This is a genomic window from Komagataeibacter melaceti (assembly GCF_003403295.1).
Classification (GTDB): domain Bacteria; phylum Pseudomonadota; class Alphaproteobacteria; order Acetobacterales; family Acetobacteraceae; genus Komagataeibacter; species Komagataeibacter melaceti.
The window spans coordinates 1-55550 of record NZ_QUWV01000020.1 but is presented as its reverse complement, the minus strand read 5'-3'; the positions used below and the strand labels follow the sequence as shown (position 1 = coordinate 55550).

The following is a 55550-nucleotide window of genomic DNA, read 5'->3' as shown; positions in this document are numbered from 1 at the left end:
GAACTGGTGGAAGAGGGCATCCACAGGCTGGAAAAGGTTGGCGCGGCCTGTGGCGCGCAGGCGCGTTATCCAGCCTTGGTGCGGGAATTCGCAACATCCGTCCGGCTGGAGACCGCATTCTGGGCGACCGCGCGTTCGGGCTGAAACGGCAGGATTGTCGCGCTCTGGCGTGGGGCGGCATGGGTGGCGTTGAAAACAAGCTTCCGGCTGATATGGAAGTTCGCCATCATGCCCGTCACGGCCCCCGCCGCGAGCGCCAGCACGGGATAGGCCTTGAAGACCGGCGAGACATGGAACAGCGTGAACACGCAGCCCCGGTTCAGGAAAAAGCCCAGTGAATTACCGGCCAGGAAACGCAGCCACTGGATGATGAAATGGTGCTGGTTGCCTGCGCCACGGAATGTCCACAGCCGGTTGATCAGCCAGTTGATGGACGCGGCGATGAAATAGGCCGCAAGCGTCGCGATCGTCAGCCCCACGAATGGCCGCAGGGAGTACACGGTGGTCGTGTCCCAGCACAGCCCCAGCAAGCCAACAACGCCGAATTTCAGAAATTGTATGACTTTCTCACGGGGCGGAGTGGACAAGATATTTCCTTTCGCCTGCTGTGCGGGCGGGGACTGAAAAAAAGGGCGACAGCTTTCCTTTGTGCCTGACAGGCACCTCAACAGGGTAGGGGAACTGAAAATAAAAAGGAAGCAGGGGGCAGTTGCCTGCCACCCTGCATCATGCTGCGTCAGTGCAGGATGATTTCCACACGACGGTTCTGGGGCTCACGCGTGTCGGGGCCGGTCGGCACCAGCGGGTGGGCTTCGCCATAACCGTGGATGTCGATGGAGTTGGCGGGCACGCCGTCACGGATCAGTTCAGCCTTCACGCTGTCCGCGCGACGCAGGGACAGGCCAAGGTTGTACTTCTCACCACGCGGGCCGGGGTGGGCGGCGGAGTTATCGGTGTAACCGTTAACCTCGATGCGGGTGGTCTGGATGTGGGTGGAAGCCTGTGCGGCTTCGGCCACGATCTCACGCGCACGGCCGGTCAGGGAAGCGCCATCCCAGTCGAAGAACACCAGGTAGGTGCGGGCGGCCGTCGGCGCGGGCGGCACCACGGCGGGGGCCGGCGGCGGCGGCGGCGGCGCGTTGTTGAACGCGTAGCGGACGCCTACGATGAACTGGTGGTTGAAGCGGTGGTCAAAGCTGGCGTGACCATTTTCAGCCGTGAAGTTGCCCATGGTGAAGGACTGCGGCTGACCGATCATGCGGTATTCGGTGGTCATCTGCAGGCCCGGCACGCCCGGGATGTCGTAGGCCGCACCCACGATGCCCTGATAGGCGAAGCCACCCTTGGTGCCGCTCATGCTGCGCGCGCCCTGCGGGTTGTTCGCGCCGATGGTCGCGTCATGCGTGTTCTGCCACAGGTAGCCGGCACCGACACCGACGAACGGGGTCACGGGCACGTCGATGTTGAACAGGCGCTTGAGGTCGATGTCATACAGCACGTTGACAAAGCCGCCATAGGAGCGGTCGCTGCCCTTGTCCCCACGGGATTTGCTGTAGATTTCGGACCAGTTGTAGTCACCTTCAACCTCGGCGCGCAGGCCGTTGCCAAAGCCCCAGCCAACGGAACCAAAGCCGGTCCAGCCATGACGATGGCCGACCTTCTCACGGCCGGGGCCGGAGTTTTCATCAGCAAAGTGCCCGTGCTGGGTCTGGGTCAGGTTGTAACCGCCGCCAATATCGACATAGGGGCCGGTAATGGTCGTGGCCTTGGCTGCGAACGGTGTCGCTGCCAGCAGACTGGTTGCCAGCAGGGCAGAGCGGAGACGCATATGATCATCCTTCCTCATGTTATTACTTTTTTGTAAACCACATCGTTTTAATGATGCGAAGATTAATCCATCTACCATCCCAAACACAGCATGCTTCTTCTGGTTCCGTCCTGTTTTTCATTCGGGAACGGCAAAAAGGTGACACTATCGTTCGCGGTGGCGGAGTAGATGCTTTTTATATTTAATAACAAGTTACTAAATGGGAATATCGTTGTGGAAACAATATTGTAATAAAAGATTTAGAGTATTTTGTGGCAAGAAGGACACAATCTTTCCTGCCCGGAAGGATGCGTAAGCAACAGGCAATAAAAAAAGGGGGAGCACACCGTGCTCCCCCTTTTTCAGTAATGAATCGGTCAGATCAGTGCAGGATGATCTCGACGCGACGGTTCTGGGGCTCACGCGTGTCGGGGCCAGTCGGCACCAGCGGGTGGGCTTCACCATAGCCGTGGATGTCGATCGCGTTGGCGGGCACGCCGTCACGGATCAGTTCAGCCTTCACGCTGTCCGCACGACGCAGGGACAGGCCAAGGTTGTACTTCTCACCACGCGGGCCGGGGTGGGCGGCGGAGTTATCGGTGTAACCGTTAACTTCGATGCGGGTGGTCTGGATGTGGGTGGAAGCCTGTGCGGCTTCGGCCACGATCTCACGCGCACGGCCGGTCAGGGCAGCGCCATCCCAGTCGAAGAACACCAGGTAGGTGCGGGCGGCCGTCGGCGCGGGCGGCACTACGGCGGGGGCCGGCGGCGGCGGCGGCGGCGCGTTGTTGAACGCGTAGCGGACGCCTACGATGAACTGGTGGTTGAAGCGATGGTCAAAGCTGGCGTGACCATTTTCAGCCGTGAAGTTGCCCATGGTGAAGGACTGCGGCTGACCGATCATGCGGTATTCGGTGGTCATCTGCAGGCCCGGCACGCCCGGGATGTCGTAGGCCGCACCCACGATGCCCTGATAGGCGAAGCCACCCTTGGTGCCGCTCATGCTGCGCGCGCCCTGGGCGTTGTTCGCGCCGATGGTCGCATCATGCGTGTTCTGCCACAGGTAGCCGGCACCGACACCGACGAACGGGGTCACGGGCACGTCGATGTTGAACAGACGCTTGAGGTCGATGTCATACAGCACGTTGACAAAGCCGCCATAGGAGCGGTCGCTGCCCTTGTCCCCACGGGACTTGCTGTAGATTTCGGACCAGTTGTAGTCACCTTCAACCTCGGCGCGCAGGCCGTTGCCGAAGCCCCAGCCAACGGAGCCGAAGCCGGTCCAGCCATGACGATGGCCGACCTTCTCACGGCCGGGGCCGGAGTTTTCATCAGCAAAGTGCCCGTGCTGGGTCTGGGTCAGGTTGTAACCGCCGCCAATATCGACATAGGGGCCGGTAATGGTCGTGGCCTTGGCTGCGAACGGTGTCGCTGCCAGCAGGCTGGTTGCCAGTAACGCTGCGCGAAGACGCATGGTTGAGTCCTTAAACTATTATTGCAGGGCAGGCCCTGTCTGTGATCCGGGCAATGGATTTGCCCCGATACAGGGCAGCCTGAGATTACCCGCAAGCTATGATGCGGACTTAGCGTGTCTGAACCCGCTTGAGAATGGGCTAAATGCCGCTAGTGCGGACGTTGTGACAAAAAAAGCACATATCTTTCAGGCATCTTTAGTCACAAACGTCAAAATCCCTGCATTTATAAGGGTTTTATGAAATATCCCCGATAGGTATCCCGATTTTGCATAGGTCACTGGCATCAAAGGAACATCTGTGTATGCCGGTAAAAGACCGGAACGATTCGATGTGAAAAGGGGAGCGCCGGGACGCTCCCCCTTCATTTCATTCATTTTACGGGCTGTTGTGTGCGGTCAGTGCAGGATGATCTCGACCCGCCGGTTCTGGGGTTCACGCGTGCCGGGGCCGGTCGGCACCAGCGGGTGGGCCTCGCCATAGCCATGGATGTCGATGGCGCTGGCGGCCACGCCGTCACGGATCAGCTCGGCCTTCACGCTGTCCGCGCGGCGCAGGGACAGGTCAAGGTTGTACTTCTCGCCACGCGGGCCGGGATGGGCGGCGGAACTGTCCGTATAGCCATTCACCTCGATGCGGGTGGTCTGGACGTGGGTGGATGCCTGCGCGGCCTCGGTCACGATTTCGCGTGCACGGCCGGTCAGGGCAGCGCCGTCCCAGTCAAAGAACACCAGATAGGTGCGTGAGGCGACGGGGGCCGCCGGCACGATGGCGGGGGCAGGTGGTGGCGGCGGGGGCGCGGTGTTGAACGCATAGCGCACGCCCACGATGAACTGGTGGTTGAAGCGCTGGTCGTAGCGCAGGTGGGTGGTGTCGCGCCCCAGCGGGCCGGAATAGGACTGGTTGATCGTGCCCATATCAAACGATTCGACCTGCCCGATCATGCGGTATTCGGTGGTCATCTGCAGCCCCGCCACCCCCGGGATGTCATAGGCCGCACCCACGATGCCCTGATAGGCGAAGCTGCCATTCGTGCCATGCTGGCTTATGGTATGCTGCAGCGTGGTGATGCCGCTTACGTTCTGCCACAGGTAACCGGCGCCGACACCGACGAACGGGGTCACCGGCACGTCGATATCGAACAGGCGCTTGAGGTCGATGTCGTACAGTACATTGACAAACCCGCCATAGGAGCGGTCGCTACCATCGGTGCGGCCATGCATGCGGTGGCCCTTCGGGTCGCCCGTGGTGGCGGAAATGCTGCTGAGGTCGGACCAGTTATAGACCCCTTCCACCTCGGCGCGCAGGCCGTTGCCGAAGCCCCAGCCGAAGGCGCCGAATCCGGTCCATCCATCGCCATGGCGCACCTGCTGGCGTTCATGCAGGCCGGGGTCGATTCCCTTGTCAAAGGCGCTGGTTACGGAAGAGGGCGCGCCCTTGAGATAGGTGTTGTTGATGTCATTGAGCCGCTGCCTGTCATAATCATGGACATGCTGGGTCTGGGTCAGGTCGTACCCACCGCCAATATCGACATAAGGGCCTGTTATGGTCGTTGCCATGGCGCCGGTAACAGGCACCATGATCTGGGATGCCGCCAGCAATGCCGCGCGAAGACGCATATTCCCATCCTTGCTGTTCGATCAGACGCCTTCATGCTTGCGGAAATGGGGGCATGTTCCACATCGGCCTGATACGTGTTGACACAATCGGCCCGTGGGCCGTTATCCGGAGTGCCAGCGGGAAGTATGGGGGAAGTGGCGCAGCGCCAGCCCGCATCGTTCCATGGCCGGACCGTTGTGCGGGGCAGGGATTGAAATATGGTAAATGGCCCCCCGCGTGACATGGCGAAGGGCCGGATGTTGTAAAAACGTCACATAGTCGTGAGGAGGGGTCTTCTGCTCAGGGCGTGCAGCCATCCGCGCGCAGGACCTCAAGCACGGCGTCATCGGGCACGTCACGGCAGGTAAAGGCCCGGCCGATGCCATGCACCAGCACGAAGGACAGGCGGCCGTCACGCATTTTCTTGTCGCGCTGCATGTTGCGCACAAGCTGCGTGGCGGAGAAGGTCCGCCCCGTATCCCCCACGCGCGCGGGCATGGACAGCTGTTCGAGATGGCGGGTCACGCGTTCCAGATCCTCGATCGCGCAGTACCCCAGCCGGACCGAAAGCATGAACGCCAGCCGCAGGCCGATGGACACGGCCTCCCCATGCAGCAGGCTGCCGTCATAGCCCATTTCTGCCTCCAGCGCATGGCCGAAGGTATGGCCGAGATTGAGCAGCGCCCGGCCATCGGTCTTGCGCTCCTCACGCTCATCGGCAATCACCACGCGCGCCTTGAACGCGCAGGCCATGCGGATGGCCTCGGCCTGTATGGCCGGATTGCCCGCCAGCACCTCGGCCCCGTTGCGTTCGCACCAGTCGAACAGCCCCGCATCCCCCAGCAGCCCGGACTTGACGATCTCGGCATACCCCGCGCGCAGTTCGCGCACCGGCAGGGTAGCCAGGGTGGAGGTATCGGCCAGCACCGCGATGGGCTGATGGAACGCGCCCAGCAGGTTCTTGCCAAACGGGGTGTTGATGCCGGTCTTGCCCCCCACGGACGAATCCACCTGTGAGAGCAGGGTTGTCGGAATCTGCACGAACGGCAGGCCGCGCAGCGTGGTCGCAGCGCAGAACCCGGCCAGATCCCCCACCACGCCCCCGCCCAGCGCCACGACCGTAGTGTCGCGTTCGACATGGGCTTCCAGCAGCGCGTTGGTCACGCGTTCATACATGCTGATGGTCTTGGAGCCTTCACCGGGGGGGATGGTGATGACTTCCGCGCGGGTGCCGGTTTCCTCCAGCCCTTCCAGCAGGCGGGGCAGGTGCAGGGGGGCTACGGTCTCATCGGTCAGGATCATCACGCGCTTCTGCGGCAGCACGGGGGCAAGCAGGGCCCCGGCCCGCCGGATCACGTCGGAGCCGATGATGACATCGTAACTGCCACGTTCCAGCCGCACCGGCACACGCAGGGGCTGCTGGCCCTGTTTCAGGGCCCCTATGACATGGTCGGCGCTGTGTTCCACGCTATCTTCTCCACAATCCACGATGATATCCGCTTCCGCATAGACCGGATGGCGCACGCGCATGAGGTCGGCCAGCACCGCATGCGGGGCGGCCACGTTAAGCAGCGGGCGATGGGTCCGTTCCGCCACGCGCTGCACCAGCACCGGCAGCGGGCAGCGCAGCCAGATGGAGGTGGCATGCTCACGCACGCTGGCGCGGGTGCGCGCGTCCATGAAAGCGCCGCCGCCCGTGGCCAGCACGACCGGCGGCCCGGCCAGCAGGCGGCGGATGACCAGCCGCTCGCCGCGGCGGAATTCGGGTTCGCCATATTTCTCGAACAGGTCGGCGATGGTGCATCCGGCGGCGCGCTCGATTTCCTCATCCGAATCGACAAACGGAATACCCAGCCGCGTGGCCAGGATGCGGCCGATGGTCGTCTTGCCCGCCCCCATCAGGCCCACGAGCACGATGGTGCGCCCGCTGCCCGCCTGCCGGGGGGCGGCGGGACCAACGGCATTCAGGTCAAGCGGAATGGTGAGCGAAGGGTTCTCCGGGCTGGGCCGGTGGGGGGGAATCGGGCGTGACATGGCGGGCAACCTAACATACAGCAGTACGGAACCGGTAGAGTCCGTGGGTGTGGTCACGCCCGCGCCGACAGGGGGGCATGCTCCCACGGCATGAAAGGACGGGCCGCCGGCATGCGCAGGATATGGGAAGCGGTTGGATGATCCGTATTGTTATTGCCGTGATTGGCGTCCTTGCCCTCGGTGGGGTCGGGGTTTTCGTGTCGCTGGGCATGTTTCCGCCCGCGCTGGTGCAGCATGATGTGCACAAGGATATTCCCATGGCCCCTGCGGCCGCCCCGGCACCCGTGGCATCTCCGCTGGGCGTGCCTGCGGCCCTGCCCGTAGCCCCGCTGGCCCCGGCGCAGTAAGTGGCGGCTGCTGGTGGGCAGTGACGGGACCGACGCCTTCCTTGAAATGCTGGCTGCCGAGCGTGGCGCGGCGCTGAACACGATCCGTGCCTATGCCCGCGACCTGGCGGATATGGGGCAGGCGTTGCACGCGCGCGGCCTTACAGCGCTGGAGGTGGGGGAAGGGGACCTGCGTGAGTACCTGTCCGGTCTGGCCCGGCAGGGGCTGGCCCCGCGCACGCAGGCGCGCAGGCTGTCGTGCCTGAAGCAGTATTTCCTGTTCCTGGCGCGTGAGGGGATGCGGCCGGACAATCCCGCCGCCCTGCTGGACGCGCCCCGGCTGGACGCCCCCCTGCCGCGCTTCCTGTCCGAAGGGGAGGTGACGGCGCTGCTGGATGCGTGTGAGCCGGAGGCGGATGCAACGCCCGCGCGCAGGCGGCGGCTGCTCATGGCGCGTGCGGCGCTGGAAATGCTGTACGCATCGGGCCTGCGTATATCAGAACTCCTGTCACTCCCCCGCCGGGCGCTGGATGCTGCCCCCGGCATGATGCTGGTGCGCGGCAAGGGCGGGCGTGAGCGCATGGTGCCCATGTCGGCCCGCGCGCGCGCCGCCGCCCGGGCGCTCATGGACATGGATGCCGGGCGCGAAAGCCCCTACCTGTTTCCCGGCCGGGGCGGCGCGCAGCCCATGACACGGCAGGGATTCGACCGGATCATGCATGATGTGGCGCTGCGGGCCGGGTTTGACCCGGCGCGGCTTTCGCCCCATGTGCTGCGCCATTCCTTCGCCACGCACCTGCTGGCGCACGGGGCGGACCTGCGGGCATTGCAGGTGCTGCTGGGCCATGCCGACATCGCGACCACGCAGATCTATACCCATGTCATGCTCGACCGCCTGCGTGATGCGGTGACCCGGCACCACCCGCTGGCGCAAGCAGCGGATGGGGCGGAATAGACAAAAATGCATGGCGGGGAAAATTCCCTGCGTGAAAATGTTTGGCTGGCGTGCAGGCTGTGCTATCGGCAGCGCATGCGCCAGTTTCTAGATTTCGAAAAATCGGTCGCCGAGCTTGAGAACAAGATCGACGAGCTCCGCACGATGTCCGGTCCCGACGGGATCAACATTGCCGATGAGATCACCCGGTTGAGCGAGAAGGCCGACCGGCAGTTGCGTGCCGCCTATGCCAAGCTGACACCGGGGCAGAAGGTACAGGTGGCGCGTCATGCCCAGCGCCCGCATACGGTCGATTACATCAGCACGCTGATAACCGACTTCTCCCCGCTGGCGGGCGATCGCCTGTTTGGTGAGGACAAGGCCATCATCGGCGGTGTCGGCCGGTTCAGGGACCAGCCTGTGGTGGTGATCGGGACCGAGCGCGGGGCCGAGATCGAGACACGGCTCAAGCATAATTTCGGCATGGCCCGGCCCGAGGGCTACCGCAAGGCCCAGCGCCTGATGAAGCTGGCGGGGCGATTCGGCCTGCCGATCCTGACCTTCATCGACACCTCCGGCGCATGGCCCGGCATCGATGCCGAGGCGCGTGGGCAGGCGGAAGCCATCGCGCGTTCGATCGAGACCTGCCTGAGCGTGCCGGTGCCGCTCATCGCCACTGTCATTGGCGAAGGTGGCTCCGGCGGGGCCGTGGCGTTGGGTGCGGGCGACCGCGTGATGATGCTGGAACACGCGATCTATTCCGTCATCTCGCCCGAGGCCTGCGCCTCCATCCTGTGGCGTGACCCCAAGCAGGCTTCCACCGCAGCGGATGCGCTCAAGCTGACCGCGCAGGACCTGCTCCAGCTTGGCCTGATCGACCGTATCATCCCCGAACCGCTGGGTGGCGCGCAGCGTGACCCGATGGCCGCGATTCGCGCCGTGGGCGATGCCATTGCGGCCGAAATGCCCGCGCTGCTGGGGCGTGACCCGGCGCTGCTCAAGGCGCAGCGGCGTGAGAAATTCCTCGCCATGGGGCGTGAACCCGTCAACGCGAAGTCCTGAACCCGGCCCTGTAACCGTGCCGCCTGCATGCGGCACGGCTGCTTCGGCTCAAGGTTTTGCGGGTTCACCCGCATGGGGCTCGAAGCCCAGTTCCACGATCATGTCACGCACGGCCTGTGCCGCGGCACTTACGGCCTGTGCGTCCGTGCCCTTGCACAGCAGGCACACGCCCCGCTGGGCTTCATCCAGCCGGTAGGGGTAGGAGCCGATATCAATGCCGGGGTAGCGGTGCTGTATCGCTTCAAGCGGGGCGGCAAGCGTGCCCTCGTACAGCCCGTTCGCATGCCATGCCTGTGATGTGACGGGCGTGCCGTGGGGCAGGGTGGGCAGCACCTCGTCAAACATCGCGCGCATGATGCGCGGCACCCCGGCCATGACATGCACGTTGCCCATGGTGAAACCGGGCGCCACCGACACGGCATTGCGGATCGGGACCGCGCCCTGCGGCATCGTGGCCATGCGCTGGCGGGCGGCGTTGAATTCACCGGGTGCGAAATAGGCCTCGAGCGTGCGGAAGGTCTCGGGGTGGTGCACCCATGGCACGCCGAAGGATTCCGCCACACAGGCGGAGGTGATATCATCATGCGTCGGGCCGATGCCGCCAGTGGTGAACACATTGTCATAGGCGGCGCGGGCTTCCGTTACATTACGGACAATGACCTCGCGGATGTCCGGTATGATCCGGACCTCGGCCAGCGTGATGCCGGTTTCCGACAGGCGGCGTGCGATATACTGCACGTTAACATCCTGTGTCCGGCCGGACAGGATCTCGTTGCCAATGACCAGCAGGCAGGCGGTGGGGTTCATGAAGCACATTCCAACAGGTTGCGGGCGGGAGCATTTTCTCCCCATCCTATAACGACAGCCAGCCAACCGGAAGGAGAGGACATGGAGAAGGCAGCAATGCCACAGCCGCACTGCGTATGGGACATCCAGGCACAACTGGGCGAGGGACCGGTGTGGTCCACGGCCCGGCAGGCGCTGTATTTTGTGGATATCGTAGGCCGCGCCATTCACTGCCTTGACCCCGCAACGGGGGGGCATGCCTCATGGCCCACGCCGCTGCGCCCCGGTTTTGTGGTGCCGGTCAGTGACGGCACGCTGCTGTGCGGGCTCAAGGACGGGCTGTACCGCTTCGACCCCGCATCGGGCGATTTCCGGCGCGAGGTCGCGGTCGAGCCGGGCCAGCCGGACAACAGGATCAATGATGGCTGTGTCGATGCGATGGGGCGGCTGTGGTTCGGCACCATGGATGATGGTGAGACCACGCCCACGGGCGCGCTGTATTCCGTCACCCGCACGCCCGGCGGGCTGGAGGTGCTGCGCCATGATGAGGGATATATCGTCACCAACGGTCCCGGCATCTCGCCCGATGGCAGGCTGCTCTACCATAACCATTCCCCCGCCGGGGTGATCTATGTCTTTGACCTTGCCCCCGATGGCGCGCTGTCCAACCGCCGGGTCTTTGCCCGTATCGCGGATGGCTATCCCGATGGTGTGGTGGTGGACAGTGCCGGCACCCTGTGGGTGGGGGTATGGAACGGGGGGCGGATCGAGCGTTTCCTGCCCGATGGCACGCGCCTGCCGCCTGTGGCGGTACCGGCGCGGAACGTGACCAAGGTGGCTTTTGGCGGCGCGGACCTACGCACGCTCTATATTACCACCGCGCGCAAGGGTATGTCGCCTGAGGAACTGGCCCGGATGCCGCAGGCCGGTGGCCTGTTCAGCATGCGTGTGGATGTGCCGGGGCAGGCCCCCACGGCGTTCCCGGCGGAGGAACTGGCCGTGCTGGGCAACATGCCGCGCGGGCTATAGCAGATCCTGCAGCAGCGGGATCAGCGGGCGGTCGGCGTCAGGCATGGGGTAGTCGCGCAGCCTGGCGGCGGGCACCCATTGCAGTGTCTGCCCCTCCCGTGCGGTGGGCGTGTTCTTCCACCGGTGGCAGACATAGACGGGCATGAGCAGGTGGAAATGCCCGTAATCATGGGAAATGAACGTGAATGGTGCGAGGCAGGAGCGGGCCACGTCCAGCCCCAGTTCCTCGTCCAGTTCACGTATCAGCGCCGCCTCGGGTGTTTCGCCCGGCTCGACCTTGCCGCCCGGAAATTCCCATAACCCGGCCATGGACTTGCCTTCGGGCCTGCGGGCCAGCAGCACGCGGGCATCCGCATCCACCAGCGCCACGGCGGCAACCAGCACGATCCTGCGCCCGCTGCCAGCTTCTTCTTCCTGCGTGGTGGCGTCGTGTCCATCCGCGCCGGACAGGTCGGCATGGCGGGCTTCAAACAGGCGGACGGGGTATTCCCCCCCACGGGAGACGAATTCCTGCGTGCCCGTGCCATTTTCCCGAAAGCCGATGCGGCGCAGCACCGCGATGGAGGCGTGATTGTCATGCGCGGCGGAGGCGGTCAGCCGGTCCACCGGCAGGTTGGCCAGCGCCCACCGCGCCAGCCGCCCCGCCGTCGTGCTGGCCACCTTGCGGTTCCAGTGCGTGCGGCCCACCCAGTAGCCCAGCGTGCCGGAACGGTCCGCCGGGTTGATGCGCAGCCCGATGCACCCGATCAGGGCATCAGGCTGGTCGGAGTCCGGGCAGGTGATGGCGAAATGATAGGCCTCCCCCCGCCGGGACTGCTCGATCGTGGCGGCGATCCATTCCTCGGTCATGGAGAGGGAGTAGGGGAACGGGACGCGGCTGAGCATCCGCACCACGCTCCAGTCATTGATCAGCCTGTGCATGGTGCCCGCATCGGATGTGCGGACTTCACGCAGGCGGTAATCCCCGGCTTCGAGCATGAGACCGGGTTGGTGTCCTGTCCATTCGCTCATGCGGCAGGGGCGCCCGTGGCCACCGGGGCTTTTGTGTCCTGATCCGCGGGCAGCCCGCATTCCGCCAGCAGTTCACGCAGGTTGCAGATGACGGGGAAGATTTCCTGGTTCCGGTCGCCGCCCTGTTCGCGCCAGGCGGCCTGTTCCAGTTCCACGATCTCGCGGTCCTCACGGAAAATCCGCTCGGTAAACGCGGTCAGGAACGGCCATGCCAGGTCCAGCAGGCCCGGAATGCCCGGCCGCCGGATCGAGAGCAGCCCGAACACGCGGTTGGTCAGTTCCGCCTCATCCTGCGGGACGTAGGCGATCCACAGGTCCATGACCGGCGGGCTGTCGCCCGTCTGGATGTGCAGGGTCTGGTAGGGATAGACCGTGCGGATGGTCATGACATCGCGAAAGGCGAATTTCTCGCTGTTATCGCGCTTCTGGCCAAAGATCAGCGCCTCGCCCAGCGGCTGCTTGCCGCCGGTGCGCGCGAAGCTGTAGCGCGCCTCCACCAGTCCCGGCCCGCGTTCCTGCCCAAGGAAGCGCGGCTTCATCTGCCCCATCTGCTTCATGTGCATGAACTGGTGGTTCATATCCATCAGGTTCTCATGCATGAAGCTGTAGTGACAGTGCACGAGCTGGCCGAAACGGCGGGTCTTGTAGGCCGGATTCGCAACCTCGGCCAGACGGGGCAGCGGTGTGGTCTCCGCCTTTGCCGCATCACCGGGGAAGACGAATATCAGCCCGTCCATCTCCCGCACGGGGTAGGTGCGCACCCCGTTGGGCAGCTTGCCCTTGCCCAGATAGGGCACGTCGATACACCGGCCGGACCGCCCGTAGGCCCAGCCATGGTAGCAGCACTGCACGGAGTCGCCCTTTACCACCCCCTGGCTGAGCGGCACCTGCCGGTGTGCGCAGCGGTCTTCCAACGCGAAAACGCTGCCGCCCTCACGCGGGCGGACCAGTGCGATGGGCTGCCCTGCATAGCGGGTGCCGATCGTCTTGCCGGGCTTCAGTTCCCGCGACCATGCGACAGGGTACCAGAAGTCGGGATTGGAACGGATGCGGCGCAGGTCCCGTCCGCCAGACGCGGGAGGGGACTGCATGCTGTCAGATGGTAACGACTGGTCCATTGGCTCTCTTGACTGTTAACAGGGCATGGCAGCCGGTGTGCCACGGGGCGGGTGCCGGATTGCAAGGGGGCATCGGTTGCAACCGTATCCTGTCGCCATGGCGATATTAAGGATGTTTTTTACGGGCAGCGCAAATGGTTCGCACCAGACTTGTTTTGTAACGCACGGACCCGGCGCGCGGTGCCAGCCGCCATGGCGGGCAGCAGCACGCGCCAGCCCCACGTCATGCCTGTGGCGCGGCGGCCAGTTCCGCGCTCAGGTCCTCGATGAACTGGAAGGCGACGCGCCCCGAACGGCCCCCGCGCCCCAGCGACCATGCATTAGCCCGGTGGACCAGATCCGCATCCGAAATGGGCAGGTTCCGTTCACGCGCATAGCCACGCACCATGTCCATGAACGTATCCTGCGCGCAGTTATGGAACCCGATCCACAGGCCGAAGCGGTCGGACAGCGAGACCTTTTCCTCCGTCGCCTCGGAGGTGTTGATGGCGGTCGAGCTTTCGTTCTCGATCATCTCGCGCGGCATCAGGTGGCGGCGGTTGGACGTGGCGTAGAACAGCACGTTTTCCGGCCGCCCGGCGATGCCGCCATCCAGCACGGATTTCAGCGCCTTGTAATCCGCGTCTTCCCGCTCGAAGGACAGGTCATCGCAGAACACGATGAACCGGCGCGGGCTTTCACGCAGCAGGGCCAACAGTTCGGGCAGGGTGGACAGGTCCTCGCGCTGGATTTCAACCAGCACCACCCGCCCCTTGCCCGGTTCGGCCGGGCTGCCGTCCACCATGTTGGCCTGCGCGTGCGCCGCCTTGACCAGCGATGACTTGCCCATGCCGCGGGCACCCCACAGCATGGCGTTGTTGGCCGGAAGCCCCCGGGCGAAGTGCTGCGTGTTGTCCACGATCATCCGGCGCTGGCGGTCGATGCCCTGCAGCAGCCCCATCTCGACATGCGCCACATGGGGCACGGGCGTCAGGCGGCCAAGGGCAGGATGCCAGATGAAGGCGTCCGCCCGGTCGAGACCGGCAAGGGAGGGCGCGGGCGGCGACAGCCGCTCAAGGGCCGCCGCAATACGTTCGAGAACGGGAAGGGAAGTACTGTCCATCGTCAATCCTGATTCAGCATGACAGAAACGGCGGCTGGTGCCACCGGGTGATCCGGAGCGCGTTGGCCAGTTTGCAGCGGGCGAACGCCTTGACGGGAAACAGGCGAAAACTATGGTCCGCATGGCAAACCCGCAACCCGTTCCATTTCCTCTTGTGCCGGAAAGATAGCAATGCCTTCGATTTTCAACGATTTATTGACCACGCCCGCCCATGCCCAGTCCGCGGGTGGCGGTTTCCTGAGTGCTGACGGGTTTATGGCGGTGCTGCCGTACGTGGCCATGTTCGGTATTTTCTATTTCCTGCTGATCCGCCCGCAGCAGGTCAAGCAGAAGCAGTTGCGCAACCAGATTTCCAGCCTGCGCCGGGGCGACCGGGTGCTGACGGCGGGCGGCATCATCGGTGTGGTGCACAAGGTGCAGGCGGATTCGAACGAGATGGAAGTCGATATCGCGCAGGGCGTGCGCGTGCTCGTGCTGCGTGACACCATCAGCTCCGTCATCACCAGCAGCGCCACCCCCGCCAATGACACGGCCCCCGAAAAGCCCGTGAAGAAGGCGTAAGGCCACCACCTAGCCACATTCACCCACCCACGGTTGAACTTCCCCCGCGTTGTGCCGTTCCTGACTTAAAGCAGGAGAAGGCATAATGCAGAGGCAGCCCGGCATTACGCAAACCAGCCCGACCATCCGGCATGGTCCGGCCATACGCGGGCGCGCCGGGCTGATTGGGGGGCTGGCGGCACTGTCCGGCATCCTGTTCGGGCTTGATACCGGGGTGATGTCCGGCGCGCTGGACCTGATTACGCAGGAATTCATCCTGTCGGACTTCCAGCGCGAGGCGCTGGTGGCCGTCATGCTGCTGGGGGCGGCGATCGGCGTGCTGTGCGCGGCGTGGCTGTCCCATGCATGGGGGCGCAAGCGCACGCTGGTCCTGACGGCGGGGCTGTTCGTGATCGGCCCGTTATTGTGCGCCGAAGCCTCCTCGTTCCACATGCTCATGCTCGCCCGCATGCTGCTGGGGCTGGCCACGGGGGCGACCACGTTCGTCACCCCCCTCTATATTGCCGAAATCGCTGATTCAGGCCGCCGGGGCGCCATGATCCTAGGCTACCAGATCATGATCTCGCTGGGGCTGCTCTCGGCCTTCGTGTCCGATGGGCTGTTCTCCTATTTCGGGGTCTGGCGGTGGATGCTGGGCATTGTCGGCTTTCCCGGCCTTGTGTTCATGATGGGGGTGCTGTTCCTGCCGCCCAGCCCGCGCTGGCTGCTTGCGCAGGGGCGTGAGCGTGATGCGCGGCGGGTGCTGATCGAACTGCGCGGCCTGCCCCGGCTGGTGGTGGCGGAACGTAACGCCATCATGGCGCAGCTTGCCGCGCGGCGCGACGGGATCGGCAGTTTCGTGAATGACCCCAACTGCCGCCGCGCCATGTGGCTGGCCGTGGGGTTGCAGACGGCGCAGCAGTTCTCGGGCATCAATGCGGTGCTGTATTATGCGCCCCATATCATCGGGCTGGCGGGGTATGGCCAGAAGGTGCAGGTGTGGGGACCGGTCGGGATCGGGATCATCAACCTCCTCTCCACCTTCGTCGCCCTGAACTGCGTGGACCGGATCGGGCGGCGGCCAATGCTGATTGGCGGGTTCGCGGTGATGGCGGTGGCCATGGCGGCGCTGGCGGTCGCGTTTGGCAGTGGGACGGGGATGGCCCCCGTGCCCGGCATGCGGCTGCTCATGGGGGCATCCATGCTCCTGTTCGTGGCAGCGTTCGCGTTTTCGGCGGGACCGCTGGCGTGGCTGCTCTGTGCCGAGATCCTGCCCTTGCGGGGGCGTGAGTTCGGCATGGCGTGTTCTACCTGCGCCAACTGGATCGCGAACATGCTGGTCAGCATCACGTTCCTGACCGGGCTGGAGGTGTTGGGGGCGGGGCGTGTCATATGGGGATACGCAACGCTGAACGGACTGTTCATGCTGCTGGCGATACGCTTCGTGCCCGAAACGCGGGGCATGACGCTGGAGCAGATCGAATCCGAACTCATGCGCGGCACGCCGCTGCGCGCGCTGGGCAGGCTGGCGCGGCAGGGCCGCTAGCCGCCACGGGCCATGTGATGGAGCACAAAAAAACCCGGCGCGAGGCCGGGTTTTTCCGTATCTGGCCTGTGGGCCGGATCAGGCGGACTGAAGCTGCGCCTCGGCGAACTCGTAGTTGGCCAGCTTGTCCAGGTAGTTGACGATGTAGTCGGGGCGACGGTTGCGGAAATCCAGGTAGTAGGAGTGTTCCCACACATCCAGACCCAGCAGCACCTTGCCATGGCCTTCGGCCAGCGGGTTGGAGCCGTTGCCGGTCTTGGTCACCTTCAGCTTGCCATCGGACGCCAGCACCAGCCATGCCCAGCCGGAGCCGAACTGCGAGGCGGCAGCGGCCTTGAAGTCGGCCTTGAACTTTTCGATGCTGCCGAAATCCTCGACCAGCTTCTTGGACAGGGAGTCGGGGATCGCACCGCCCTTGGGCGACAGGTTGTGCCAGAACAGGATGTGGTTCCAATGCTGGCCCGCGTTGTTGAACACGGGGGCGAGGTCGGGCTTGCCCTTGACCATGAGGATGATTTCCTCAAGCGACTTGCCCTGGAGTTCCGGCTTGGATTCGACAAAGCCGTTCAGGGCCGTCACATAAGCCTGATGGTGCTTGTCGTGGTGAAGTTCCAGTGTTTCCTGGCACATGCCACGGTTGGCAAGCGCGTTATAGGCGAAGGGAAGGGACGGCAATTCGAAAGCCATGAACATTCTCCTGAAAACTGCAAGGGGCGGCGCGTGGCCACCATATCCAAATTGCTATGGATGCGGAGCAGGTGCGTCAAGTGACGGACCGATGAGCAGGCCCGCCCGGTACCTTCCGGCCCAAACGCCATGACCGGCCCGATGGATGCATCCCGATCGGGCGGGGCAGGTCATTCCCTCACGCATGCCGCGCGCCAGGCGGACCCTGACCGCTTCTTCTGCGCGCTGTTCCTGTCGCCCCCCGCGCGGGAGGCGGCAATGACGCTGATCGCGTTCAACCATGAATGTACGCGGGCCGTGGCCACGGCGGCATCGTGGTCGGTGGCAGGCCCCATGGCGGGACTGATCCGGCTGCAATGGTGGCGTGACGTGCTGGAAAGCGGCAACCCGCACCGCCATGACACGGCAATCGCGCTGCTTGGTCTGCTGGCGCGCGGGGCGGTGTCGGCCACGGTGGTGGACGGCATCATTACGGCACGGGAAAGTGAACTGGAGGGCCTGCCCGACCAGCCCGCATGGCAGGCCAGCATGCTGGGGGGCGCGGGCGGCGTGCAGGTGGCCATTGCGCAGGCCGCCGGTGTGACCGATCCCGCGCAACTGGAGCGCGTCCGCCTTATGGGCGGGATTTACGGGGTGGGGGCGCTGGTGCGCTACCTGCCCGCCGTGCTGGCGGCCGGGCGCTGCCCCCTGCCTGAGGACATGCTGGCCGAGGCAGGGCTGACGCGCGATGGCCTGCGCACCGGGCAGGCGAATGCGGCGCAGGTCGCGGCACTGCGTGAGGGCCTGCGCCAGCAGGGGCGCGCATGGCTGGCGGATGTGCGTGCGGGTGCGCGCCTGCCGCGCACGGCGTTCAGCACGGGCCTGCCCGCCGTGCTGGGACTGCGCGACATGCGGCCCCGCGCCGCGCGGGACGATGGCCTGTCACCACGCGGGCTGGGCGACCGGCTGGCCGTAATGGCCGCGCTGCTGCGGCGCAGGCTGTAGGCCGGAGGTCGCTCAGGGATCAGGGCGTATTGGCCACCATGCCCTCCATGACCGCGAACAGGGCGGAATAATCCTCATCCGGGTGGCGGCGGCGGGTGAGCGACAGGCCCTGCGTGGCGGCCGCCATGGCGGGGAGTGGCGCGGTCTGGCGCGCAGCGTCGGTCATGAGCAGGCGCATGTCCTTCTGCATCAGGCGCGCGGGGAACTGCGGGCTGAAATCGCGCGCCTTCGCGGCCTTGAGCTTGCGCTTGTGGTGGGGCGAGATCACCGGCACTTCATCGAGCGCATTGAACAGCATGTCACGGTCAAGCCCGGCCGCCAGCCCATAGGTCACGCCTTCCGCCACTACGGCGAGCGTGGCCCCCATGATGCCGTTGATGACCAGCTTCAGTTTCGCGCCGCTGCCAATCGGGCCTGCATGGATGGTCAGGCGGCCAATGGCGTCGAATACGGGCTGTGCCTGGCGGATGTCATCCGCCGATCCCCCGGCCAGCACGATCAGGTTGCCCGATTCCGCCTCGGGCGTGCTGCCCGCCACGGGGGCGTCGATCAGGCGGATGTTGCGCGCGGCGCATGTGGCGGCCAGCGCCTCGGTCGTTTCGGGGGCGACGGTGCTGGTATTGATCAGCAGGCTGCCCGCTTTCAGCCCCGCAAGCGCGCCATCCGGGCCGTGCATGGAGGCATCCAGCGCCTCGTCATCCGGCACGCAGGCGATCAGGATACCGGCTTCCTGCGCCAGTGCGCGCGGCGGGGAGACGAAACGCGTGCTGCCATCGCCCCCCTTGCCCGATGGCGTATAGGCGGCGATCTGGTACCCCGCCCTGACCAGATTGGCGCCCATGCGCGAGGCCATGGCGCCGAATCCGACAAAACCGATCAGGGGAGCAGTAGACATCACATTCTCCTTGCGTGGTGTGCAATGGGCCGCCCGTGGCGGGGCGGCAGGCGGCCGCCAGCATGCATGAGCCCGCGCCCGGACGCCATGCGGGGGCTGCCCCTCGCATAAAGATGATGGCGGGGAGGGGCGGGGTCCTGTGGCATCAGGGGCTGACGGCCTGCCGTAACGGGAAAAAAGATAAAGACATGATGCGGTCCCTGCATTTTTTTGACGATCTTGCCAGAACCCTTGCCCGCCATCCCCCCATGGCGCTGGGGGTGGTCTATCCATGCAGCGTACCCGCCCTGCAGGCCGCGGCCCGGATCGTGGCGCAGGGCATGGCCGTGCCCACCCTGATCGGTCCCGCCGCCCATATGCGCCAGATGGCCGCGACCGCCGGAATCGATCTTGGCGGCTGTATGTTCGTGGATGTGCCCACGGCAGAGGACGCGGCCCATATGGGCGTGCAGATGGCCCATGCGGGCAAGGTGGCGGCGCTGATGAAGGGCTCACTCCATTCGCGCATCTTCCTGCATGAACTTGGCCACCATGAAGGCGGGCTGCGCACCACCCGGCGCATGAGCCATGTCTATGTGATTGACGCGCCGCAGGCCCCGCGCGTGCTGCTGGTGACTGATGGCGCGGTGAACATCGCCCCTGAAATCGAGGCCCGGCGCGATATTGTCCAGAACAGCATCGACCTCGGGCACATGCTGGGCATGCCGCAGCCCCGGGTGGCGCTGCTCTCGGCGGTGGAGATGGTCAACCCGGCACTCCAGTCCACGCTGGACGCGGCGATCTTGTGCAAGATGGCCGAGCGCGGGCAGATCACCGGCGGCATCGTTGACGGCCCGCTGGCGTTCGACAACGCCATTAGCCCCGAGGCCGCGCGGTGCAAGGGTGTCGTCTCCCCCGTGGCGGGGCTGGCGGATATTCTTGTCGCCCCGGATCTGGAGGCGGGCAACATCCTTGCGAAACAGATGACCTTTATCGGGCAGGCGCAGGCGGCGGGCATTGTCATGGGCATGCGTGTGCCCGTAATCCTGACCAGCCGGGCCGACCCGGTGCCGGTGCGGGTGCTGTCGTGCCTGGTGGCGGCGGTCATGATCCGGCAGGGTTACGGCGCAAGCCCGGTGGCGCGCATGGATCAATGCGGTTAATGCATATATACAATGCATGAATCAGTTACCAGTTCCCGCCCGCCGCCGCGCCAGCCCACAGGGCCGGGTATTCCGGGCGGTGGGGGTGGTGTCACGCCTGATGCGCGCGCCATCATGGCGGGCAGGGGCCATGTTCCTCGCGCAGAGATGATGCCCCGCCCCGGCGCACATGATGGCAAGGAAGGGGCGGATACCGGATTGAATCCGGTCCATCTCGGCGCAGGCCCGGGACAGGCCAGCGCGGCGGATGCCGCTGGCGCCAGATATGAACGTGCAATCAGGCCGGGCTTGCCCGCGCCGCCGGGCGGGCTGCCCGGTCAAGCCGATGAACAGCCACGCAGCGGGTTTCCGATGCCGATCCGGAGAATGTCATGACCTCGAATCCTTCATCCGCCGTTTCCACTTACGATGTTGTCCTGATTGGCGGCGGCGTTATGAGCGCCACACTGGGCGTGCTGCTGCGGCAGCTTGAACCCAACCTGTCCATCGCCCTGTTCGGGCGGCTGGATGACGTGGCGCTGGAAAGTTCCAATGGCTGGAACAACGCGGGCACCGGCCACTCCGCCCTGTGTGAACTCAACTACACACCCCTGCGCCCGGACGGGAACGTGGATATTTCCAAGGCCGTGAACGTCAACGAGGCCTTTCAGGTTTCACGCCAGTTCTGGTCCTATCTGGTGGAATCGGGGCAGATTTCCTCGCCGCGTGATTTCCTCAATCCCATCCCGCACATGAGCTTCGTGTGGGGGGCGGAGAATGTGGATTTTCTGCGCCGCCGCCATACGACGCTGCAGGAACATCCGCTGTTCTCGGGCATGTCGTTTTCAACCGATGAGGGGCAGTTGCGCCAGTGGATGCCGCTGGTCATGCATGACCGCAAGCCCGGCGAGCAGCTTGCCGCGACGTGGCACCCGGCGGGAACGGACGTGAATTTCGGCGCGCTGACACGCCGCCTCATCGGTATCCTGAAAAGCAGGCCGGGTTTTGAACTCAACCTTGGCCACGAGGTGGAAGACCTCAAGCCCGCCGGGAATAATGAATGGGACGTGTCGGTGCGCTCCATGCATGGCGGGGCCGAGCGTAAGGTGCGGACGAAATTCGTGTTTATCGGCGCGGGTGGCGGCGCGCTGCCGCTGCTGCAGAAAAGCGGCATACCGGAGGCGCGCGGCATTGGCGGCTTCCCCGTCAGCGGGCAGTTCCTGCGCTGCACCAACCCCGAGATCGTGGCGCGCCACCATGCCAAGGTTTACGGCAAGGCATCGGTCGGCGCGCCGCCCATGTCGGTGCCGCATCTGGATACGCGCGTGATCGACGGGCAGCGCGGCCTGCTGTTCGGCCCGTATGCCGGGTTCTCCACCAAGTTCCTGAAACAGGGATCGTGGCTGGATCTGCCGCGTTCGATTCGTATGGACAATATCGGGGCGATGCTGGCGGTGGCGCGCGATAACTGGCCGCTGACCCGCTACCTGATCCAGCAGGTGCTCCAGTCCGCCGATGACCGGATCAAGGCGTTGCAGGATTTTGTCCCCTCCGCGCGCAAGGAGGACTGGGAACTCATTACCGCGGGCCAGCGCGTGCAGGTGATCAAGAAAGACCCCGCCCGTGGGGGCGTGCTCCAGTTCGGCACGGAGGTCGTGACCGGTGCGGGCGGGTCCATCGCCGCACTGCTGGGCGCCTCGCCCGGCGCCTCGACCGCAGCCCCCATCATGCTGACGGTGCTCCAGCGCTGCTTTGGTGGCCGCCTGCCGCAATGGGCGGGCCGCCTGCGCGAGATCGTGCCCTCCTACGGCAGCAAGCTGGCGCAGGACCCCGACCTGTGCGCGCAGGTGCGCGAACGCACCCGCACGATCCTGCAACTGGAAGGCTGAAAACGGTTCCGCCCGGCCTTGGGGGCCGGGCGGATGGTTCAGTTGCTATTCCTCGTCATGCTCGCTCATCTGGTCGGCCGGATGGCGGACAGGCGGCGCGGGCGGGCGCGGGGGGCGGTTGTCGATCTGGCGGCGCATGAAATGCGTTGCGATATCAGCCAGTTCAATGAACTGGTCGGCCTGTCGGCGCAGTTCATCACCAATCAGCGGGGGCGAGGTCTTGATGGACCCGACCACGGTGGTGCGCACGCCCTGGCGCTGCACGGATTCCAGCAGGCGGCGGAAATCTGAATCCCCGCTGAACAGCACGGCGTGGTCGATGCGCGGGGCCATTTCCATCATGTCCACCGCCAGTTCCACATCCATGTTGCCCCGCACGCGGCGGCGGCCACTGTTGTCAATGAACTCACGCGCGCTTTTGGTCACAAGGGTGTAGCCGTTATAGACAAGCCAGTCCGTCAGCGGCTTGAGGGGCGAATACTCGTCCGTGTCCAGGACGGCGGAGTAGTAATAGGCTCGCAATACGTTTGATTTTGAACGGAAGAACTGCAGCAGCTTGCGATAATCGACCTCAAATCCAAGATTGCGGGAAGCGGAATACAGGCTTGTGCCATCTATAAACAGGCAGAGCCGCTCCTGAGGTTGAAAAAACATTTATGGTCTGTCCCTGAAAAAAGAAAGTGAATGCGTGTCGGTCAGGTTAAATTCTGTCTGGTATGTATTCCGCATCGAAGTGAAAGTTGTCGGGTAACGCTGTTTCATGATGTATGAAGCCGGTATCCTGCCAGAAGTTTCCCAGAGGGTGGATTACTACCCGACCATAACCGTCCGGAATACAGATTTCATATGACAATGCTGCAATCTGCTTCTTCGCGTACCGACATCCTGATTGCGGTTGGCGCAAACCTGCCACGCGAAAGTGGTGAAACTGCGGCCGAAACCTGCCTGTGGGCCGTGGAGCAGCTTGCCCGGATCGAGGGGCTGTCCGTCGTGGCGGTGTCGGACTGGTATGAAAGCGCACCCGTACCCCCGTCGGGCCAGCCGCCCTATGTCAACGGCATGGTGCGGCTTTCGGGTCAGGTGGACCCGGCATGGCTGCTGGACAGGCTGCACGGGATCGAGGCCGCAGCCGGGCGCAGGCGCACGGTGGCCAACGCCGCCCGCCCGCTCGATCTTGACATCATCGCCATGGGGGATCTGGTCCGGACAGCGCCCGACCCCATCCTGCCGCACCCGCGCGCCACGCAGCGTGCCTTTGTACTTCTGCCGCTGCGCGATGTCATGCCGGACTGGCGCGATCCGGTCAGCGGGCAGGCGCTGGACGCGCTGCTGCCCGCCGTGGCGGGACAGGAGATCACCCGCAGGGCCGCGGCTGACTGAAACCTTGCATCAGGACGGGGGTGGGGGTAATAAGGTAAATTCTGATCCACACAACCAATTAACAACCGGAGTTCAGGCCTGATGGCACGCGTCACTGTCGAGGACTGCGTTGAGCGGGTTCCCAATCGTTTTGAACTGGTGCTGCTGGCGGCCCAGCGCGCGCGCGCCCTGTCGCGTGGCGAGGAAATGACGATTGACCGTGACAACGACAAGAACCCCGTTGTCGCCCTGCGTGAAATTGCTGACCAGACCGTGGGTCTGGACCAGATCCGCAGCGACCTCATCCGTTCGCTGGCCCGCGCGCCCGAGCCCGAGCCTGCTGATGAGGAAGTGGTCGACCTGATCCCGACCGAGCAGAACATCTTTGGTCTCCAGGATGTCTCGGCCGAGGAAGAAGCCCGCCATTCCGGCGGCATGTCGGCTGAAGAACTGGAAGCCTCGGTCGAGGCGGCCCTGAGCGGACGCGGCCGGTAACATCTGACGAAAGGGTGGAAGGTGACTGACCCGGTCAGATCGGAAACGACATCTTCCTCCGTGCCCGCGCCCGTCGCGGGCGGAGTGGCCGAAGGGGATGCGCTGGCCCTTCCCGCCCGCAAGGGGGAAGGGGAGCGCGCCATTACGTGTGAGGGGCTGATCCGCCGCATCCACGCGTATGACCCCACGGCCGACGCGGACCTGATCCGCCGCGCCTTTGCCGTGGCGCAGACGGCCCATGCCGGGCAACTGCGCGACAATGGCGACCCCTACATCATCCATCCGCTGGCCGTCGCCAACATACTGGCGGGCTTCCATCTCGATATTTCCTCAATCATCACGGCGCTGCTGCATGATACGATCGAGGATACGGGTGTAACCCAGCAGGAACTGCGCGAGCAATTCGGCAACACGGTTGCCGATCTGGTCGATGGCGTCACCAAGCTGACGCGACTGGAGCTCCAGTCCGACCGCACCAAGCAGGCCGAGAACTTCCGCAAGCTCGTGCTGGCGATGTCGCGCGACATCCGCGTGCTGCTGGTCAAGCTGGCCGACCGCCTGCACAACATGCGCACGCTGCATTACGTGCAGCGTCTGGACCGCAGGCAGCGCATCGCGCGCGAAACCATGGAAATCTACGCCCCCCTTGCCGGCCGTATCGGCATGGACAAGGTGAAGGGCGAACTGCAGAACCTCTCCTTCGCAGCCCTTGAGCCGGAGGCGATGGCCACCATCCGCGCCCGCCTCAACTACCTGCGCGGGCAGGGCGCGGACGTGATCGAGGAAATCCGCCGTGAGCTTCTGGCCCTGTGTGCCGAAGCCGGGCTGGAAGGCGTGGATGTGACGGGGCGTGAAAAGACGCCCTATTCCATCTGGGAAAAGATGCAGCGGCGCAATGTCGCGTTTGAGCAGCTTTCCGACATCATGGCCTTCCGCATCATCGTTCCCACGCGGGAGGCCTGCTACATCGCGCTTGGCGCGGTCCATGCCGCCTATCCGGTCATTGCCGGGCGGTTCAAGGACTATATCTCCACCCCCAAGGCCAACGGTTACCAGAGCCTGCATACCGGGGTGACGCTGCGCCATCCGCGCAACCAGAAGATCGAGGTGCAGATCCGCACGGCGGAAATGCATGACGTGGCAGAAAACGGCGTGGCCTCGCACTGGCTGTACAAGCAGTTGCCCGATGCCGCTGCGGCCGGTGAGACGCGGGGCGTCATCTCGGGCCTGCGCTGGGTGCAGGATCTGCTGGATATTCTGGAAGATTCAGCAGCACCCGATGAGTTCCTCGAGAACACGAAGCTCGAACTCTATCAGGATCAGGTTTTCTGCTTCACGCCCAAGGGGCAGCTGATTTCCCTGCCGCGTGGCGCAACGCCGGTCGATTTCGCCTATGCCGTGCACAGCCAGGTGGGTGATGCCTGCGTGGGCGCGCGCATCAATGGCCGCCTCATGCCGCTGCGCCATGAACTGCAGAATGGCGATCAGGTCGAGATCATGACCGCACGCGGGGGCACGCCCTCGCCATCGTGGGAGCGGTTTGTCGTCACCGGCAAGGCGCGGGCGCGTATCCGCCGCCATGTCGCCCTGCAGCAGCGCGAGGCGCATCTGGAAAGCGGCCGCGTGGCATTGGCCAAGGCCTTCCGGCAGGAAGGGGTGGACGGTTCGGAAAAGGTGCTGGACAGCCTGCTCAAGGATCTGCGCCTGCAATCGGTGGCTGACCTGTATGTGGCGGTGGGCAATGGCAACCAGTCCGCGCGGGAGGTCGTGCAGCTTGCCTATCCCGAACTGCGTCGTGCGCCGCGCGCACCGCGCATGGTGCCGGGCCTGTCCATGCGCGCGCCCGTTGGCGGTGGCCCCGGCGGTGGTGCCGCGCGGCGCAGGCCTGCTGCGGCGGGCATGGCGCTGGCCGGGGTTGGGGCTGGCATGGCGGTGCATTTCGCCGGGTGCTGCCATCCGCTGCCCGGTGACCGGATCGTGGGCATCGTCTCGACCGGCAAGGGGATCACCGTGCATGCGCAGGGTTGCCAGACGCTGGAAACCTTTGCCGCCACGCCCGAGCGGTTCATGGACCTTGACTGGGATTACGACCTGATCGCCCGCAACGCCACCGGCCACCATACCGGCAGGCTGAGCGTGGTCACGGCCAATGAACCCGCCATGCTGGCCACGCTGACCAACATCGCCGCCAAGCATGAAGGGGTGATGGTCAACCTGCGCATCGTCAACCGCCAGCTCGAATTCATGGAAATCCTCGCGGATATCGAGGTGCGTGACCTGCGGCACCTGACCGCCATCATGGTGGGGCTGCGCTCGGCCAAGGGCGTGGTGCAGGTCGAGCGGGCAAGGGGCTAGGCCATGCTGATCGGCATGGGCTCCGACCTGTGCGATGTCAGGCGGATCGAGGCGGTACTCACCCGCCACGGCCCGCGCTTCGTGCAGCGTGTGTTCACTGCCCATGAACAGGCTGCGGCCGAACGCAGGCAGGGGCTGGCCCGCCTTGGTACCTATGCCAAGCGCTGGGCGGCAAAGGAAGCCTGCGCCAAGGCGCTGGGCACGGGTTTTGCGCACGGGGTGTTCCAGCGCGACATCGGGGTTGAAAACCTGCCCGGTGGCCAGCCGGTCATCCGGCTGGCGGGCGGGGCGCTGGCTCGGCTGGAAAAGCTGCGGCCCGCGGGCTGCGAGGCGCGGATTTTCCTGACCATGACGGATGAACACCCCTATGCCTTCGCGCAGGTCATGATCATGGCGGAAAAGACCGGCGCGGCCTGATCCCCATGCAGCGGGTGCGCGCAATGCTTGACAGGCAGGTGGCGCGTGGGCTTGATCCGCACGTTATTCGTCCGGCGATTGCCGTCCGGTCGATACCAGATCCGGATTAAAGAACAATTATGCCCATGGACGATAACAAGACCCTTTCCTCCCAGCCCGGAACCGGCCCGTCACGCCGGGATGGGGGGCTGATGGAACTGCTGCGCACCATTGTCATTGCGGGTGTGCTGGCCATAGGCGTGCGTACCGTGCTGTTCGAGCCGTTCAATATCCCGTCCGGCTCCATGATCCCGACATTGCAGGTGGGTGATTACGTATGGGTGGCCAAATACAGCTATGGCTATTCCCGCTTCGCGCTGCCCGGTTCCCCCAACCTGTTCCAGGGGCGGATTTTCGATCACACCCCCCACCGGGGCGATGTGGCGGTCTTCCGCTTCACCAAGGATACGTCGATCGACTATATCAAGCGCATCGTCGGCCTGCCCGGTGACCATGTCCAGATGCGTGAGGGTCACCTTTACCTCAACGGTCAGGAAGTCCCGCGTGAGCCGGAAGGCGAGTACGTGGCGATAGATGAACACCGCACCCATATGGAGGGGGACCGCTACCGCGAGATTCTGCCCGGCAGTGACGGGCGCGGGCCGGTCGCCCATGACATCCTGAAACTGACCGATGAGGGCGGCAAGAACGACACGCCTGAATATGTCGTGCCGCCGGGTTACTTCTTCGCCATGGGCGATAACCGTGATGACAGCGCCGACAGCCGCTTCATGGGCGATGAACCGCAGGATCTTGGCTTCGTGCCCATGGAAAATCTGGTGGGGCAGGCCAAATGGATCTTCATGTCCGTCGATGGCATGCATCCGTTCTGGCAGTTCTGGTACTGGCCGGCCGAAATCAGGTGGAACCGCCTGTTCATGGGAGTTCGCTGAGCATGGAGAGCGCGCGCGTTCCCGCCGCTGAGATCAGGCGCCTGGAAGAGCATCTGGGCTATCATTTCGTCCAGCCGGCCCTGCTGCTGCAGGCCCTGACGCACCGCTCCGCCGCGCATGAGCGCAATGGCGGCCGCCGCGCGCGCCAGAGTGCGGCGAAACGTGGCGTCGGCTCCAACGAGCGGCTGGAATTCATGGGCGACCGCGTGCTTGGCCTGCTCATGGCGGAATGGCTGCTCGAACGCTTCCCCGATGAGCAGGAGGGCGCGCTCGGCCCCCGCCATGCCCATCTGGTCTCGCGCACGGTCCTGGCCCGGATCGCGCAGGCCATGGACCTGCATGCGGCACTCGACGTGGCCGAGCATGAGGCGCGCGCCGGGGTGCGGCAGACCGCCAACGTGCTGGCGGATGCGGTAGAGGCGATACTGGGCGCGATCTATCTTGATGGTGGGCTGGAACCCGCGCGCGGCTTCGTGCGCAGGATGTGGAATGACTCCATCGTGGCGCAGGCCCACCCGCCCAAGGACCCCAAGACCGCGCTGCAGGAATGGGTGCTGGGGCGCGGGCTGGCCCTGCCGCAGTACCGCGTGGTTTCATCCGATGGCCCGTCGCACGCGCCGCGTTTCGTCATTGCGGTGGACGTGCAGGGAAAAACCGGGCAGGGCGTGGCCGGAAGCAAGCGCGCCGCCGAGAGCGAGGCCGCATCCGACCTGCTGCGCCAGCTTGGCGCGGAACGGCAGGCTACCCCCACCCCCGACCGTAAAGGGCACGGACAATGACCGATCAGGATCAGGACAGGACGACACGCTGCGGTTTCGTGGCCATCGTGGGCGCGCCCAATGCGGGCAAGTCCACGCTGCTCAACCGCATGGCGGGCACCAAGCTGTCCATTGTCAGCCCCAAGGCGCAGACAACGCGCTTCCGGGTGCTGGGCATTCTCATGCGCAACCAGACCCAGATCCTGCTGGTGGATACGCCGGGCATCTTCCAGCCCCGGCGCAAGCTGGACCGTGCCATGGTCGCCGCCGCGTGGACGGGATCGGAAGACGCGGACATCACGCTGCTGATCGTCGATGCCCGTGCGGGCATGACCGATGCGCTGCGCGCCATCGCCACAAGGCTGGCGGAGCAGAAGCGCAGGCTGTGGCTGGTGCTGAACAAGACGGACCTCGTGCGCCGTGACGCGCTGCTGCCCCTGACGGCGGAACTGTCGTCCATCCTGCCGGTCGAGCATGTGTTCATGGTCAGCGCGCGTTCGGGCGAGGGGGTGGATGACCTGCTGGACCGTCTGGCGGCCGACCTGCCCGTGGGGCCGTACCTGTATCCCGAGGATGACCTGACCGACCTGCCTGACCGCCTGCTGGCGGCGGAACTGGTGCGCGAGCAGATATTCCTCCAGACACACGAGGAAGTGCCCTACGCCGCAACGGCCGAGACCGAAGGCTTTGCGGAGCGGCCGGACGGCTCGGTGCGGATTGACGTGACCATCTATGTGGCGCGGGCTTCGCACAAGGCCATCCTGATCGGTGAGCGCGGCAGCCGGATTCGCGCCATAGGCGAAAAGGCGCGGCGTGAACTCGGCCGCCTGCTGGGCCGGACATGCCACCTTTTCCTCAACGTCAAGGAGCGCGCCGGATGGGACGAGGAGCGCGCCCGCCTGCGCGCCATCGGGCTGGATGACGCATCCTGAATCCTCAAAAGAGGGGCATCATCGGCTTGTGGGGGGGGGCATCCCTCTATATGACAGGGCATGGCCGGGTGGCCTGCCCGATCCTAGCCCTGTTAGTCTGACCTGTTCTGAGGACCAATGACCCAGCCTGCCGCACCCCAGTCCGTTGCCTCCTACAAGCGCGTCCTCCTGAAGGTGTCGGGGGAGGCCCTGATGGGAAGCGGGTCTTACGGGGTCGATCCGGCCACGGTTGACGCCATCGCGGCCGATGTGGCCGCCGTGGCCAGCACCGGGATCGAGGTCTGCCTGGTGATCGGTGGCGGCAACATCTTTCGCGGCATGGCCGCCGCCGCCCGCGGCATGGACCGCGCGCAGGGCGATTACGCCGGCATGCTGGCCACCGTCATCAACGCGCTGCTCATGCAGAACGCGCTGGAGCGGCATGGCGTGCCCACGCGGGTCATGACCGCCATCCACATGTCATCCATAGCCGAGCCGTATATCCGCCGCCGCGCCGTGCGGCATATGGAAAAGGGCCGGGTCGTGATCTTTGCCGCGGGCACGGGCAACCCGTTCTTCACGACCGATACGGGTGCCGCGCTGCGCGCCGCGGAAATGGAGTGTGACGCCCTGTTCAAGGGCACGCAGGTTGATGGCGTCTATTCCGCCGACCCGCGCAAGGACCCCACGGCCCAGCGTTACGAGACCCTGACCTATCGCGATGTCCTTGCCAATGACCTTAACGTTATGGATGCGGCAGCCATCAGCCTGGCGCGCGAAAACCGGCTGCCCATAGTCGTATTCAATATTCATGAGCACGATGCCTTTTCGCGTGTCATGCGCGGCGAAGGGCGTTTTACCACCATCGTGACGGCGGACTGAGGGCAGGGCAGTTCCCTGCTGACGCGGTTGCCATCATGGTGGCGGAAGAAAAATTAGGAGGAGGGCCACGGTGTCTGTCGATCAGAAAAGTTTGCTGGCGGATCTGACCCGCCGTATGGACGGCGCGATTGAAAGCCTGCGTCGTGATTTTGCCGGCCTGCGTTCCGGCCGCGCCAGCCCGGCGCTGCTGGAGCCGGTGCGGGTGGAAGCCTATGGTGGTGAAGTGCCGCTGACACAGGTTGGCTCCATTGCCGTGCCCGAGGCGCGCATGCTGACGGTGCAGGTCTGGGACCGCACGCTGGTGGGCGCGGTCGAGCGCGCCATCCGTGATGCCGGTCTGGGCCTGAACCCGGCGGCCGATGGCCAGACGGTGCGCGTGCCCATTCCCCAGTTGACCGAGGAGCGGCGCAACGAACTGGCGCGCGCGGCGGGCAAGTACGCGGAAAATGGCAAGATTGCCGTGCGCGGCGTGCGTCGTGACGGCATGGACCAGACCCGCAAGCTCGAAAAGGGCAGCGAGATCAGCGAGGATGACGTCAAGGTCTGGTCCGATGCGATCCAGAAGCTGACGGACCAGTACGTCAAGCGCGTTGACGAACTGCTGGCTGAAAAAGAGCGCGAGATCAAGCAGGTCTGATCGGTCGGTGAGCGCCGCATTCACTCCGCTTCTCCCCATGCGTGACTGAGTAGGGGGATCAGGGCTTGTCCGGGTCAGATCATCGGGTCGCGGGTAATCCGTGCCTGCCGGAGCATGTTGCCATCATCATGGATGGCAACGGGCGGTGGGCCAACCTGCGCGGGCTGCCGCTGCTGGCGGGGCACCGCGCCGGGGGGGAGGCGGTGCAGCGCACCGTGCGCGCCGCCGCCAAGCGTGGCGTGAAGTGGCTCACGCTCTACGCTTTCTCATCCGAAAACTGGCGGCGTGCGCCGGGCGAGGTCGCTGACCTGACCGGCCTGCTGCGCTATTACCTGCGGCACAAGGTGGCCGAACTGTCACGCGAGGGCGTGCAGTTGCGGATTATTGGCGACCTGAGCCGCTTTCCGGTCGATATTCAGGAAGAAGCCCGCCGCGCCGAGCAGGTGACGGCGGCTAATGGCAGGCTGGTGCTTGTGCTGGCGCTGTCCTATGGCGGGCGGGCCGATATCGTGCAGGCCGCCGTACGGATGGCACAGGCCGTCTCGCGCGGCGAGATTGCCGCCAGTGCGATTGATGAAAAGGTTTTTGCCGGTGCGCTCCAGACCGCCGGCATGCCCGACCCTGACCTGATCGTGCGTACAAGCGGGGAATGTCGTCTGTCCAACTTCCTGCTATGGCAGTCGGCCTATGCCGAACTGGTGTTCCTCGAAACCCCATGGCCGGATTTTGACGAGACGCATTTCGATACCGTCCTGGCGATCTATTCGCGACGTGAAAGGCGATTCGGTGCAAGGCCAACCTGAAAAGCGTGACAGCGCGCCTGCCAAGTCCGGCAACTGGAAAGACCTGCGCGCCCGCGTGCTTTCGGCCGCCGTGCTGGTGCCGCTGGCGGGCGTGTGCGTATGGGCGGGCGGGCTGGTTTACGGTGCGCTGATCGTGCTGGTCATGGCGGGCATGGCGAGCGAGTGGGCGCGCATGTTCGGTTTCGGGCTGCGGGTGCGGCGCGGGCAGCTATGCATGGCATGGGCGGCGTGCATGGGCATTACGGCGGTGGCCGGGCACTGGGGCGGCGCGCTGCTGCTCATGGTGGCGGCGGGCGTGCTGGGTCCGGCGCTATGGGCGGGGCAGGTGGCGATAGGCTGCGCGGGCCTGTCGCTGCTATGGCTGCGCTACATGACTGATCCCGGCTCGGGTGTCGTGCTGTTTCTGGTTGCCTGCGTGGCGATGAGCGATACGGGCGCCTACATGGCGGGGCGCATTTTTGGCGGCCCCAAGCTTGCACCACGTATTTCACCTGCCAAGACATGGTCCGGCTCCATCGGCGGGCTGCTCAGTGCGGTGGTGATGGGCATGGTGATCGCGCATTTCCTGCCTGGCGCCATGCCGGGGGCGCTGTGGCGCGGTGCGGTGTTCGGCGGGCTTGTGGCCATTGCCGCCCAGATCGGTGACCTTGCGGAAAGCGCGCTGAAGCGCGCGCGCGGCGTGAAGGACTCGGGCACCATCCTGCCCGGTCACGGCGGTCTTCTGGACCGTTTCGATGGCCTGCTGGTTGCGGCCCCCATGGCGGCATTGCTGTCATTATGGGCAGTCGGCCGGGCTGCTTTCTGGTATGTGGGGCTGCACTGAAGCCATGGCCCGGCCATGAGATGTTTTGGGGAATGACGTTATAATGAAGACAGTTTCCGTTCTGGGCTGTACGGGCAGCATTGGCTGTTCCACCGTGGACCTGCTGCTCCAGGCACCCGAGAAGTTCCGCACCGTGGCGCTGGTGGGCGGGCGCAATGTGACCCGTCTGGCCGAGCAGGCGCGTGCGCTGGGTGCGCGGCGTGCGGTCATTGCCGATGAGAAGCTGCTGCCCGAACTGGAAACCCTGCTGGCTGGCAGCGGCGTGGAAACCGCCGGTGGCCGCGCCGCCGTGATCGAGGCCGCGGCCCTGCCGGTGGACTGGACCATGGCCGCCATCACGGGGGCCACCGGGCTGGAGCCGACGCTGGCTGCGGTGCGTAACGGAAAGTCCGTGGCGCTGGCCAACAAGGAAGCACTGGTCTGCGCGGGTGATGTCATGCTCCGCGCGGTGGCGGAGGCGGGTGCGACCCTGCTGCCCGTCGATTCCGAGCATAACGCGGTATTCCAGTCGATGGCGGACAAGCAGGCGGGTGAGGTCGAACAGATCATCCTGACCGCTTCCGGCGGCCCGTTCCGCCGCGCCACGCTGGAAGAAATGGAAAAGGCCCCACTGGAAGCCGCGCTCAAGCACCCCACATGGACCATGGGCTCCAAGATCACCATCGATTCCGCCACCATGTTCAACAAGGGGCTGGAACTGATCGAAGCGGCGCGCCTGTTCAACGTGACGGAGGACAAGCTGGGCGTGGTCGTGCACCCGCAATCCGTGGTGCATGGCATGGTGCAGTACACCGACGGCTCGATCGTGGCGCAGCTTGGCTCGGCCGACATGCGTATTCCCATTGCCCATACGCTGGCCTGGCCCGCGCGCATGCCCACCAATTCGCCGCGCCTGGATCTGGCCGCGCTGGCGCGCCTTGATTTCGAGGCCCCCGATGAGGTCCGGTTCCCCGCGCTGCGCCTTGCACGCGAATCCCTGCGTGCGGGTGGGGCTGCTCCCGCCATCCTGTCGGGTGCGAATGAAATTGCGGTGGAAGCCTTCCTGAAGCGCGAAATCGGGTTTCTGGATATTGCGCGTATTGTCGAGGATGTGATGCAATCACTTGGCGCGCAGCGGGCCGACACGCTGGAGGAAGTGCTGCACTGGGACCATGAGGCCCGTCGTGTCGCCCGCCTTCGCACGGTTGCGCGCGCGGCCTGATATGATTCTGGATGGTCTTTCAGGCCATCGGGAGATAGCGTAGCGACCATGCATGATCTGATCCGGACTGTTCTGGCCTTTTCCCTGGTTCTGGGGGTTCTGGTTTTCATTCACGAGCTTGGTCACTACCTTGCCGCGCGCTGGCGTGGCGTGCATGTGGAGGTATTCTCGATCGGTTTCGGCCGTCCGCTCCTGCGCTGGCATGACAGCGTGGGCACGGAATGGCGCCTGTGCCCCGTGCCGTTGGGTGGCTATGTCCGCCCGCACGGATTCGAGGGACCGGAAGACGCGACCGAGGAACAGAAAGCCGCCTGGCAGCAGGGTCGCACGTTTCACGACAAGCCGGTCCTCTCGCGGGCGATCGTGATCGTCGCGGGGCCGGTCTTCAACTTCCTTCTCGCCATTGTCCTGTTTACCGGGCTGTTCGCCATGTCCGGGCAGCCGCATATCCTCAATCAGGTCGCGCAGGTGCTGCCCGGCAGCGCCGCCGCCACGGCAGGCGTGGAAAAGGGCGATGAGATCGTGCGCGTGGGCACGCATGCGGTGCGTGACGTGACCGATCTCCAGTCCTTCGTCAGCGGGCAGGCGGGGGCGCAGACCACGCTTACGGTTCACCGCAACGGGGCGGATGTGACGCTGCCGGTCCATATTGGCAGCGTGGCTGAAAAGGGCGCGGCCGCTCATGGGCAGATCGGCGTGTCCTTTGCTGCTGAAATGGGCCGGCCGCAGCCTCTGCCGCAGGCTTTCGTCTCTGCGGTGAAGGAGACGTGGCATGTCTCGGTCCAGACGCTGGACGGGCTGTGGCAGATGATCAGCGGCCAGCACAGCACGAAAGACCTTGGCGGCCCGCTGCGCATTGCCCAGATGTCGGGCCAGGTGGCGCAGTATGGCCTGTCCAGCCTGGTCTCGTTCATGGCGCTGCTTTCGATCAACCTCGGGCTGATCAACCTGTTCCCGGTGCCGATTCTGGATGGCGGGCGGCTGGTATTTTATATATTTGAGGCCATTCTGGGCCGGCCGGTTTCGCGCCGCGTGCAGGAGGTCAGCTTTCAGGCCGGGTTTGCGCTTATAGCCGGACTGTTTCTGTTCTCGACATTTAACGATCTGTCACATTTCGGCCTGTTTCAGTGGCTCGCCTCGCGCGCCGGCCAGGGCTAAGGTGCACCGTGTGACACAAGTGCTTGCACATTGTGGCGGATATCGGATAGGTCCGCCACGAAAGCTGATACATGACAGGAAGGGAGCCGGCCCTCCATCCGGTCTTAATGCATGGCTGATCCGCATGCCGAATGGTGAGGAATAGCGATTTTGTCGAGTAAACGTTCAGCGCTGCTTGCGTCTGTCTGCGTTGTGCCGCTGTTCTGGACAGCCAGTGCCTACGCACAGGAAGAAGCGGCACAGGACAACACACCATTCAGCGGGGATATGGCGCCGGGCGATGCGGGACAGCAGGCGCCCGAGATCGAGCCAATCAAGCCGCCGCCGCTTGAAGACCCGATCGAGGCGGTGGACATCAAGGGCAACAGCCGGATCGAGACCAGCACCATCCTGTCCTACATGGTGGTGCAGCCGGGTGACCGCTTCAATCAGGACCTGCTGGACCGTTCGCTCAAGACCCTTTACGCCACGGGCCTGTTCCATGACGTGACGCTCAAGCGTCTGGGCAACGTGCTGGAAGTGCACGTGGTTGAAAACCCCATCGTCAACCGCATCGTGTTCGAGGGCAATCATTCCGCCAAGGACGAGGACCTGACCAAGGTCATCTCGCTGCGTCCGCGCGCGGTCTATTCCCCGCAGGGCATCGCGGCCGACCGGCAGAAGATTCTGGCCGTCTATGCGGAAAAGGCGCGTTACGCCGCCACCGTCACGCCGCAGATCATCCGGCTGGCGCATAACCGCGTGGACGTGATCTTCCATATCAACGAGGCGCAGAAGACCCTTATCAAGAAGGTCACCTTCGTCGGGAACCGCGCCTTCAGCAGCGCGCGGCTGGCGGGGATCGTCTCATCGAAGGAGACGGCGTGGTACCGCTTCTTCGCCTCAAGCGACCAGTACAGCCCCGAGCGCATCAAATACGATGCCGAACTGCTGCACCGCTTTTACCTGAAAAACGGCTTTGTCGATTTCCAGATCAAGAACGCCACGGGTGAACTCTCACCGGACCGCAAGTCCTTCTACATCACCTATACGATGGAAGAGGGGCCGCGTTACCGCCTGAACAGGATGGACGTGCGCTCGTCCCTGCGCCATGTGACCGGCGAGTCCATGCGCAAATACATCACCCTGTTCCACAACCAGTGGTACGATGGCAGCGCGATCGAGCACAACGCCACCAACATGCAGGAGATGCTGCAGGGCAAGGGCTATCCCTTCGCCATGGTCCATCCCGAAATTGCCCGTAACCCGGAAAAGCGTACGGTCAACCTGCTGTTCGACATAAGCGAAGGCCCGCGCATGTATGTCGAGCGCATCGACATCAACGGCAACACCATCACGCAGGACAAGGTGATCCGCCGCCAGTTGCCCATGGCCGAAGGCGACCCGTACACGCCGCTTGACCGCAAATATTCCAAGATGATCCTGGAAGATCTGGGGTTCTTCAAAACCGTCTCGATCGACCAGACCCCCGGCTCCGCGCCGGACAAGGTCAACATCTCGGCCGATGTGGTGGAAAAGCCGACGGGCGAGTTCTCGCTGGGTGGCGGTTACTCGACCGATGCGGGCGTGCTGGGCAACCTTGGGCTCAAGCAGCATAACCTGCTGGGCACCGGCATTGACGCGGGCTTTACCGGCACCGCGGCGTATTATGAAGATCAGGCCGACATCTCGCTGACCGATCCCTACTTCCTCAACCGCAACCTTGTGGCGGGTGTGGATCTTTTCGGTATCCAGAACCGTTACATGACCTACCAGAGCTATTCGGAAGGGCGGTACGGCATCACGCTGCGCATGGGGTATTCCTATAACAATCGCCTGTCGCAGTCGTGGAGCTACACGCTGACCGATCGTAACGTGGGCGATACATGGTCGGATTCATCGTACTACGTTCTGGACCAGGCGGGCTGGTCCCTGCTGTCACAGCTCAGCACCACGCTGACCTATGATACGCGCGACCGGCGCCAGCAGCCGCACAAGGGCTTCGTGATCCGCGTGGGTGGTGACTTCGCCGGTATCGGCGGGAACGAACGCTACCTGCGTGGCAAGATTGATGCGGCCTATTATGTCCCGCTTGACAGCATCATGGGCAACCATGACTGGACGGTGGAAATGCGCGGCGGCGTGGGTGACATCATGAACTGGGGCGGTGGCCGCAGTGACATCATCGATAACTTCTATCTGGGCGGCACCACGCTGCGCGGGTTCATGGATGGTGGTGTCGGGCCGCGAAGCATGGCCATTTCCGCGCGTGACGGTAACCCCATGCACTCGCAGGAAGACTTTCTGGGTGGCCGGTTCCTCTATACCGCTTCGGCCACGGTGCATTTCCCCATTCCGTTTGCTTCCGCCATGGGCCTGAGCGGGCGTTATTTCGTTGATATGGGCGGACTTGATGGCCTGCGCGTGCGTAACCGCTATACATCCATGAAGGACTGGCCCAAATATACTCCTGTCTATGGCGATACACTCACGCCTCGCGTCTCGACCGGTGTCGGCATTGCGTGGAAAAGCCCGTTCGGGCTCGTGAATATCGATCTGGGCGTCCCGCTGGTCCGTCAGGAGCATGACAGGACGCAGTTGCTCCGCTTTGGCTTCGGCCAACAATTCTGAGGTGATAATGTTGCGTAAATCCGGCATCCGTCTGCTTGCCGCAACCGCTCTGCTCGGGTGGGGAACTCTGATCGTGCCGGGGGCGCATGCCCAAAGCGCGGGAGGGGGGAATGCCGGCTGGTTCGTGCCCAAGGCCTCCCAGCCCGCCGCACATGCTCCCCAGCATGAGGCCGCAGCCCCCGTGCCGCTGCCCGCCGCACCCGCCGCCGATAGCGAGGAAGCGCAGTCGCAGAACCCGCCGATCCTGCCCCTGCCGCCCGTGCCCAAGGCGCCGGACGTGGCCAAGAGTGCGCCGCCCCCGGCCCCGATCATCGGCGTGATCAGCGTGCCTGATGTCATGCGCCTGTCTTCCGCCGCCCAGCAGGCCGAGCGCGTGCTTGGCGCCCGGCGTGACGATCTGGCGCATGATGCGCAGAAGGAGCAGGCCGGCTGGCGTGATGAGCAGCAGAAGCTGCAGGGCCAGGCGCGCACCATGTCGTCTGACCAGATCCAGGCCAGTGAGCGCAAGCTGCAGGAACGTGTGATCGCGGCGCAGAAGGATTTCCGCAACCGCAACCGCATCATTCAGGAAGCGGCACAGGTCTCGCTGGGGCAGATCGAGCGTGAACTGGTCCAGATCATCCGGCAGGTCGCGGCCAGCCGTGGCATGAACCTTGTGCTGCATCGTGAACAGGTCGCCCTGAGCCAGGAAAGCCTCGACATCACGCAGCAGGTGGCCAGCGAGCTGAATGCGGTGCTGCCCACGGTCTTCATCCCGGCTGCCGACGTGGACCCCGAGGTACTGGCCAAATCGGGCACCATGCCCACCACGGCGGACGCCAACACGCCCGCCCCGGCCGCGCCTGCCAAGCATTAAGGTCTGTTTGATGACAGTGACGCCGGATAACGTACCGGGTGATTCGCGTTTTTTCGTAACGCACGGGCCTTTCGGGCTGGAGGCGCTGGCGCAGTGCAGCGGGGCCGAGCTGCGGCCCGCGGCTGATGGCGCGGGTGTGGGCCGCCAGTTCACGGGCATCGCGCCGCTTCAGTCCGCCACGCGCGATCAGGTCAGCTTTCTTGATAACCGGCGCTATCTCCCCCTGCTGGAGGGGACGGGGGCCGGGGCGGTGATCGTCGCCCCCGCCTTTGCCGACAAGGTGCCCGCCCATGCGGCGGTTCTCGTCTCCCGCGCGCCGTATCAGGCCTGGGCGCGCGTGGCTTCCCTGTTCTACCCGCCGCCGCCGGTCCAGCCGGGCATTCACCCCACGGCGGTGCTGGGGGAAGGGTGTGATGTTGACCCGACCGCCGCCATCGGTCCCTTTGCCGTGCTGGGTGACCGGGTGCGTGTTGGCGCGGGCGTGGATATTGGCGCGCATGTCACCATTGGCGCGGGCGTGGAAATTGGGGCACGCTGCCGTATCGGCGCGCATGTGGCCATTTCCCATGCCCTGCTGGGCGAGCGCGTGACGCTGCTGCCCGGTGCGCGGATCGGGCAGGACGGGTTCGGCTTTGCGGTAACGCCGGAAGGCTTCGAGAGCGTGCCGCAGCTTGGCCGTGTCATTCTGGAGGACGGGGTCGAGATCGGGGCCAATTCCACCGTGGATCGCGGCTCGATCCGTGATACCGTGATCGGCGCTGGCTCGCGCCTCGACAATCTGGTGCAGATTGGCCATAATGCGCGGCTGGGACGCTGTTGTATCGTGGTGTCCCAGGCTGGTATTTCCGGTTCGACCGAACTGGGTGACTTCGTGACGGTCGCGGCGCAGGCCGGGCTTATCGGACATATCAAGATCGGTGCCAAGGCCCGGATCGGGGCGCAATGTGGTGTCATGTCCGATGTGGAGGCCGGGGCCGATGTGATCGGCAGCCCGGCCATGCCATTTCGGGAGTTTTTCCGGAATGTGGCGTTTCTGCGTCGGATGGCCAAAAAAACGACGCAGGATGGAGGTAGCGAAAAGGCCGACAAAGCCTGATTGCCTGTCGCTGTCAGATATTCAACCGGTAGGAGGCGCCTGTTCCGTCTGGTGGCAGGCTTCCCTCCTGACCGAACAAGTGGTTGGACGACGTGGATAAAGAAGTAGAGGCATTGCCCGCGGACGCAATACCTGCGGTCCTGGAATCGATTGACATCATGCGGATCATGGAAGCGATTCCCCATCGCTATCCGTTCCTGCTGATTGATCGCATGGTTGATATCGTGCTGGGGCAGTCAGCGGTCGGCATCAAGAATGTCACGGTGAATGAACCGCATTTCCAGGGGCACTTCCCGGCGCGCCCTGTCATGCCGGGCGTGCTGATCATCGAGGCCATGGCCCAGACGGCGGCAACCCTGGTGGTGCTGACGCTTGGACAGGCGTTTGAAGGCAAGCTGGTCTATTTCATGACGATAGACGGCGCGAAATTCCGCCGCCCTGTCGGCCCGGGCGACCAGCTGCGCATTCATGTCGAGAAAGAACGCAGCCGCGCCAATGTGTGGAAGTTCAAGGGTGTGGCGCGGGTTGATGGCGTCTCCGTTGCCGAGGCGACGTTCAGCGCCATGATCATGGGCTAATCCTGCACGAAATGGCCGCGACCATCGTCCTGCCCCAGGGGGGAGGGGACGGGTGGCGGCCTTTGGGTCTGTAACCCATGGTTACCTGCGGCGAGGGAGGCTATTCTGGCAGGAAGTTCACCTAACGGTACCCAGATGGATGAACGGCGTGGGAAGTCGCCTGAAATCCATCCGTCATCCATCGTATCCAGCCATGCCCGGATTGGCAGCGGGGTCCGGATCGGGCCGTGGTGCACGGTCGGGCCGGATGTCGTGATCGGGGATAATGTCGAACTGATCTCGCATGTGGTCGTCGACGGTCACACCACATTGGGCGAGGGCGTTGTCTGCTACCCCTTCACCAGCGTGGGCATGGCCCCACAGGACCTGAAATACAGGGGCGAGCCGACCGGCTGCAACATCGGCGCGCGCACCACCATACGTGAGAACGTGACCATCCATCGCGGCACGGCCACCGGCACGGGCATGACCCGCATCGGGGAGGACTGCCTGATCATGGCCAACTCCCACGTGGCGCATGACTGCACACTGGGTCGGGGCGTGATTATCGTGAACAACGTGGTCATGGGCGGCCATGTGGTGATTGGTGACGATGCGCGCATCATGGGGGCGGCGGCGCTGCACCAGTTCGTGCGTATTGGCCATGCGGCGCTGGTGGGCGGCGTGTGTGGGGTCGAGGCCGATGTCATCCCCTATGGCAGCGTGCTGGGCAACCGCGCGCGTCTGGTTGGGCTGCACTGGATCTGGCTGCGCCGCAACGGCGTCATGCCTGATGAGATACGGCGGATGCGCCAGGCCTTCCGTGCGCTGTATCCCAAGGTGGCCCACGCCACCGGGGCAGTGTTTCAGGACCGTCTGGAGCATGTGCGCAAGGCCTATGCCGATGATGCGCGCGTGGTTGAAATCCTTGATTTTATCGCAGCCCCCAGCCATCGCGGCCTTGTGCGTGTCCAGAGCGGGGACATGATCGAGAGTGATGGCGCCTGAACCGGCGCTGTCTCGCCCCGATACGCCCTGTGTGGGCATTCTGGCCGGCGGCGGCCCGCTGCCCGGTCAGGTCGCCCGCGCGGTGGCGCAGGCGGGTGGGCGCGTTTTCATTGTCGGGTTTGAAGGTTTTGCCGAGCCCGATGTGATCGGCCCCTGGCCCCATCGTATGATCCGGCTGGCTGCGGCGGGTGAAATCCTGTCCGCGCTGCACGAGCACGGATGCCGTGACCTTGTGCTGATCGGCCCGGTGCGGCGTCCCTCCTTTCTCAACCTGCGGCCTGATGCGACGGGTGCGCGGATTCTCGCGCGTATCGGCAAGGCGCTGTTTGCGGGTGATGACGGCCTGCTGGGCGCGATCGTGCGCGTGCTGGGCGAGGAAGGGTTCACCATTCGTGGCGCGCATGAATATCTGGCAGGCTCCGTTGCGCGGCATGGGGTGATGGGGCGGATGGCACCCGATGATGCCGCCCGCGCGGATATTGACCTTGGCCGGAAGGTCGTCCGCCAGCTTGGCGCGCTGGATATCGGCCAGGGCTGCGTGGTGCAGGGGGGACTCGTGCTGGCGGTCGAGGCGCTGGAAGGCACGGACCGGATGCTTGAACGTGTCGCGGCCCTGCGGCAACCTGACCGTCCCGGTGGTGTTCTGGTCAAGATGGCCAAGCCGGGTCAGGAACGGCGTGCCGATCTGCCGACAATCGGGCCACGCACCCTTGCGGGCGCCATGGCGGCGGGGCTGCGTGGCATCGCCCTTGAGGCCGGGGCCACGCTCATTACCGACCCTGCCGCGTGCATCGACATGGCGGATGAGGCGGGCCTGTTCCTGATGGGCATCAATAGCGGGAACGAAAAATAACCCGAAGGGAGAACGTAAGAATGGGAACCTACCTGCATACCATGGTGCGCGTGCGCAACCTTGATGCGAGCCTGGCCTTCTATCGCCTGCTGGGCATGCATGAACTGCGCCGCAAGGAAGTGCCGGAAGGCAAGTACACCCTCGCTTTCATCGGCTATAGCGATAACGAGGCCGGGCAGGCCGAAATCGAACTGACCTATAACTGGGGTCAGGATGATGGCTATGACGTTGGCACCGGATTCGGCCATTTTGCGGTGGGCGTGCCCGATGTCGCCGCCATGGTGGAAAAGGTGCGTGCGGGTGGCGGAAAGGTCACGCGTGAGGCGGGGCCGGTCAAGTTCGGCACCACCGTCATCGCCTTTGTGGAAGACCCGGACGGCTACAAGATCGAACTGATCGAAAAGCGCTGAGGTTTCAGGGGGCTGGCTGTTACGGCCGGCCCGTGCCCAGCAGGCGGCGCATGGCCGCAAGGTCGCGCGTGGCGGCGTCCAGCGCGTCCAGAATGGCCTGTGCGGCCTTGCGGGTGGCCGCGTCCTGACTGAGCGCCAGCACATCCGCCTGCAGCATGGCGGGTGAGAGATGGCCCCGGATGTCATGGATATGCCGCCGCAGCGCGTCATCCATGGCGGGGGCGGGGTCATGGGCGGGAGTGGTCATGAAATCCATCCGGTTCGGGCAGAAAGGACCGGCAGCATTGACGTTGCCGGAAAGCGGCAGTATAAGGCGCCGCTCGGGCCTTCCGTGTCATACGGGGCCTGTGGAATTTATTCCGTAACCTGTCTGTCATTGTCAATCTGGGAGTGCCGTTGTGAAGCGCACGTATCAACCCTCGAAGCTGGTCCGCAAGCGTCGCCACGGCTTCCGTTCGCGTATGGAAACCGTTGGTGGCCGCAAAGTTGTTGCAAACCGTCGCAGCAAGGGCCGCAAGCGTCTTTCTGCCTGAGGCAGGTGACGTCTGTACGTTCCGGGTGCCTTTGTGCCCGGAACCATGAATGTCTCTACAAAGGGGCGGCTTAAAGTGGCCGAAAAGTCCACGCGTCTTAAAAAACGTGCCGAGTTCCTGCGGGTTGCGGCAAAAGGCCGCAAGGCTCCCGTGCCGGGACTGGTGCTACAGGCGCTTGAACGCGGTGACACGGAAGCTGCCCGGTACGGTTTTACCGTTACCAAAAAAGTGGGCAACTCCGTCGTGCGCAATCGTGCGCGGCGACGCCTGCGGGAAGTTGTAAGGCTGGTCGGCCGCGAAACGGCGCTTGCGGGCGTTGATATCGTGGTCATTGGCCGGTCCGGCACATGCGGGCGGCGATTCGATGCCCTTATGGGCGATTATCGCAAGGCCCTGCGCAAGGCCGGAGTAAAGGAAGAATCGTGATTACGTCTTCCCCAGGTCTGGCCGCCCGAATGTTGCGCGCGCTCATCCGCGCGTACCAACTGGTAATCCGCCCCGTGTGGGGCGCGCATTGCCGTTTCGTTCCTTCATGCAGTCATTACGCACGCGACGCCATTGCCCAACATGGGGCGATGCGGGGCAGTGTGCTGGCCGGGTGGCGCATCCTGCGCTGCAACCCGTGGAATGCGGGTGGTCATGACCCCGTTCCCGGCACGGCCTGTGGATGTGGCATGCATGACTCCATAAAAAACAGTAAAAGTCTGGCGGGTCGCTGATGGATATCAAGCGTTTTATGGTGGCAACATTACTGTCTGCCGTGGTGCTGGTTGGTTTTGAGTATTTCCTGCCTCAGCAGAACCATAAGACGGTGGAACAGCAGGCCCCCGCAGGCGCGCCCGCCCTGCCGCCCGTGGCGGATGCCGGTGCGGCCCCGACTCCAGCCGCCGTGGCGGATGACGGCCGGTCCGACCCGCGCGTCGCGATCGACGCCGACCGGGTGCATGGCTCGCTCGACCTGCGTGGCGCGCGTCTCGATGACCTCGTGCTCAAGAACTATCACGAGACCGTAAAGGACGGCAGCCCGCTGGTGCGCGTGCTGGAGCCGCGCGGCAAGGACCAGCCCAACCTCGTCGAGGTCGGCTGGGCCAATGTCAGCGGCGCGCAGGTGCGCGTGCCGGACTCCAACACCCTGTGGACCGCCGACCATGACACGCTGACACAGGCGCAGCCCGTGACCCTGAGCTGGGATAACGGGCAGGGCCAGGTGTTCCAGATTACTGTCGCCATCGACCACGACTACATGTTCTCGGTGACGCAGAAGGTGATCAACCACGGTGGCGAGGCTGTTTCCCTCTACCCGTTCTCACGCGTGGAGCGCGGCTACACGCCGGTCGAGACGGGTGGCTACCTTGTGCATGAGGGGCCGATCTCGGTCATTGACCGCAGGCTGGACGAAAGCTCGTACAAGTCCCTGCGCAAGGGTGCCGTGCCGCCGGGCAACATCGCGTGGAGCAAGTCGGGCCAGGGCGGCTGGGCCGGCATTACCGACAAGTACTGGCTGACCGCCGTGGTCCCGCAGCAGGATAGCGACGTGGCGGGTAACTATGCCTACCAGTCCGCCGGGGGCGACAAGGGCACGTATGAGGTGGGCTTTACCGCCCGCGCGCCGCTGGTGGTCGCGGCGGGTGGCGAGGCGGCTACCGCCAGCCATGTCTTTGCCGGTGCGAAGGAAGTGCCGCTGCTGGAAAAATACGAGTCCAGCCTGCATATCCCCGATTTCTGGAAAGCGGTGGATTTCGGCTGGTTCGCGTTCCTGACGCGTCCGATCTTTACCGTGCTGGACTGGCTGAACACCATGCTGGGCAACTTTGGCCTCGCACTCATGGCGTTCACCCTGCTGGTCAAGGCGCTGTTCTTCCCGCTGGCGACCAAGCAGTTCCACTCCATGGGCAAGATGCGCCAGCTCCAGCCCAAGATCAAAGCCCTGCGTGAGCGCTACAAGGATGACCAGATGGCGCTCAACCAGCAGATGATCGGGCTGTACAAGCAGGAAGGTGTCAACCCCGCCAGCGGCTGCCTGCCCATGCTGCTGCAGATCCCGGTGTTCTGGTGCCTCTATAAGGACCTGTACGTCACGATCGAGATGCGCCATGCGCCCTTCTTTGGCTGGATTCACGATCTTTCGGCATTTGACCCGACAAACCTGTTCACCCTGTTCGGGCTGATCCCTTGGGACCCGTCGGTCATCTCGCCCATGCTCCAGCTTGGCCTGTGGCCCATCGCGTTCGGGCTGACCATGTTTGCCCAGCAGCGTCTCAACCCCGCCCCGGCGGCTGACCCGGCGCAGCAGAAGATGTTCCAGTTCATGCCGATCATCTTCACCTTCTTCATGGCGCGGCAGCCCTCGGGCCTGGTGATCTACTATTGCTGGAACAACCTGCTCACCATGGCGCAGCAGACGGTCATCCAGCGGCGCATGAACCGGGGCGCGGGCGGCAAGACGGCACTTCCGGCCGGGAAGAAATAACCACAGGGACCAAGATGGTGGATTTCACTTCCCCCACACCGACGCCGGAAGAACAGGAACGCGACCGGGAAATCGGGCGCGTGCTGTTTTCGGGCGAGTTCAATTTCGTCTTCGGCGCGCAGAAGCTGGGCCAGCTTCCTGACCCGCTCCTGCCCGAGATCGCGTTCGCGGGCCGCTCCAACGTGGGCAAGTCCAGCCTGATCAACGCCCTGACCGGGCGGCGGGCGCTGGCGCGTGCGTCCTCGCAGCCGGGGCGGACCAAGCAGCTCAATTTCTTTGAGCTGGCCGACCGCCTGACGCTGGTGGACATGCCGGGCTACGGATTCGCTAAGGCGGCCAAGGACGTCAAGGATGACTGGCAGGGGATGATGTTCTCCTACCTGCGCGGCAGGCCCACGCTGCGCCGCGTCGTGCTGCTGCTGGACAGCCGGGTGGAGCTCAAGGAGTCGGATGGGGAAATCATGAAGCTGCTGGACCGCGCCGCCGTGACGTTTCAGGTGGTGCTGACCAAATGTGACGTGCCAAAGCCCAATGCGCTTGCGGCCAAGCTGCGTGCGGTCAGCGAGGTCGTGGCCACGCATGCCGCCGCCTTCCCTGAGGTACTGGCCACCAGCAGCCAGACCGGCATGGGGATAGAGGTGCTGCGAGCGGAACTGGCCCGCCTGGCCAACCCGGCGCGGGCGGGAATGTAGTTCCGGCCCATGGTGGCGTGGTCGGCAGGCATGGATATTCAGCAGTCAGGAGCGAAGGGACCGTTCGGATGACAGGAACAGGACCGGGCGACCGGGAAGCACAGGTACGGGCCGAGGTTCTGGCCAGGGCGCTGCCGTATCTGCGCCGCTATGCGGGTGATACGGTGGTCGTGAAATATGGTGGCAGCGCGATGGTCGATACCTCGCTTTCCACCGCGTTTGGCCATGACATCGCGCTGCTCAAGCAGGTTGGCGTCAACCCCGTGGTGGTTCATGGCGGCGGCCCGCAGATCAGCGCCATGCTCAAGCGCCTGCAGATCGAATCCACCTTCATCGACGGCCTGCGCGTGACCGATGCCGCCATGATCGACGTGATCGAGATGGTGCTGGGTGGCAAGGTGAACAAGCAGGTGGCGGGCCTGATTAACCGCGCCGGTGCGCTGGCGGTGGGCATTTCCGGCCTTGATGGCGGCCTGATTTCCGCCCGCAGGCTCCAGCGCCGCGCGCGTGAGGGCGGTGTCGAGACCGATCGCCTGCTGGATCTGGGTTTTGTGGGTGAACCGACCCGCATCGACCCGCGCGTGATCTATGCGCTGTCCGGCTCGGGCCTGATCCCCGTCATCGCGCCCATCGGCGTGGGTGAACAGGGCGAGACCTACAACATCAATGCCGATACGGCAGCGGGCGCGATTGCGGGGGCGATCAACGCCAGCCGCCTGCTCATGCTGACGGACGTGCCCGGCGTGCTGGATGGTGAGGGTAAGCTGATCCCGGAACTGACGGCGGAAGACGCGCGCCGTGGCATTGCCAGTGGCATGATTTCCGGCGGCATGATCCCGAAGGTCGAGACCTGCCTCGAGGCCGTGCGCGCGGGCGCCAAGGCCGCCGTCATCCTTGATGGCCGGGTGCAGCATTCCTGCCTGCTCGAACTGTTCACCGAAGCTGGCCCCGGAACGCTGATCCGCGGCGCGTGACCGGCTGTATCCATGGCAGGGGGGATCGGGGCAATCGTTGACATTGCCCATGATCCTTCGCATGGTCCGCAGTCAAATTGATCCGGCCCCGGTGGCTTCCGCCGGGGGGAGCAGCCCCATACAGGATTTTGCAAACATGACCGATACATCCCTCCAGAGCCAGATCGAGGCCCTGTGGGAGCGTCGCGAGACGCTGTCCACCGCCACCACCGGCGCTGACCGTGATGCCGTTGAGGCCGCGCTTTCGGCGCTGGATTCCGGCAAGCTGCGTGTCGCGACACCGGGGGCCGATGGCTGGGTTGTCAATGAATGGCTGAAAAAGGCCGTGCTGCTGTCCTTCCGCCTCAATGACAACCGCCTGGTTGAAGGTGGTGGCGCCGGTGCGCCGAGCTATGACAAGGTACCGCTGAAATTCGCGGGCTGGGACCAGGCGGCATTTGCTGGTGCGGGCTTCCGTGCGGTGCCGGGTTCCATCGTGCGCCGTTCGGCCTTCATCGCGCCGGGTGTCGTGCTCATGCCCAGCTTTGTCAACGCCGGTGCGTATGTCGATAGCGGCACGATGGTCGATACGTGGGTTACGATCGGTAGCTGCGCGCAGATCGGCAAGAACTGCCACATCAGCGGTGGCGTCGGGATTGGCGGCGTGCTGGAGCCGCTGCAGGCCGCACCCGTCATTATCGAGGACGGCTGCTTCATCGGCGCACGTTCCGAAGTGGCGGAAGGCGTGGTGGTCGAACGTGGCAGCGTGCTGTCCATGGGCGTGTTCCTTGGCGCCTCCACCAAGATCGTGGACCGCGCCACGGGTGAGGTCTTCATGGGCCGCGTCCCGGCCTATTCCGTGGTCGTGCCCGGCACGCTGCCGCCGCGCCAGGCGACATCGGCCGATGGCAAGCCGCTGCCGTCGCTGGATTGCGCCGTGATCGTTAAGCGCGTGGATGAGCGCACCCGCTCCAAGACGTCGATCAACGACCTGCTGCGCGGCTGAACGGCATGAGCGATGACGGAATGGCCATCACGGAACAGGACCCCGGTGGTGTTGTCACCCTCGCGCGTGACCTGATCCGCTGCCCTTCCGTCACGCCCGATGATGGCTGCGGCATTGCCGCGCTGGCCGCTGTGCTGGAGCGGATCGGCTTCAGCGTGACCCTTCTGCCGTTTGGCGAGGGCGCGGCCCGCACGCCCAACCTGTTCGCGCGCATTGGCACCGGCCAGCCCCATCTGTGCTTTGCCGGGCATACGGATGTGGTGCCCGTGGGGGATGCTGACTGGAGTCATGACCCCTTTGGTGGGGAAATCCATGGCGGCATCCTGTTCGGGCGCGGCGCGTGCGACATGAAGGGTGGCATCGCCGCCTTTGTCGCGGCGGTCAGGCTGTACCTGAACCGGCATCCACGGCCACAGGGTTCGATCAGCCTGCTCATTACCGGTGATGAGGAAGGCCCCGCCACCAACGGCACCGTGCGCGTGCTGGAATGGATAGAAAAGCAGGGGCAGATACCCGATTTCTGCCTTGTGGGTGAACCGACCAATCCTGCCGGGATGGGGGAGGTCATCAAGATCGGCCGGCGTGGCAGCCTGAACGCCCGCATCACCGTCAACGGAACGCAGGGGCATGTGGCCTATCCGCACCGCGCGGATAATCCCGTGCACCGGCTTCTGGCGCTACTGGGTGAACTGACGGCGGCCCCGCTGGATACGGGCAGCGAGTGGTTCGAGCCCTCCAGCCTGCAGGTCACGAGCATTGATGTGGGCAACACGGCCACCAATGTCATTCCCGCCCGGGCTGTGGCGCGGCTGAACATCCGCTTCAATGACCTGCATACCGGGGCGGATCTGTCGGGCTGGATACGTACCGTTACCGCCCGGCATGCCCCGGGGGCTGACATTCACATCGCGATCAGTGGCGAATCCTTCCTGACCGAACCACATGAACCGGTGGAGGCGCTGCGGGCCGCCGTGCGCGACGTGACCGGCCAGGTGCCCCGGCTTGATACGGGGGGCGGCACGTCCGATGCCCGCTTCATCAGCCGTTACTGCCCCGTGGCCGAATTCGGGCTGGTGGGAACGAGCATGCACAAGGCGGACGAGCATGTCAGTCTGGCCGACCTGAAGCAGTTGACGGCGATCTATGCCGGTTTTCTTGAAAAGGTAATGCGCTAATGTCTGAACGCGGCCCATCTCCCGACCCGAATGGAGCGGGGCTAGGCGGTATCCTCCGGGGAATGCTGCTGCTCGGGCGGGGCCGTGCGGAAGGTATCGCCTATTTCGGCAATACGCGCGATTCCGTGCTGTCGGCGCTGGCGCCGCGGCTTGCGCTGTGGCTGGTTGGCGGCGGGCTGACCATTGGCTATGCCCCGCAGCCCATAAGCGGGGTCAAGGTGCTGTTTGCACTATGCCTGATCCTGCTGCCCGCGGTGGTGACCCATGCGCTGGCGAAGCGCTGGAAGCGCGAGGGGCTGTGGCTGCGCTATATCACCGCCGCATGGTGGACGGACTGGGTCACGCTGCTTGCGGGGCTGGTGGTGGCGCTGCTGATGGCGCTGGCGTCGCCGCAGTTGCTGGAATCGCCCACGGGTGAACTGATCCTGAACGGGATCGAGTTCGCCTACAGCCTGTGGCTGACATGGTACGTGGCACGGGTGGGGCTGCTGCTGCGGCGCGGGCAGGCCGTGCTGCTGGTGCTGGCCATTATTGGCAGCCTTGGGCTGCTGGCCGCCGTGACGGCGCTGTTCTCACCCGATCAGCGAGCCTGGCACGAATTCCTGTATCCCCTGCTCATGCAGCAGCAGGGCGGCGGCCACTGACATCCGCGCCCGCCCCGGTGCAGGGGCGGGGTGCTAGCGGGTGAAGGGGTTGTCCTCGTACCCCACTTCCGTCAGGCATAGCCCGTCTGGCGGGGCGGTGGGGCCAGCGGCCCGGCGGTCACGCGCGGCAAGGGCCTGTTCCACACGTTCGGGCGCCCATCGGCCTTCGCCCACCAGTTTCAGCGTGCCCGCCATGTTGCGGACCTGATGGTGCAGGAACGAGCGGGCCCGCGTTTCGATCACGACATATTCGCCCTCTCGCCGCACATCGAGTTGGTCGAGCGTGCGTATGGGGCTGCGGGCCTGACAGGCCGTGGCGCGGAAGGATGTGAAATCATGCCGCCCCCTCAACGCGCTGGCGGCCTGCTGCATCAGCGAGACATCCAGCGGTGACTTGACGTGCCAGACGCGCCCCACCTCCAGCGCCGGGCGCGCCGCGCGGTTGAGGATACGGTAGCGATAGGCGCGCGCATTGGCGGAAAAGCGGGCATTCCACTGCGGCAGCACCGGACGCGCCATGAGGATGACCACCGGGTGCGGCTTCATGTAGAAATTCAGCCCGTCGCGCACCGTCGCGCTGGACAGCGTGACATCGGCGGGAAAATCCAGATGCGCGACCTGCCCGCTGGCATGCACGCCTGCATCGGTCCGTCCGGCGGTGATGCTGGGCACGTTCCGGCCTGCGGTGAGCTTGCGCGCGGCCCCTTCCAGCAGGCCCTGTATGGATATGAGGCTATCCACCGGCTGGCGCTGCCAGCCGATGAAGTCGCGGCCATCATATTCCATCAGCACGGCCCACCGGCATACGGATGGCGGTGCGGCGTCACCGGGGCGGGGGGCGGAGGCTTCAGGCATCGCCTGCCTCCGTGCCGAAGCATGTGCCGGGGGGGACAGCCTGCCCACGCAGGAAGTCGGCCGTATCCATCATGCCACGCCCGGGGCGTTGCAGGCGGGTGATGCGCAGCAGCGTGCCCGCGCCACAGGCTACAAGCAGGCGGTCATCCACAACCGTGCCCGGCTGGGCCTGTGTCGTGCCGGGTGCGGGGATTGCCGCACCGATCTTGATGACCTGCCCGTCCAGCACGGTAAACGTGCCGGGCCACGGGGTCAGGGCACGGACCTGTCGGTCGATCTGGATGGCGGGGCTGGTCCAGTCAATGCGCCCGTCCTCCCGGCTCAGGCGCTGCACGTAAGTCACGCCGGTTTCCGGCTGCGGCGTGCCGGTCGTGGGCAGCAGGCGCAGGGCTTCCACGATCAGGCGGCCCCCCATGGCGGCCAGATCATCATGCAGGCTGGTGGCGGTGGTATGCTCCGTCAGCGCCACGCGGTCGCGCAGCAGCATGGCGCCCGTATCCAGCCCGGCATCCATCTGCATGATGGTGACACCGCTTTCACTGTCACCGGCCAGTATGGCGGCCTGTATGGGGGCGGCCCCCCGCCAGCGCGGCAGCAGGCTGGCATGGATGTTCAGGCAGCCGTGAACGGGGGCGTCCAGCATCGTGGCGGGCAGGATCAGTCCGTAGGCCGCGACCACGGCGGCATCCAGTTGCAGGGCACGGAAATGCGCCTGTTCTTCCGTATTGCGGCGCAGGCCCGCTGGCGTGCGTACCGGAATGCCCAGCGCCAGCGCCGCCTCATGCACGGGGGAGGGGCGCAGTTTCTTCCCCCGGCCCGCCGGGCGGGGGGGCTGGCTATAGACGGTTACGATCTCGTGCCCGGCCGCGTGCAGGGCATGCAGGGCCGGTACGGCAAAGTCGGGCGTGCCCATGAAGGCCAGTCGCATGTGGTGTGGGGTCCGTTCAGGCTGGGCCGGAACCGTCCGCTCACGTCAGGCTCCGGCAGGTGGGCGCGGGCGGGGTCAGTGCTTCTGGCGCTGTTCCTTGGCCAGCCGGCGCATGATCATGTTGCGCTTGAGCGTGGACAGGTGATCAACGAACAGGATGCCCTCCAGGTGGTCGATCTCATGCTGCAGGCAGGTGGCCAGCAGGCCATCGGCCTCGAGTTCATGGCGCTTGCCCTCCATGTCCTGATAGCGCACGCGCACGGCCTCGGGGCGGATGACTTCGGCATACTGGTTGGGCAGGGACAGGCAGCCCTCCTCCCGCGCGGCCATGCTGTCCGTCTCGGCAATCACCTCGGGGTTGATCAGCACGATCGGGTTGCGGCCTTCATCCCTGTCGGACACGTCCACAATGGCGAAGCGCAGGCCCAGCCCCACCTGCGGGGCGGCCAGCCCGATGCCGGGGGCCTGGTACATGGCGGAGAACATGCGGGGGATGGTGGTGCGCAGTTCGCTCATGTCCTCGGGGCGGACAAGGCGGGTTTTCTGGCGCAGGACCGCCTGGGGTGCGACCAGGATCGGCATGGGGGTCGCCTGAGCGATGACATCATGATCAATCATAGTTCGCCATTTAGCGTTTCCGCCTGTGCGATGCCAGAGGTGATGGCGCCAAAAAGCCGATGGCGGTGCTGTTCGCCTTTCGTATGGGGTCCCCTTGCGTATGCCTGTTATTCTCCCATATCGTGAAGGGACGGGAGGCGGATGCCGTTTCGGGTCCGTTTTCTCCGTTTCTTGTCTCGCTCGAGCAGAGGAGGCCGATTTGTCGGGAAGAGTTTTCGGGTCACCCATGTTTCTGGGGTTTGACCATCTGGAGCAGATGCTGGAACGCGCATCGAAAAATGCGTCGGACGGGTATCCGCCCTATAACATAGAGCAGGTCAGTCCAACGACACTGCGCATCACGCTGGCAGTGGCCGGGTTCGTGATGGAAGACCTGCACATCACGCAGGAAGACAACCAGCTCGTCATTCGCGGGCGGCAGAGTGATGACGGGCAGGGCCGGATTTTCCTGCATCGTGGCATAGCGGCGCGCCAGTTCCAGAAGGCGTTCGTACTGGCCGAGGGAATCGAGGTTGGTGGTGCGTGGCTTGATAACGGGCTGCTGCATATCGAACTGCAACGCCCGCAGCCTGAAGTCCGTGTACGCAAGATCGAGATCACCCGCCCGCCCGTGGCGCCGCCGCATGAACGCGTGCCGCCGGTGGTGGATGTGCCCGCCGGGCGCAAGCAACGTGTCGTGAGGGTGATTGACGAGGAGTGACAGCCTGCGCCGTAATGTAACGACCCATGTTGCGATGCAGATGGGAAGGGGCTTCCCCCTTCATGATGCAGGAGATGACGCGATGAGAGTGACAACACAGAATGGTCGGGTACTGCTGCACAACGAGCCGGAAACGCCGGTCGGCAACCCGCATGAAATCAGCATCGGTGAACTGCGCGGCCTGGGTGTGGAATCGGTGGCCTATATCCGTGCGGTCAAGGTGGATGGGGCGAATGCCTTCACCATCCACGCGGCCGACGGCACCCCCATGGCCGTGACCGATGACCGTGACGCGGCGATCAACGCCATCCTCAGCCATGAGATGATACCGGTCCCGCTCCACTAGCCTTTCAACATGCCAGATGGCGCGATGGCCCTGCCCGGATGAACCGGGCAGGGCCATTTTTCATTGGTGAGGCTGTTCAGTGGGTCTGCACGCCCGTCGGGTCGAGCCAGCCGATATTTCCGTCCGGCCTGCGGTAAAGCACATTGACCGTGTCGGTCGCGCTGTTGCGGAAAAGCTGGATATGGCTGTCCGCCAGGTCAAGGCGCATGACCGCCTCGCTCACGCTCAGGGTCGGAATTTCGGTGGGGTGCTCGGCAATGATAGTGGCGTAGGGGCCGGTCGCGGGCAGGGCTGTGTCCTCCTCCTCAACCGGGGTTTCCTCCTCGGTGGCGGCCTCGACCATGCCGGGGCGCAGGACGTAGCCCCGCCCCATTTCGGGCACCTGCTGGCGGGCTTTCATGTGCCCGTGGTTGGTGGCCTTGCGGTGATAGCGGCGCAGGCGGCGGGCAATGTGTTCCGCTGCATCATCAAAGGCGGAATGGGCATCAGCGGCCTCGCCCTCGCCACGCAGGGTCAGGCCGCGCGTGGCGTGGATATTGATGTCACAGGTAAAAAACGAGCGGGCGCGGCTGAAAGTGACGCGCGCTTCCATCGCCTGACCGAAATACTTTTCCGAAATACGGTCCAGATGGGCGCTTACCCGGTGTTTCAGGGCATCGGACAGGTCAATCTGCTTTCCGGCAACACTGATGTGCATAAGGGGCAACTCCTTACATGATCACAGCGCAGTCACGTGCGGGGGGCGGGATACCGTCGGTTACCTATGGCTATGTATAAGGGGGACGTTCCTGCTCCCGTACGGCCTGCATGATAGTGGCTGTTGCGTTGTACCAGTCGGGCACACGATCCCGAACGGGTTCATTTGGGCATGGTTGCACCGTGGCTGTCCATGCCTTCCTTGCATGAAAGGGGACAGGTTTTTATGCGGCAGGGGCCTTGTATGCCCGCCTGCCGCTACAGGTTGCCACCCGTAAGCCTAAAGGGTGAATTTTTCACCAAGATAGACGCGGCGCACATCCTCGTTCGCCACGATTTCCTCGGGCCGCCCCTCCGTCAGAACCTGCCCGCTATGCATGATGTAGGCCCGGTCGATCACTTCCAGCGTCTCGCGCACGTTGTGGTCGGTAATCAGCACGCCAATGCCACGGTCCTTGAGGTGGGCGACCAGATCGCGGATTTCCCCCACCGCGATGGGGTCGATACCCGCCAGCGGCTCATCCAGCAGGACATAATGCGGCTGGCTGGCCAGCGCGCGCGCGATCTCGAGGCGCCTGCGCTCACCACCCGACAGCGCGAGCGAGGGCGAATGGCGCAGCCGGGTAATGCCGAATTCCCCCAGCAGGCCATCAAGCATGGTCTGCCGCCGGTCGGGATCGGATTCGACAATCTCGAGTGCGGCCATGATGTTCTGCTCGACATTCAGCCCACGGAAGATGCTCGATTCCTGTGGCAGGTAACCAATACCCATCCGCGCGCGGCGGTACATGGGCAACTGGGTAATGTCCGCGCCATCCAGCGTGATGGTACCCATGTCGGGCCGCACCAGCCCCACGATCATGTAGAAGCTGGTGGTCTTGCCTGCGCCGTTGGGGCCGAGCAGGGCCACGGCCTCGCCACGCTGCACCTGTAGCGAGACATCGCGCACGACCTGCCGCTTCTTGTAGCTCTTGCCAATGCCGCTGGCGATCAGCCCGGTGGAAGGGGGGGCAACCTGCTCGCTGGTGGTGTCGGGGGCATCCGCCGTGGCTGTCATGTTCATTTTGCTGATCCCTTGTCACCTTTGCCGGCCTGGTTCGGTATGACCAGACCACTGACCCGTGAACCGGGGCTGTCCGTCAGCGTCGCGATATCGGTATGCATGTTCACGATGGCCGCGGAGCCACTGACCTGATTTTCCCCACGTGTGATATGCACGTTGCCCACCAGCCGGGCAATGCCGGTGTCGGGCACATATACGCCCCGGTCGCCCGTTACGGTCTCGGTGCGGGTGCGGATCACGATATGGCCGAATGCGTTCACGTGGTCCATCGTGCCTGCGCCGGGGGCGGGCTTCTCATCGGCCGCCGGGGTGGCCTGAGCAGCATGGTGCGCCGTGTCGGGCTGGGAGGCATCAGGCACCATGTCGGGGTGAATGGTGCCCGTACTGTCCGTGTTTTCATGGGGGTGGCCGCGCTGGGCCTTGGGCCGGTCATAGCCGACAAGGACATCGGCGCGGATCTGCCGCCCGTCATTGGTGGTCAGGGTCGCGTTGCCCCGGGCGACGGACATGTGCTCGTGCGAATGGTATTCCAGCACGTCACGCGCGGTCAGGATGTCCTGTGGCGCGGTCATTTTCAGGTGCTGGCCGGTCAGGACCAGAATGGCCTGGTCCATGTCATACACCGCGTGGTCGCCCCATGCCTGGTCGTTCGTGTTGAAGGCATGGACATGGCCCGTGGCCTCGAGGCGATAGACCTCGCTCGCCCCGCCGCCGGAACCGGGCTGGCTACCACCACTCCCATCCGGGCCTGTCCCCGCCGCATCGCCACCGGGTGCGCCCCGGGGCGTGGGGGCATCGGGGGTGGGCA

Annotated in this window: 61 protein-coding genes (1 of these 61 running past the window's edge); 41 read left to right on the top strand and 20 right to left on the bottom strand. The window is 64.7% G+C overall.

Going from position 1 to position 55550, the window contains the following annotated elements; translation table 11 throughout:
• Positions 1-144: the final stretch of a thiaminase II gene (gene tenA / locus DY926_RS02405; RefSeq protein ID WP_116701928.1), read on the top strand. It extends 558 nt beyond the left edge of the window; the window shows 144 of its 702 coding nt (coding positions 559-702); the start codon falls outside the window, past its left edge; the stop codon is at positions 142-144.
• On the opposite strand, the gene DY926_RS02400 is transcribed toward tenA, so the two are convergent.
• The 5 genes from DY926_RS02400 to aroB form a co-directional block, all read right to left on the bottom strand.
• Positions 66-587, bottom strand: coding sequence for a GtrA family protein (locus tag DY926_RS02400; protein WP_116701927.1), 522 nt, complete (start codon positions 585-587; stop codon positions 66-68). The two genes, tenA and DY926_RS02400, sit on opposite strands and share 79 nt — an antisense overlap.
• 149 nt (positions 588-736) lie before the next feature.
• Entirely contained in the window at positions 737-1828 is a 1092-nt protein-coding gene (locus tag DY926_RS02395; protein ID WP_116701926.1) for an OmpA family protein, read from the bottom strand.
• Between the two features lie 361 nt (positions 1829-2189).
• Entirely contained in the window at positions 2190-3281 is a 1092-nt protein-coding gene (locus DY926_RS02390; RefSeq protein WP_116701925.1) for an OmpA family protein, read from the bottom strand.
• A gap of 396 nt (positions 3282-3677) precedes the next feature.
• Positions 3678-4898, bottom strand: coding sequence for an OmpA family protein (locus tag DY926_RS02385; RefSeq protein ID WP_116701924.1), 1221 nt, complete (start codon positions 4896-4898; stop codon positions 3678-3680).
• 280 nt (positions 4899-5178) lie between these two features.
• Positions 5179-6912 carry a 3-dehydroquinate synthase gene (aroB, locus tag DY926_RS02380; protein WP_116701923.1) on the bottom strand — a complete coding sequence of 578 codons (1734 nt, stop codon included), beginning with the start codon at positions 6910-6912 and terminating at the stop codon, positions 5179-5181.
• Between the two features lie 137 nt (positions 6913-7049).
• On the opposite strand from aroB, the gene DY926_RS02375 reads away from it, so the two are divergent.
• From DY926_RS02375 to DY926_RS02365, 3 genes are all read left to right on the top strand, one after another.
• Entirely contained in the window at positions 7050-7259 is a 210-nt protein-coding gene (locus tag DY926_RS02375; protein ID WP_116701922.1) for a hypothetical protein, read from the top strand.
• A gap of 13 nt (positions 7260-7272) precedes the next feature.
• The gene (locus DY926_RS02370; protein ID WP_116701921.1) at positions 7273-8193 is read left to right on the top strand and encodes a tyrosine recombinase; all 921 of its coding nucleotides are present in this window, start codon (positions 7273-7275) and stop codon (positions 8191-8193) included.
• A 75-nt stretch (positions 8194-8268) separates the two neighbouring features.
• On the top strand, positions 8269-9234 hold the full coding sequence (locus tag DY926_RS02365; RefSeq protein ID WP_116701955.1) for an acetyl-CoA carboxylase carboxyltransferase subunit alpha: 966 nt from the start codon (positions 8269-8271) through the stop codon (positions 9232-9234).
• A 48-nt stretch (positions 9235-9282) separates the two neighbouring features.
• Here DY926_RS02365 and DY926_RS02360 read toward each other — a convergent pair whose 3' ends face one another.
• Positions 9283-10041: a competence/damage-inducible protein A gene (locus DY926_RS02360; protein WP_116701954.1), complete on the bottom strand. Its 759-nt coding sequence runs from the start codon at positions 10039-10041 to the stop codon at positions 9283-9285.
• An 81-nt stretch (positions 10042-10122) separates the two neighbouring features.
• Here DY926_RS02360 and DY926_RS02355 point away from each other — a divergent pair, with 81 nt between their 5' ends.
• Positions 10123-11049 carry an SMP-30/gluconolactonase/LRE family protein gene (locus DY926_RS02355; protein WP_408886027.1) on the top strand — a complete coding sequence of 309 codons (927 nt, stop codon included), beginning with the start codon at positions 10123-10125 and terminating at the stop codon, positions 11047-11049.
• Here the strand turns inward: DY926_RS02355 and mutT are convergent.
• From mutT to DY926_RS02340, 3 genes are all read right to left on the bottom strand, one after another.
• Positions 11044-12060: an 8-oxo-dGTP diphosphatase MutT gene (gene mutT / locus DY926_RS02350; protein WP_116701920.1), complete on the bottom strand. Its 1017-nt coding sequence runs from the start codon at positions 12058-12060 to the stop codon at positions 11044-11046. The genes DY926_RS02355 and mutT overlap by 6 nt on opposite strands.
• Positions 12057-13178 (bottom strand): aromatic ring-hydroxylating oxygenase subunit alpha, encoded by a 1122-nt coding sequence (locus DY926_RS02345; RefSeq protein ID WP_116701919.1) that lies wholly within the window; start codon positions 13176-13178, stop codon positions 12057-12059. Before DY926_RS02345 ends, mutT begins: the two co-directional genes overlap by 4 nt.
• A gap of 223 nt (positions 13179-13401) precedes the next feature.
• Positions 13402-14280, bottom strand: coding sequence for an ATP-binding protein (locus tag DY926_RS02340; protein WP_116701918.1), 879 nt, complete (start codon positions 14278-14280; stop codon positions 13402-13404).
• Between the two features lie 171 nt (positions 14281-14451).
• Between DY926_RS02340 and yajC the strand changes: the two genes are divergently transcribed.
• Together yajC and DY926_RS02330 are read left to right on the top strand one after the other, a co-directional pair.
• Positions 14452-14841 carry a preprotein translocase subunit YajC gene (gene yajC, locus DY926_RS02335; RefSeq protein WP_116701917.1) on the top strand — a complete coding sequence of 130 codons (390 nt, stop codon included), beginning with the start codon at positions 14452-14454 and terminating at the stop codon, positions 14839-14841.
• Between the two features lie 85 nt (positions 14842-14926).
• Entirely contained in the window at positions 14927-16366 is a 1440-nt protein-coding gene (locus DY926_RS02330) for a sugar porter family MFS transporter (protein ID WP_186336045.1), read from the top strand.
• Between the two features lie 78 nt (positions 16367-16444).
• Here the strand turns inward: DY926_RS02330 and DY926_RS02325 are convergent, their stop codons facing one another.
• Entirely contained in the window at positions 16445-17053 is a 609-nt protein-coding gene (locus tag DY926_RS02325) for a superoxide dismutase (RefSeq protein WP_025813884.1), read from the bottom strand.
• Between the two features lie 129 nt (positions 17054-17182).
• Here DY926_RS02325 and DY926_RS02320 point away from each other — a divergent pair, with 129 nt between their 5' ends.
• Positions 17183-18037, top strand: coding sequence for a squalene/phytoene synthase family protein (locus DY926_RS02320; protein ID WP_116701915.1), 855 nt, complete (start codon positions 17183-17185; stop codon positions 18035-18037).
• A gap of 19 nt (positions 18038-18056) precedes the next feature.
• Here DY926_RS02320 and DY926_RS02315 read toward each other — a convergent pair whose 3' ends face one another.
• Positions 18057-18932 (bottom strand): NAD(P)-dependent oxidoreductase, encoded by an 876-nt coding sequence (locus DY926_RS02315; protein ID WP_116701914.1) that lies wholly within the window; start codon positions 18930-18932, stop codon positions 18057-18059.
• Between the two features lie 188 nt (positions 18933-19120).
• On the opposite strand from DY926_RS02315, the gene DY926_RS02310 reads away from it, so the two are divergent.
• Entirely contained in the window at positions 19121-20074 is a 954-nt protein-coding gene (locus DY926_RS02310) for a bifunctional enoyl-CoA hydratase/phosphate acetyltransferase (RefSeq protein WP_116701952.1), read from the top strand.
• 21 nt (positions 20075-20095) lie between these two features.
• Here DY926_RS02310 and DY926_RS17205 read toward each other — a convergent pair whose 3' ends face one another.
• The gene (locus DY926_RS17205; RefSeq protein ID WP_158551899.1) at positions 20096-20395 is read right to left on the bottom strand and encodes a hypothetical protein; all 300 of its coding nucleotides are present in this window, start codon (positions 20393-20395) and stop codon (positions 20096-20098) included.
• 50 nt (positions 20396-20445) lie between these two features.
• On the opposite strand from DY926_RS17205, the gene DY926_RS02300 reads away from it, so the two are divergent.
• Positions 20446-21942, top strand: coding sequence for a malate:quinone oxidoreductase (locus DY926_RS02300; protein WP_116701913.1), 1497 nt, complete (start codon positions 20446-20448; stop codon positions 21940-21942).
• 45 nt (positions 21943-21987) lie between these two features.
• Here the strand turns inward: DY926_RS02300 and DY926_RS02295 are convergent, their stop codons facing one another.
• Complete coding sequence (locus DY926_RS02295; RefSeq protein ID WP_116701912.1) at positions 21988-22596, bottom strand: LabA-like NYN domain-containing protein; 609 nt, start codon at positions 22594-22596, stop codon at positions 21988-21990.
• Positions 22597-22788: 192 nt separating this feature from the next.
• Here DY926_RS02295 and folK point away from each other — a divergent pair, with 192 nt between their 5' ends.
• The 20 genes from folK to gloA all read left to right on the top strand — a co-directional run bounded on the left by folK (position 22789) and on the right by gloA (position 42063).
• Positions 22789-23322, top strand: a complete 534-nt coding sequence (gene folK / locus DY926_RS02290) for a 2-amino-4-hydroxy-6-hydroxymethyldihydropteridine diphosphokinase (protein ID WP_186336044.1) — start codon at positions 22789-22791, stop codon at positions 23320-23322.
• 81 nt (positions 23323-23403) lie between these two features.
• Positions 23404-23796: a DNA-directed RNA polymerase subunit omega gene (gene rpoZ / locus DY926_RS02285; RefSeq protein WP_116701911.1), complete on the top strand. Its 393-nt coding sequence runs from the start codon at positions 23404-23406 to the stop codon at positions 23794-23796.
• A 60-nt stretch (positions 23797-23856) separates the two neighbouring features.
• Positions 23857-26151, top strand: a complete 2295-nt coding sequence (locus DY926_RS02280; RefSeq protein WP_116701910.1) for a RelA/SpoT family protein — start codon at positions 23857-23859, stop codon at positions 26149-26151.
• Between the two features lie 3 nt (positions 26152-26154).
• Positions 26155-26568: a holo-ACP synthase gene (acpS, locus tag DY926_RS02275; RefSeq protein WP_116701909.1), complete on the top strand. Its 414-nt coding sequence runs from the start codon at positions 26155-26157 to the stop codon at positions 26566-26568.
• Between the two features lie 125 nt (positions 26569-26693).
• Positions 26694-27500 carry a signal peptidase I gene (lepB, locus tag DY926_RS02270; protein ID WP_116701950.1) on the top strand — a complete coding sequence of 269 codons (807 nt, stop codon included), beginning with the start codon at positions 26694-26696 and terminating at the stop codon, positions 27498-27500.
• Positions 27501-27502: 2 nt separating this feature from the next.
• Complete coding sequence (gene rnc, locus DY926_RS02265; protein ID WP_116701908.1) at positions 27503-28279, top strand: ribonuclease III; 777 nt, start codon at positions 27503-27505, stop codon at positions 28277-28279.
• Entirely contained in the window at positions 28276-29190 is a 915-nt protein-coding gene (gene era / locus DY926_RS02260) for a GTPase Era (protein ID WP_116701907.1), read from the top strand. The genes rnc and era overlap by 4 nt, the downstream gene beginning before the upstream one ends.
• Before the next feature lie 117 nt (positions 29191-29307).
• Positions 29308-30051 carry a UMP kinase gene (pyrH, locus tag DY926_RS02255; protein ID WP_116701906.1) on the top strand — a complete coding sequence of 248 codons (744 nt, stop codon included), beginning with the start codon at positions 29308-29310 and terminating at the stop codon, positions 30049-30051.
• 70 nt (positions 30052-30121) lie between these two features.
• The gene (frr, locus tag DY926_RS02250) at positions 30122-30688 is read left to right on the top strand and encodes a ribosome recycling factor (protein ID WP_116701905.1); all 567 of its coding nucleotides are present in this window, start codon (positions 30122-30124) and stop codon (positions 30686-30688) included.
• A gap of 128 nt (positions 30689-30816) precedes the next feature.
• Positions 30817-31491: a polyprenyl diphosphate synthase gene (gene uppS / locus DY926_RS02245; RefSeq protein WP_241503013.1), complete on the top strand. Its 675-nt coding sequence runs from the start codon at positions 30817-30819 to the stop codon at positions 31489-31491.
• Entirely contained in the window at positions 31475-32314 is an 840-nt protein-coding gene (locus DY926_RS02240; protein WP_116701903.1) for a phosphatidate cytidylyltransferase, read from the top strand. The genes uppS and DY926_RS02240 overlap by 17 nt, the downstream gene beginning before the upstream one ends.
• Positions 32315-32357: 43 nt before the next feature.
• Positions 32358-33515, top strand: a complete 1158-nt coding sequence (gene dxr, locus DY926_RS02235) for a 1-deoxy-D-xylulose-5-phosphate reductoisomerase (protein WP_116701902.1) — start codon at positions 32358-32360, stop codon at positions 33513-33515.
• Positions 33516-33563: 48 nt separating this feature from the next.
• The gene (rseP, locus tag DY926_RS02230; protein ID WP_116701901.1) at positions 33564-34673 is read left to right on the top strand and encodes an RIP metalloprotease RseP; all 1110 of its coding nucleotides are present in this window, start codon (positions 33564-33566) and stop codon (positions 34671-34673) included.
• A gap of 192 nt (positions 34674-34865) precedes the next feature.
• Positions 34866-37283, top strand: a complete 2418-nt coding sequence (gene bamA, locus DY926_RS02225) for an outer membrane protein assembly factor BamA (protein ID WP_116701900.1) — start codon at positions 34866-34868, stop codon at positions 37281-37283.
• A gap of 7 nt (positions 37284-37290) precedes the next feature.
• On the top strand, positions 37291-38139 hold the full coding sequence (locus DY926_RS02220) for an OmpH family outer membrane protein (protein WP_116701949.1): 849 nt from the start codon (positions 37291-37293) through the stop codon (positions 38137-38139).
• 10 nt (positions 38140-38149) lie between these two features.
• Complete coding sequence (gene lpxD, locus DY926_RS02215; RefSeq protein WP_116701899.1) at positions 38150-39235, top strand: UDP-3-O-(3-hydroxymyristoyl)glucosamine N-acyltransferase; 1086 nt, start codon at positions 38150-38152, stop codon at positions 39233-39235.
• A 92-nt stretch (positions 39236-39327) separates the two neighbouring features.
• Positions 39328-39813: a 3-hydroxyacyl-ACP dehydratase FabZ gene (gene fabZ / locus DY926_RS02210; protein WP_116701948.1), complete on the top strand. Its 486-nt coding sequence runs from the start codon at positions 39328-39330 to the stop codon at positions 39811-39813.
• Between the two features lie 135 nt (positions 39814-39948).
• On the top strand, positions 39949-40800 hold the full coding sequence (gene lpxA, locus DY926_RS02205) for an acyl-ACP--UDP-N-acetylglucosamine O-acyltransferase (protein ID WP_116701898.1): 852 nt from the start codon (positions 39949-39951) through the stop codon (positions 40798-40800).
• Entirely contained in the window at positions 40790-41653 is an 864-nt protein-coding gene (locus DY926_RS02200) for an LpxI family protein (protein WP_116701897.1), read from the top strand. The genes lpxA and DY926_RS02200 overlap by 11 nt, the downstream gene beginning before the upstream one ends.
• Before the next feature lie 20 nt (positions 41654-41673).
• Positions 41674-42063, top strand: a complete 390-nt coding sequence (gene gloA, locus DY926_RS02195) for a lactoylglutathione lyase (RefSeq protein WP_116701896.1) — start codon at positions 41674-41676, stop codon at positions 42061-42063.
• A 19-nt stretch (positions 42064-42082) separates the two neighbouring features.
• Here the strand turns inward: gloA and DY926_RS02190 are convergent, their stop codons facing one another.
• Positions 42083-42310: a hypothetical protein gene (locus tag DY926_RS02190; RefSeq protein ID WP_241503011.1), complete on the bottom strand. Its 228-nt coding sequence runs from the start codon at positions 42308-42310 to the stop codon at positions 42083-42085.
• Positions 42311-42461: 151 nt separating this feature from the next.
• Here DY926_RS02190 and rpmH point away from each other — a divergent pair, with 151 nt between their 5' ends.
• The 9 genes from rpmH (at position 42462) to DY926_RS02145 (ending at position 49536) form a co-directional block, all read left to right on the top strand.
• A complete protein-coding gene (gene rpmH, locus DY926_RS02185) occupies positions 42462-42596 on the top strand; it encodes a 50S ribosomal protein L34 (protein WP_007399178.1) in 135 nt (44 codons plus the stop codon).
• Between the two features lie 45 nt (positions 42597-42641).
• On the top strand, positions 42642-43022 hold the full coding sequence (rnpA, locus tag DY926_RS02180; protein ID WP_408886026.1) for a ribonuclease P protein component: 381 nt from the start codon (positions 42642-42644) through the stop codon (positions 43020-43022).
• Positions 43023-43051: 29 nt separating this feature from the next.
• Positions 43052-43315 (top strand): membrane protein insertion efficiency factor YidD, encoded by a 264-nt coding sequence (gene yidD / locus DY926_RS02175; protein WP_196778562.1) that lies wholly within the window; start codon positions 43052-43054, stop codon positions 43313-43315.
• Positions 43315-45066 (top strand): membrane protein insertase YidC, encoded by a 1752-nt coding sequence (gene yidC, locus DY926_RS02170; RefSeq protein ID WP_116701892.1) that lies wholly within the window; start codon positions 43315-43317, stop codon positions 45064-45066. Before yidD ends, yidC begins: the two co-directional genes overlap by 1 nt.
• A gap of 14 nt (positions 45067-45080) precedes the next feature.
• Complete coding sequence (gene yihA / locus DY926_RS02165; protein ID WP_116701891.1) at positions 45081-45758, top strand: ribosome biogenesis GTP-binding protein YihA/YsxC; 678 nt, start codon at positions 45081-45083, stop codon at positions 45756-45758.
• Positions 45759-45826: 68 nt separating this feature from the next.
• Positions 45827-46732: an acetylglutamate kinase gene (gene argB / locus DY926_RS02160; protein ID WP_116701890.1), complete on the top strand. Its 906-nt coding sequence runs from the start codon at positions 45827-45829 to the stop codon at positions 46730-46732.
• Positions 46733-46868: 136 nt separating this feature from the next.
• Positions 46869-47717: a 2,3,4,5-tetrahydropyridine-2,6-dicarboxylate N-succinyltransferase gene (dapD, locus tag DY926_RS02155; protein ID WP_116701947.1), complete on the top strand. Its 849-nt coding sequence runs from the start codon at positions 46869-46871 to the stop codon at positions 47715-47717.
• 20 nt (positions 47718-47737) lie between these two features.
• Positions 47738-48892 (top strand): succinyl-diaminopimelate desuccinylase, encoded by a 1155-nt coding sequence (gene dapE / locus DY926_RS02150; protein WP_116701889.1) that lies wholly within the window; start codon positions 47738-47740, stop codon positions 48890-48892.
• A complete protein-coding gene (locus tag DY926_RS02145) occupies positions 48892-49536 on the top strand; it encodes a hypothetical protein (protein WP_186336042.1) in 645 nt (214 codons plus the stop codon). The genes dapE and DY926_RS02145 overlap by 1 nt, the downstream gene beginning before the upstream one ends.
• A gap of 33 nt (positions 49537-49569) precedes the next feature.
• Here the strand turns inward: DY926_RS02145 and truA are convergent, their stop codons facing one another.
• The 3 genes from truA to def all read right to left on the bottom strand — a co-directional run bounded on the left by truA (position 49570) and on the right by def (position 51937).
• Positions 49570-50391 carry a tRNA pseudouridine(38-40) synthase TruA gene (gene truA, locus DY926_RS02140; RefSeq protein WP_116701887.1) on the bottom strand — a complete coding sequence of 274 codons (822 nt, stop codon included), beginning with the start codon at positions 50389-50391 and terminating at the stop codon, positions 49570-49572.
• The gene (gene fmt, locus DY926_RS02135) at positions 50384-51319 is read right to left on the bottom strand and encodes a methionyl-tRNA formyltransferase (protein WP_116701886.1); all 936 of its coding nucleotides are present in this window, start codon (positions 51317-51319) and stop codon (positions 50384-50386) included. Before fmt ends, truA begins: the two co-directional genes overlap by 8 nt.
• 75 nt (positions 51320-51394) lie before the next feature.
• Positions 51395-51937: a peptide deformylase gene (def, locus tag DY926_RS02130; protein ID WP_116701885.1), complete on the bottom strand. Its 543-nt coding sequence runs from the start codon at positions 51935-51937 to the stop codon at positions 51395-51397.
• 226 nt (positions 51938-52163) lie between these two features.
• Between def and DY926_RS02125 the strand changes: the two genes are divergently transcribed.
• Positions 52164-52637: an Hsp20 family protein gene (locus DY926_RS02125; RefSeq protein ID WP_116701884.1), complete on the top strand. Its 474-nt coding sequence runs from the start codon at positions 52164-52166 to the stop codon at positions 52635-52637.
• A gap of 82 nt (positions 52638-52719) precedes the next feature.
• Entirely contained in the window at positions 52720-52983 is a 264-nt protein-coding gene (locus DY926_RS02120) for a DUF1150 family protein (protein WP_116701883.1), read from the top strand.
• Positions 52984-53059: 76 nt separating this feature from the next.
• Here the strand turns inward: DY926_RS02120 and hpf are convergent, their stop codons facing one another.
• The 3 genes from hpf to DY926_RS02105 all read right to left on the bottom strand — a co-directional run.
• Positions 53060-53680: a ribosome hibernation-promoting factor, HPF/YfiA family gene (gene hpf, locus DY926_RS02115; protein WP_116701882.1), complete on the bottom strand. Its 621-nt coding sequence runs from the start codon at positions 53678-53680 to the stop codon at positions 53060-53062.
• Positions 53681-53959: 279 nt separating this feature from the next.
• Positions 53960-54742, bottom strand: coding sequence for an LPS export ABC transporter ATP-binding protein (lptB, locus tag DY926_RS02110; RefSeq protein ID WP_116701881.1), 783 nt, complete (start codon positions 54740-54742; stop codon positions 53960-53962).
• A partial coding sequence (locus DY926_RS02105) for an LptA/OstA family protein (RefSeq protein ID WP_241503010.1) occupies positions 54739-55550 on the bottom strand: 812 nt, incomplete at its 5' end. The genes DY926_RS02105 and lptB, both read right to left, overlap by 4 nt.

Coding starts and splice junctions, on each gene's coding strand:
- DY926_RS02395 (WP_116701926.1), bottom strand. CDS start 1,828: ATGCGTCTCCGCTCTGCCCTGCTGGCAACCAGTCTGCTGGCAGCGACA.
- era (WP_116701907.1), top strand. CDS start 28,276: ATGACCGATCAGGATCAGGACAGGACGACACGCTGCGGTTTCGTGGCC.
- yidD (WP_196778562.1), top strand. CDS start 43,052: ATGTTGCGCGCGCTCATCCGCGCGTACCAACTGGTAATCCGCCCCGTG.
- DY926_RS02320 (WP_116701915.1), top strand. CDS start 17,183: ATGACCGGCCCGATGGATGCATCCCGATCGGGCGGGGCAGGTCATTCC.
- acpS (WP_116701909.1), top strand. CDS start 26,155: ATGCTGATCGGCATGGGCTCCGACCTGTGCGATGTCAGGCGGATCGAG.
- dxr (WP_116701902.1), top strand. CDS start 32,358: ATGAAGACAGTTTCCGTTCTGGGCTGTACGGGCAGCATTGGCTGTTCC.
- DY926_RS02310 (WP_116701952.1), top strand. CDS start 19,121: ATGATGCGGTCCCTGCATTTTTTTGACGATCTTGCCAGAACCCTTGCC.
- DY926_RS02390 (WP_116701925.1), bottom strand. CDS start 3,281: ATGCGTCTTCGCGCAGCGTTACTGGCAACCAGCCTGCTGGCAGCGACA.
- pyrH (WP_116701906.1), top strand. CDS start 29,308: ATGACCCAGCCTGCCGCACCCCAGTCCGTTGCCTCCTACAAGCGCGTC.
- lptB (WP_116701881.1), bottom strand. CDS start 54,742: ATGAACATGACAGCCACGGCGGATGCCCCCGACACCACCAGCGAGCAG.
- uppS (WP_241503013.1), top strand. CDS start 30,817: ATGGATGGCAACGGGCGGTGGGCCAACCTGCGCGGGCTGCCGCTGCTG.
- DY926_RS02300 (WP_116701913.1), top strand. CDS start 20,446: ATGACCTCGAATCCTTCATCCGCCGTTTCCACTTACGATGTTGTCCTG.
- yajC (WP_116701917.1), top strand. CDS start 14,452: ATGCCTTCGATTTTCAACGATTTATTGACCACGCCCGCCCATGCCCAG.
- yidC (WP_116701892.1), top strand. CDS start 43,315: ATGGATATCAAGCGTTTTATGGTGGCAACATTACTGTCTGCCGTGGTG.
- aroB (WP_116701923.1), bottom strand. CDS start 6,912: ATGTCACGCCCGATTCCCCCCCACCGGCCCAGCCCGGAGAACCCTTCG.
- DY926_RS02315 (WP_116701914.1), bottom strand. CDS start 18,932: ATGTCTACTGCTCCCCTGATCGGTTTTGTCGGATTCGGCGCCATGGCC.
- rseP (WP_116701901.1), top strand. CDS start 33,564: ATGCATGATCTGATCCGGACTGTTCTGGCCTTTTCCCTGGTTCTGGGG.
- lepB (WP_116701950.1), top strand. CDS start 26,694: ATGGACGATAACAAGACCCTTTCCTCCCAGCCCGGAACCGGCCCGTCA.
- lpxD (WP_116701899.1), top strand. CDS start 38,150: ATGACAGTGACGCCGGATAACGTACCGGGTGATTCGCGTTTTTTCGTA.
- DY926_RS02220 (WP_116701949.1), top strand. CDS start 37,291: ATGTTGCGTAAATCCGGCATCCGTCTGCTTGCCGCAACCGCTCTGCTC.
- rnc (WP_116701908.1), top strand. CDS start 27,503: ATGGAGAGCGCGCGCGTTCCCGCCGCTGAGATCAGGCGCCTGGAAGAG.
- DY926_RS02360 (WP_116701954.1), bottom strand. CDS start 10,041: ATGAACCCCACCGCCTGCCTGCTGGTCATTGGCAACGAGATCCTGTCC.
- folK (WP_186336044.1), top strand. CDS start 22,789: ATGACAATGCTGCAATCTGCTTCTTCGCGTACCGACATCCTGATTGCG.
- yihA (WP_116701891.1), top strand. CDS start 45,081: ATGGTGGATTTCACTTCCCCCACACCGACGCCGGAAGAACAGGAACGC.
- truA (WP_116701887.1), bottom strand. CDS start 50,391: ATGCCTGAAGCCTCCGCCCCCCGCCCCGGTGACGCCGCACCGCCATCC.
- mutT (WP_116701920.1), bottom strand. CDS start 12,060: ATGAGCGAATGGACAGGACACCAACCCGGTCTCATGCTCGAAGCCGGG.
- DY926_RS02190 (WP_241503011.1), bottom strand. CDS start 42,310: ATGACCACTCCCGCCCATGACCCCGCCCCCGCCATGGATGACGCGCTG.
- DY926_RS02325 (WP_025813884.1), bottom strand. CDS start 17,053: ATGGCTTTCGAATTGCCGTCCCTTCCCTTCGCCTATAACGCGCTTGCC.
- DY926_RS02375 (WP_116701922.1), top strand. CDS start 7,050: ATGATCCGTATTGTTATTGCCGTGATTGGCGTCCTTGCCCTCGGTGGG.
- rpoZ (WP_116701911.1), top strand. CDS start 23,404: ATGGCACGCGTCACTGTCGAGGACTGCGTTGAGCGGGTTCCCAATCGT.
- DY926_RS02340 (WP_116701918.1), bottom strand. CDS start 14,280: ATGGACAGTACTTCCCTTCCCGTTCTCGAACGTATTGCGGCGGCCCTT.
- DY926_RS02345 (WP_116701919.1), bottom strand. CDS start 13,178: ATGGACCAGTCGTTACCATCTGACAGCATGCAGTCCCCTCCCGCGTCT.
- DY926_RS02145 (WP_186336042.1), top strand. CDS start 48,892: ATGTCTGAACGCGGCCCATCTCCCGACCCGAATGGAGCGGGGCTAGGC.
- DY926_RS02385 (WP_116701924.1), bottom strand. CDS start 4,898: ATGCGTCTTCGCGCGGCATTGCTGGCGGCATCCCAGATCATGGTGCCT.
- fmt (WP_116701886.1), bottom strand. CDS start 51,319: ATGCGACTGGCCTTCATGGGCACGCCCGACTTTGCCGTACCGGCCCTG.
- def (WP_116701885.1), bottom strand. CDS start 51,937: ATGATTGATCATGATGTCATCGCTCAGGCGACCCCCATGCCGATCCTG.
- DY926_RS02125 (WP_116701884.1), top strand. CDS start 52,164: ATGTTTCTGGGGTTTGACCATCTGGAGCAGATGCTGGAACGCGCATCG.
- lpxA (WP_116701898.1), top strand. CDS start 39,949: ATGGATGAACGGCGTGGGAAGTCGCCTGAAATCCATCCGTCATCCATC.
- argB (WP_116701890.1), top strand. CDS start 45,827: ATGACAGGAACAGGACCGGGCGACCGGGAAGCACAGGTACGGGCCGAG.
- DY926_RS02295 (WP_116701912.1), bottom strand. CDS start 22,596: ATGTTTTTTCAACCTCAGGAGCGGCTCTGCCTGTTTATAGATGGCACA.
- DY926_RS02330 (WP_186336045.1), top strand. CDS start 14,927: ATGCAGAGGCAGCCCGGCATTACGCAAACCAGCCCGACCATCCGGCAT.
- DY926_RS02355 (WP_408886027.1), top strand. CDS start 10,123: ATGGAGAAGGCAGCAATGCCACAGCCGCACTGCGTATGGGACATCCAG.
- rnpA (WP_408886026.1), top strand. CDS start 42,642: ATGAATGTCTCTACAAAGGGGCGGCTTAAAGTGGCCGAAAAGTCCACG.
- dapE (WP_116701889.1), top strand. CDS start 47,738: ATGGCCATCACGGAACAGGACCCCGGTGGTGTTGTCACCCTCGCGCGT.
- DY926_RS02120 (WP_116701883.1), top strand. CDS start 52,720: ATGAGAGTGACAACACAGAATGGTCGGGTACTGCTGCACAACGAGCCG.
- DY926_RS02365 (WP_116701955.1), top strand. CDS start 8,269: ATGCGCCAGTTTCTAGATTTCGAAAAATCGGTCGCCGAGCTTGAGAAC.
- hpf (WP_116701882.1), bottom strand. CDS start 53,680: ATGCACATCAGTGTTGCCGGAAAGCAGATTGACCTGTCCGATGCCCTG.
- dapD (WP_116701947.1), top strand. CDS start 46,869: ATGACCGATACATCCCTCCAGAGCCAGATCGAGGCCCTGTGGGAGCGT.
- gloA (WP_116701896.1), top strand. CDS start 41,674: ATGGGAACCTACCTGCATACCATGGTGCGCGTGCGCAACCTTGATGCG.
- DY926_RS02200 (WP_116701897.1), top strand. CDS start 40,790: ATGGCGCCTGAACCGGCGCTGTCTCGCCCCGATACGCCCTGTGTGGGC.